Genomic DNA, 56470 nt, shown 5'->3' with positions numbered 1-56470 from the left:
GAATTAACCGCAAATGCCGGTGCTTTTGATCAAAAATATTGATCCATGTTGTCCTATCAGTCATGCGGGTGTCAACCAACATAGTTGAAAAATGATATTTTTAAATAGATGAAGAAAAATAGATTTTGCAGGAGGATCTAATGGCGAAAAAGAAAACAAAGTTTTGCTGTCAAAGCTGTGGGTACGAATCTCCAAAATGGCTGGGGAGATGTCCGGGATGCGGCGGATGGAACACCTTTGCGGAAGAAATCGAAGTCATTTCAAGGGGCCGTGGGGTGTTTCAACATTCGGAAACAATCAGTCAAAAGGCTGTGCCTATCATCAATATCGATTCCCGGGAAGAGCAACGCATCGAAACGAATATGACGGAATTGAATCGCGTACTTGGAGGCGGAATCGTCCCAGGTTCTTTAGTGTTGATTGGCGGAGATCCGGGAATCGGAAAATCCACTCTCCTTATGCAGCTTTCGGCAGATTTATCAAATCAGGGATACCGGGTGCTGTACATATCCGGGGAAGAATCATTGAAGCAGACGGGTTTAAGGGCGACAAGGCTGGGCGTACAGTCAAAGGAACTTTATATTTATCCGGAAACGGATTTGGAACTTATTCGTCACAGTATTGAAGAAGTCCAACCAAAGCTGATTGTCGTCGATTCCATACAGACCGTGTACCATCCAAGCGTAGAAAGCGCTCCGGGCAGCGTATCCCAAGTAAGAGAATGCACTTCTGAATTAATGAGAATTGCAAAAACAAAAGGGATTGCGACTTTTCTTGTCGGACATGTCACGAAAGAAGGGCAAATTGCAGGCCCTAGGATTTTGGAGCATATGGTGGATACAGTCCTTTACTTTGAAGGCGAGAGACATCATACGTACCGGATATTAAGAAGCCATAAAAACCGCTTCGGATCCACTAACGAAATCGCCATATTTGAAATGATTCATTCGGGTTTAAAAGAAGTGCTAAATCCTTCTGAGCTGTTTTTAGAAGAACGTTCCCACGGGGCAGCCGGTTCGACGGTTGTCGCTTCCATGGAGGGAACCCGTCCGATACTGGTTGAGATTCAATCATTGGTGACACCGACAAGTTTTAATTATCCGAAGCGAATGGCAACGGGTGTGGACCAAAACAGAGTTCAGCTGTTGATGGCGGTTTTGGAGAAAAGAATGGGCATGCTGTTGCAGGCGCAGGATGCCTATGTGAAGGTGGCCGGCGGGGTAAAACTCGATGAACCGGCAATAGACTTGGCGGTTCTGGTATCCATTGTATCCAGTTACAAAAATCAGCCGGTCAATGTAACAGACGTGTTTATAGGGGAAGTGGGCCTTACCGGAGAAGTCCGAAGGGTATCGCGCATTGAGCAAAGAGTTTATGAAGCTGCGAAACTGGGATTCAAACGGGTATTCATTCCTGCTTCCAATCTTGGTGGGTGGGACTATCCCAAAGATATTCAAGTGGTGGGGGTCCATACCATCAACGAAGCATTGAAGGCCTGTTTTGGAAATGAATGAAATGTACCAAAATATGATATGAATGGGCATTTTTTCATTGGAAAAGGAAAAAATAAAGAAGAAAACATGGATGGCCAAGAACAAAAAGGTAAAAAAGTCCAAATTATGCAATGGACGGTCCCTACAAATCGCAAAGGAACCATGAACATTGTATAATTATTAGTAAGATAATATATCACAAAAAAAAAGGAGGTGTCGGGATGTTAAAAAGGATTATTCAAATTGCATTTCTCTTTATTGGTGGAGCATTGGGCTTTGTCTTTTTACCGCCATTATACGAAATTATTAATTTATCATCGAATCCTTGGATCAATAATCCGTATACATCTGTAGCTTTGGGAGCATTGCTGTTATTTCTTTTATCCTTTTCATTATCCGATTATTGTGTCAAATTTATCAACTGGATGGAAGAAGTACTTTTCAAATTGCCTGCAGCAGATTTGTTTTTTGGAACTCTGGGATTGATTGTCGGATTAATTGTAGCATATTTTATCGGATTTGCCATCGAAAGAATTAATATACCGATTATTACTGAATTTGTTCCGATCATTCTATCGATCATTCTTGGATATCTGGGATTTAGAGTGGGATTTAAAAAGCGGGAAGAACTGATACAAATATTCAGTAAATCAGGAGTCGGCACGAAAAAGAAAGCGGGAGAAAATAACATAGCTGTTTCCCAGGAAAAAACGCTTTATAAGTTATTGGATACAAGCGTAATTATTGATGGCCGGATTGCGGACATCGCAAATACAGGTTTTATTGAAGGGGTTTTGGTTGTACCTCAATTCGTTTTGACGGAGCTGCAACATATCGCTGATTCCAGCGACACATTGAAGCGCACCCGCGGACGCAGAGGATTGGATATGCTGAAAAAATTGCAGGACGGAAAGGCCGTCAACGTGATGATTTCGGAAGAAGATTTTGATGACGTCCACGAAGTTGATTTGAAATTGGTCCGGCTGGCGAAGAAAATGGGAGCAAAAATTATAACAAACGATTTTAATCTAAATAAAGTTTGCGAACTTCACCATGTGCCGGTATTAAATATTAATGAACTGGCCAATGCGGTGAAACCGATCGTCATTCCGGGCGAGGATATGGAAGTTGTCGTCATTAAAGATGGAAAAGAGCAGGATCAAGGTGTAGCATATTTAGATGATGGAACGATGATTGTTGTTGAAGGCGGGCGCAATTATATCGGCCAATCCATTACGGTGACTGTGACAAGCGTACTGCAGACATCCGCAGGCCGTATGATCTTTGCAAAGCCTAAAGATGAAAAAGTAGCTTAAGATATCGCAATAAATGTAGGAGTTGAGCATGTGGATTATGTAGTAGCGTTGCCTGCTGCCGGCAGCGGAAAACGGATGGGGGCAGGTAAAAATAAATTATTTTTAACTTTAGCAAATAAACCGATTCTCATTCATACCCTTGAAGTTTTTGAAAGGGACCCTCATTGCACAGGAATTTTTTTGGCAGTCAAACAGGAAGAAAGAGAGTATATTCAAAGTTTATTAAATGAATATATCATTACAAAGGTTAAAGGTTTACCGAATGGAGGAAAGGAACGGCAACATTCTGTTCATGCATGCCTAAAAGTGATGGAAGATGCGGAAATCGTTCTCGTCCACGATGCCGCAAGACCATTTATCACCCATTCGGTAATCCGGCGTTTAGTGAAAACGGCATACGAAAAAGGGGCGGCAGTTGCCGGTGTTCGCGCGAAAGATACAATGAAAAAAGTGAAGAACGGCATTATTGTTGAAACGGTGAACAGAGATGATTTATGGTCCATACAAACGCCTCAAGCCTTCCGTTTTGAGCTGCTGCGCCAGGCGGAGGAAGATGCCGAAAGAACAGGATTTTTAGGAACGGACGAAGCGATGCTTGTGGAACGCCTTGGCCACGAGATTCACATTGTCGAAAGCAGTTATGAAAATATAAAAATTACAACAAAAGAAGATTTGATATTTGGAGAGGCCATCATCAAACATCGCCAGTTGAACAATGAAAGCAACCTCACAAATCTGATGGATTCGTGAGGTTTTTTATCTGCATAAATACATAAAAGGATTGCATAAAAAAGGCTTACAATCCACAAGATTGGGAAATATGTTAATATATGAATTGTCATTTGGATTTGATTTTATAGAAAAGGATGGTGAATGCTGCATTAAGACGAATCGTCTTTCAATATGCAGCTAAAACATGTTTCGGGTTGGACAAGGATTCGATGTTCATGCATTTCAAGAAGGCAGGCCCCTTATCATCGGAGGAATAGAAATTCCTTATACAAAAGGTCTTTTAGGACACTCTGACGCGGATGTGTTATTGCATGCAATCACAGACGCAGCACTTGGAGCAATAGGCGAAGGAGATATAGGCCGCCATTTTCCGGATACGGATCCGGCGTATAAAGGTGCGGATTCATCAAAACTATTGGAATATATTTGGAAAATAGTAGAAAATAAAGGCTATGTTCTTGGAAACGTCGATTGCACGATTTTGGCGCAAAAACCCAAGATGGCCCCTTACATCGAAAAAATGAAAAATCGCATTGCACAGCTTTTGCATGCGGATCCGTCCCAAGTGAATGTCAAAGCGACGACCACGGAAAAGCTGGGTTTTGTTGGACGGGAAGAAGGTATAGCAGCGCTTGCAACCATTTTGTTAATAAAAAACAACAACATTTAGTCCTGATGTAAAACTTTCGTGAAAAGTCATATTTCTCCACTTACATCAACTTTTCAACAGCACTTGAGAGTGGTAAAATGTACAAAAGTTGAGGACGCCAATTGGAATTTCATAAATTTCGGCAATGGTTTAACAATAATGAAGGTTTGAATTGCTTAATTTAGGAGGAAATTATCATGGCAAAAGAAGTTCGTGTTCGGTATGCACCGAGTCCTACCGGTCATTTGCATATCGGTGGTGCACGCACAGCGCTATTCAACTATTTATTTGCAAAACATTACAACGGTAAATTTATCCTTCGCATTGAGGATACGGATACGGAGCGGAATGTAGAAGGCGGCGAAGAATCTCAGCTGGATAATCTGCGCTGGTTGGGAATTATTCCGGATGAATCTGTCGATATTGGCGGCCCTTATGGACCATATCGTCAAACAGAAAGATTGGATATTTATAAAAAACATGCAGAAGAGCTATTGGAACGAGGTTTGGCTTATAAATGCTTCTGTACACCAGAAGAACTGGAAGCTTCAAGGGAAGCCCAAAGAGCGAGAGGTATTGCTGCGCCAACATATGAAGGGAAATGCCGCCATTTGACGAAAGAAGAGATTGCGGAAAAAGAAGCGCAAGGAATTCCTTATACGATTCGTTTTAAAGTGCCTGAAAATGTTACTTACAAATTTAATGATATTGTGCGCGGAGAAATTGTTTTTGAATCAAAAGATATTGGCGACTGGGTGATTATGAAGGCAAACGGTATTCCAACTTATAACTTTGCCGTGGTGTTGGATGACCATTACATGGATATCACTCATGTGCTCCGGGGTGAAGAACATTTATCCAACACGCCGAAACAATTGATGATCTACGATGCATTCGGCTGGGAATATCCACAGTTCGGCCATTTGACAATCATTGTAAACGAACAACATAAAAAACTGTCAAAACGGGATGAATCCATTATCCAATTTATTTCGCAATACAGAGAGCTCGGCTATCTGCCGGAAGCAATGTTCAACTTCTTTGCCCTTCTCGGATGGTCCCCGGAAGGAGAGGAAGAAATCTTTACGAAAGAAGAATTAATTAAAATTTTCGATGAAAAACGTTTATCGAAATCACCGTCCATGTTTGACCGGAATAAACTAACATGGATGAACAACCAATATATTAAAAAAATGTCTTTGGACGAATTGGTGGATCTTTCATTGCCTCATCTGCAAAAAGCGGGTTTGCTGCCTGAAGAGTTGAATGAAGAACAAAAAGAATGGGCGCGCAAATTGATTGGATTGTACCACAACCAAATGAGCTATGGCGCTGAAATCGTGGAACTATCCGGCCTATTCTTTAAAGATGAAGTGGAATATGATGAAGAAGCGCAGGAAGTATTGGCATGGGAACACATTAAAGAAGTGATTTCTTCATTCAAGCAACAGCTTGAATCATTGGAATCTTTCAATGCTGCCTCCATTAAAGCGGCTATGAAAGCCGTCCAAAAAGAAACAGGATATAAAGGGAAAAACTTGTTTATGCCGATTCGCGTCGTAACGACCGGCCAAACCCATGGCCCGGATTTGGCGAATACGATCGAGCTGTTAGGTAAAGAAAAAGTGTTGGGCCGCTTGGAAAATTTCTTAAACAAATAATAACGGAATATTGGAAAAAGCGTTGAGAAGGAGAAGTACGTAAAATATGTTTTCCAGAGAGGGTCACCATTGGCTGAAAGTGACCTAAACCTCTATTTTGCGGAAATGCACCTTTGAGCGCTTCGCCGAAAATAGGAGTAGGCAAGCCGGCTGGTCGCCGTTAAAAGACAAAAGAGCGGAAAGCGTTATGCTTTCAATCAGAGTGGAACCGCGCATGCAAGCGTCTCTGTCATAGTGATATGATAGAGGCGTTTTTTATTGAAGATTGAATAGGCCCTGCTTTTGTTGGCCTTCGTGACGGAAAAGGTGGTAATTTAGTAGTAAGACGGAAAATTTGCACGGAAGACATTTTTTGAAGAATGGAAGGGAGAGAATAGCATGACAATTCAGATTTACAACACTTTGACAAGAAAGAAAGAGCCTTTTGTTCCTCTTGAAGAAGGGAAAGTAAAGATGTATGTATGCGGGCCGACGGTTTATAACTATATTCACATCGGAAATGCCCGTCCGGCAATCGTATATGATACAGTGAGAAGATATTTGGAATATAAAGGGTATGATGTGAAATACGTATCCAACTTTACGGATGTGGACGACAAAATCATTAAGGCGGCAAATGAATTGGGGGAAGAAGTTTCCGAACTGACGGAGCGCTTTATTAAAGCTTATTTTGAAGATATTACGGCTCTCGGATGCAAAAAGGCGGATGTTCATCCGCGGGTAACGGAACATATGAATGATATCATTGAATTTATAAAAGTATTAATTGATAAAGGATATGCTTATGAATCGGAAGGGGATGTCTATTTCCGCACGCGCAAATTCGAGGGGTACGGGAAACTGAGTCATCAATCCATCGACGATTTGAAAGTAGGTGCCCGCATTGAACCGGGAGAAAAGAAAGAAGATCCGTTAGACTTTGCCCTATGGAAAGCCGCAAAACCGGGGGAAATCCACTGGTCCAGCCCTTGGGGAGAAGGCCGTCCCGGATGGCACATTGAATGCTCCGTCATGGCCCGTGCCCACTTGGGAGATACGATTGACATTCATGCGGGAGGGCAAGATTTGACATTCCCTCACCATGAAAACGAGATTGCCCAATCAGAAAGCTATACCGGAAAGCCTTTTGCCCGTTATTGGATGCATAATGGGTATATTAATGTAGATAATGAAAAAATGTCAAAATCTTTGGGGAATTTCATTTTGGTGCATGACATTATTAAAAAAGTGGATCCGCAAGTATTAAGATTTTTCATGTTATCTGTCCATTATCGCAATCCGATTAATTTCTCGGAAGAATTGATCGAAGCGGCCCGCAATGGGCTGGAACGGTTGCGAATCGCTTACGCGAATCTTCAACATCGCTTAAATTCCGCAACAAATCTCGGGGAAGAAAGTGAAAGTTATTTAGAAAAAATCGACGGTTTGAAAAAGGAATTTGAAAAGGAAATGGATGACGATTTCAATACGGCCAACGCCATTTCCGTTTTGTTTGAACTTGCCCGCCTGGCAAATACGTACGTAAACAAAGCCAATACCGACGAAAAAGTGCTGAAAACGTTTATTCAAACATTTGATGAACTTAGCGATGTATTGGGAATCAAGATGGCCGGCGAACAGGAAATTTTGGATGAAGAAATTGAGAAATTGATTGAGGAACGGAATATTGCGAGAAAGAATCGTGATTTTAAACGGGCTGACGAAATCCGGGATCAGCTATTAAAAATGAATATTATTTTGGAAGACACACGCCAAGGGACACGTTGGAGAAGAGGTTCATAATATGACCCAAACAGTAGATGTCAAACAATTAAATCCGCTTGCTTTAGCCTATATGGGAGATGCAGTGTTGGACGTGCGCATCAGGGAACATTTGATATTGGGAGGGCGTACGAAACCAAACACGCTGCACCAAGAAGCAACAAAATATGTTTCGGCCAAAGCCCAGTCCATGATTGTCCATCGCATGATTGAAGAACATTTTTTGACAGATGAGGAGCTGGCGATTTTCAGAAGGGGCCGCAATGCAAAGTCCGGCACGGTCCCAAAAAATACAGACATTCAAACCTACCGCAACAGTTCCGGCTTTGAGGCGGTTCTCGGGGGGCTTTATTTAGCAAAGCAATATGAACGTGTCAATCACATCATTGATTACGCGATTCAAATCGTTGAAGAGGCGAAAGGAGCGGTAAAATGAGCGGGAGCGGAGAATTGATTGCAGGAAGGAACCCGGTATTGGAAGCCCTTCGTTCGGGAAGGGAAATCAATAAAATTTGGATCGGCGAAGGCGTGAATAAATCCGGCATTAAAGAAGTGCTTGATTTGGCGCGGAAACGTGGAGTGTTAGTGCAGTATGTTCCAAAGAAAAAAATCGATCAACTGACCGATGCGAATCATCAAGGAATTGTCGCATCCGTAGCTGCTTACAAATATGCGGAGCTTGATGATTTATTTGAAGTGGCGAAAGAAAGAAACGAAGACCCGTTTTTCGTCATATTGGACGAATTGGAAGACCCTCATAATCTTGGATCGATTTTAAGAACTGCCGATGCAATAGGCGTTCATGGTATAATAATACCAAAAAGACGTTCAGTTGGCCTTACAGCAACGGTGGCAAAAGCTTCTACCGGGGCAATTGAGCATGTTCCAGTATGCAGGGTGAATAACTTGGCCCAAACAGTGGATGAGTTAAAGGAAAGAGGTCTATGGATTGCCGGAACAGACGCAAAAGGCAGCATCGACTATCGCAAAATGGATGCTGCCCTGCCCCTGGCCATCATTATAGGAAGTGAAGGGAAAGGGATGAGCCGTTTGCTAAAAGAAAAATGCGATTTCCTTTATTATTTGCCGATGGTCGGCCATGTCAATTCTTTGAATGCTTCAGTGGCTGCGGCATTGTTGATGTATGAAGTGTACCGAAAAAGGCAAGAAGAGAATGATTAGCGATGGAAAACATTTTAATCGTCGATGGATACAATATGATCGGTGCGTGGAAAGAATTGCGGGCATTGAAGGATACAAATTTGGAGGAAGCCAGAAACCGCTTGATTGAATTGATGGCGGAATACCAAGCCGCAATGGGGTACCGTGTCATTGTTGTATTTGATGCTTATCATGTTTCCGGAGCGGAACGGTCATATGTCCAAAATTCGGTCGAAGTGATTTTTACAAGAAAAAATGAAACAGCCGACGAACGAATCGAAAAGTTATCAAGTGAATTGCAGGGGAGAAAAGTTCAGATTTATGTAGCTACTTCTGACATGGCTGAACAAAGCGTCATTTTTGGAAATGGAGCCCTGAGGAAGTCAGCCCGGGAATTGGAAATAGAAATGGAGATTATTCAATCGAATATATCAAAAAAAATAGAAAAGTCGCAGAAAGAGAAACCGAAATCTAGAATCCCATTATCGAAAGAAGTAGAGTTGGCCTTTGAAAAATGGAGGAGAGGTTTAAAATAACGCATTGACCGATTTTTTCCAACTCATTTATACTGTTCCTAATACGATTTAAACGTCTGGGGTGAGGCCGTTGCTAAAAACAGAGCAATCTAAAGCAGCACAACCTTTTGAGAAGCTAACGGATGAACAGCTTGTTGAATTGGTGCATCAGGGGAATACGGAAGCATTGGATTATTTGATTAATAAATACCGGGTATTCGTAAAGGCGAAAGCCCGCTCTTATTTTTTAATTGGAGCGGATAAGGAAGATATTATCCAAGAGGGGATGATCGGCTTATATAAAGCCGTAAGGGATTTTAAGGGGGACAAGCTTACATCTTTCAAAGCTTTTGCAGAATTATGCATTACGCGTCAAATCATTACGGCTATCAAGACAGCGACCCGTCAAAAACACATTCCCCTCAATTCCTATGTTTCTCTTGACAAACCGATATATGACGAAGAGTCGGATCGGACGTTGATGGATGTCATTACAAGTTCGGAATCGGAAAATCCTGAACGGCTGATGATAAACCGCGAAGAATACTCCCATTTTGAAGAAAAAATCAGTGAAATCTTGAGCGAACTTGAACAGCAGGTGTTGACATTGTATTTGGATGGACAATCATATAATGAAATTTCCGAAGAATTGAACCGTCATGTAAAGTCGATTGATAATGCATTGCAAAGGGTAAAGCGGAAATTGGAACGCCATTTGGAAAATGGGGAAATTATTTGAATCTCTGCTCGTAAATATTGACAGTGTGTTTTTTTGGTGTTAGGCTTTAAAAGATAAAATGCCAGAATAGAGGTTTTCTTTGTGGCTAAGAAAATGATTTTATGCTGCGCGGAGTGCGGTTCCAGAAATTACACTTATCCGGAGAAAGATGCTGCGACCAGATTAGAGCTAAAAAAATACTGTCCGCGGTGCAATCGGCATACATTGCATAAACAAACGCGCTGATGGAAATAGAAGACATAGAAAGATTTTTTCGGAGGTTAAGCGAGGATGGGCAAAATCAAACAATTTTTGCATGAAGTCATGTCCGAAATGCGAAAAACGAGTTGGCCAAAAAGCAAAGAGCTTACAAAATACACAATCGTTGTCATTACTACCGTGATTTTTTTCGCGCTCTTTTTTGTGTTGGTGGATTTGGGGATTTCGGAAGCAATCCGTTGGTACTTAGATTTATAACCGAACAGTAATATTTTTTGAAATAGCCCGTTCGTCATTCGCGGGTTTTTTTCATTTATTATTGTATAATAATGTAAATAACATAGTGTCAGCGGTTATGCCATTTTAAAGGAGGGAAGGACGAAGAGTCCAGCGAACATTATGGAAAAACAATGGTATGTCATTCATACTTATTCAGGTTATGAAAATCGTGTGAAAGCGAACCTTGAGAAACGTGTTGAAACAATGGGAATGCAAGACCTGATTTTCCGGGTAGTGATTCCTGAACATGAAGAAACAGATTTAAAAGATGGGAAAAAACGGACGGTTAAACGTAAAGTGTTCCCGGGGTATGTGTTAGTTGAAATGATTTTAACCGATGATTCCTGGTATGTTGTCCGCAACACTCCTGGAGTGACAGGTTTTATCGGATCTTCTGGTGGAGGCGCAAAACCGACGCCTTTATTGCCCGAAGAAGTGGATCGTTTGCTCCGCTCAATGGGATTGCACAAAAAAGCAATTGGCGAGCTGGATATATCGGTCGGCGATTTAGTGGAAGTATTAGATGGCCCATTCAAAAATTTCAAAGGAAATGTAGAAGAAATTGATGTGGATAAAGGAAAAGTAAAGGTTTCTGTGGACATGTTTGGACGGGAGACAAAAATGGAACTTGATTTTGAACAAGTGCAACGGGTATAAGCGGAAAGTTAAGATCGTGTGCTTGAAAATAGCTTAAATGATAAATAATTTGCCCATTTATATCATTTTTACTTGCCTAAGAATATGAAAAATGGTATCATTTCATAGGTCAGACTAGTTTTTTAGTCTGAGAATGGAGTTAAAGATGTTTTTATCGGCGTTGCTGATAAATGTATATTCGAGTGGGAGGGGCAACCCAAATACCACATCACGGACTTAAGGAGGTGTGTCTCGTGGCTAAAAAAGTAATTAAAGTCGTTAAACTTCAAATCCCTGCTGGTAAAGCGAATCCGGCGCCACCGGTTGGTCCTGCATTAGGTCAAGCTGGTGTAAACATCATGGGATTCTGTAAAGAATTTAACGCACGTACTGCTGACCAAGCAGGTTTAATTATACCTGTTGAAATTACAGTTTTTGAAGACCGTTCTTTCACTTTTATCACAAAAACTCCACCTGCAGCAGTTCTACTTAAAAAAGCGGCAGGTATCGAATCAGGTTCTGGCGAGCCAAACCGCAAAAAAGTAGCAACGGTTAAACGTGATAAAGTTCGCGAAATCGCAGAACTTAAAATGCCTGACTTAAACGCTGCATCTGTCGAAGCGGCTATGAGAATGGTTGAAGGTACAGCACGAAGCATGGGCATTGAGATTGTTGACTAATTCCGTTGACGAATCCCAAGTAACTCGTGTTGAGTTTTAGAGGTTGCGCAAGTTCTGTAGAACCCGCAACCTTTATTCGTGGGAGGTAAATTCCGCTAAAACCACAAAGGAGGATAAAATAATGGCGAAACGTAGCAAAAGAATGCAAGAACTTTTAAAATTAGTTGATCGTACAAAATTATATCCGGTAGAAGAAGCGGTTGCATTGGCTCAAAAAACTAGCAATGTTAAATTCGATGCAACTGTGGAAGTGGCTTTCCGCTTAAACATCGATACACGAAAAAACGACCAACAAATCCGCGGAGCAGTTGTTCTTCCGCATGGTACAGGTAAAACTCAACGTGTATTAGTGTTTGCGAAAGGTGAAAAAGCGAAAGAAGCTGAAGCTGCTGGAGCTGATTATGTAGGAGATACAGATTACATCGAAAAAATCCAGCAAGGCTGGTTCGGATTTGATGTAATCGTTGCGACACCTGATATGATGGGCGAAGTTGGTAAACTTGGACGTATTTTAGGTCCAAAAGGATTAATGCCAAACCCTAAAACAGGAACAGTAACTTTTGATGTTGCCAAAGCAGTGCAAGAAATCAAAGCAGGTAAAGTGGAATACCGCGCTGACAAAGCTGGTATTGTTCATGCTCCTATTGGTAAAGTTTCTTTTGAAACTGATAAATTGGTGGAAAACTTTAAAGCTGTATTTGAAGCGATCCAAAAAGCAAAACCTGCAGCAGCTAAAGGTACTTATATGAAATCTGTGTACGTCACTACTACTATGGGTCCATCTATTAAAGTCGATTCTTCCAGCGTAGTAGTTAACTAATAAATTGAAAAAAGGATAAAACTATTGACAATTATCCTGTCCATGATTATCATGGATGATGTTCTAAAGTGAATATTGTGATTCATTTGTACCGTAGACAGTAGGGGTGCTTTTGCACTTAAACTTTCCCTACCGAGGTCATAAATCGATTCTTTGATGATGACGTTTTATGCCTTCGTGTGTCTACACGGAGGCTTTTCTTTTAGCGGTATGAATGACCCATTCTATAGGAGGTGTCAAAATGTCAAAAGCAATCGAAGCAAAAAAAGCGCAAGTGCAGGAAATTGCGGAAAAATTCAAAAACGCTGCATCCGTTGTGCTTGTGGATTACCGCGGTTTGAATGTAGCTCAAGTGACTGAACTGCGCAAACAGCTTCGGGAAGCGGGCGTTGAATTTAAAGTGTACAAAAACACTTTAACACGCCGTGCTGTTGAAGAAGTTGGTTTGGAAGGACTAAACGAATTTTTAACTGGTCCAAATGCAATTGCTTTCTCCAACGAAGATGTTGTAGCGCCGGCTAAAATCATTAACAATTTCGCAAAAGAAAACGAAGCGCTTGAAATCAAAGCTGGTGTAATTGAAGGAAATATCGCAACAGTTGAAGAAGTGAAAGCTCTTGCAGATCTTCCATCCCGCGAAGGTCTACTTTCAATGCTACTTTCAGTGCTTCAAGCTCCAATTCGCAACTTTGCTCTTGCTGCAAAAGCAGTTGCAGAACAAAAAGAAGAACAAGGTGCGTAATTTTTCGCTTAGCCTTTTATATTGAATCCAGGCGGATTGCCTAAAAATACTAATTAATAGGAGGAGAAAAGAATGACTAAAGAACAAATTATTGAAGCTATTAAAGAAATGACAGTTCTTGAATTAAATGAATTAGTAAAAGCGATCGAAGAAGAATTCGGTGTAACAGCTGCTGCTCCAGTGGCTGTAGTAGGTGGCGCTGCTGCTGGTGCTGCTGCTGAAGAAAAAACTGAATTTGATGTAGTATTAGCAAGCGCGGGCGACCAAAAAATCAAAGTTATCAAAGTTGTACGCGAAATCACTGGCCTTGGCTTAAAAGAAGCAAAAGAATTAGTTGACAACGCTCCAAAACCACTTAAAGAAGGCGTATCCAAAGAAGAAGCTGAAGAAATCAAAGCTAAACTTGAAGAAGTTGGTGCTTCTGTAGAACTTAAGTAATAATTTACTTAAGGATTATCTATACTAAAATAATAAAAGCTCGTCGTTTTTGGCGAGCTTTTCTTCATTTTATGAGGGAGGCGCTTAAAATGACTGAACACTATTATTCCAGGAAACCCCAGACGGAAAGCAGACCCCGGCAGTGGCGATGTACGCTTTTAGGACACTCTTTTTTATTTGAGACCGATTCTGGCGTATTCAGTAAAAGCGAAGTAGATTTTGGATCCCGTTTGTTAATCGAAACGTTTCAAATGCCTGATATTGAAGGGGTAGTTTTGGATGTCGGATGCGGATACGGCCCTATTGGATTAGCCGTTGCGAAAGAATACCCTGACCGTACCGTTGTCATGATGGATATCAATGAACGGGCGGTTCAATTGGCAAGAAAAAATGCGGAGCTGAACGGAATCCAAAATGTACGAATTTTTGAAAGTGACGGGGTATATGTTGATGAAGGGGTTAATGTGGCCGCTGTTTTAACTAACCCTCCAATCCGGGCCGGGAAAGAAACGGTTTTTAAAATATACGACGGAGCGTTTCATTATCTGAGCGACGGAGGGGAACTGTGGGTTGTGATTCAGAAAAAGCAAGGAGCGCCATCTACATTAAAGTATTTGGAAGAGAAGTTTCGGTTTGCGGAAATAATGGAGAGGAAAAAAGGGTATTGGATCATTAAAGCCGTAAAATAATCGTATTTCCATAAATTATTGACTTGACAAATTGGCTATGATAACATAATAAAATGCAAAAATATTATTTTTTGGGAGTATGTCCTTTTGTATGCATTCATTTTGATGTGGGTATACTTGCCATGGATAATTTAAGTTTAATCGAAAATGAGGTTTTAGAAAAGTCTCGTTTTCTTTTTGTCTTTTCGTCTTTGGAAAATCATACACTATTTATTTGATTTTGCAAAGACCTATTATCGCTTTATTGAGGGGTGAATAAGTTGACTGGTCAACTAGTTCAGTACGGTTACCGCCAGCGCAGAAGCTTTGCGCGCATTAAAGAGGTGTTGGAGCTTCCGAATTTAATTGAAATCCAATTATCCTCTTACAACTGGTTCCTTAAAGAAGGGCTTCTTGAGTTATTTAAAGAAATTTCCCCTATCGAGGATTTTACAGGAAATCTTTCCCTTGAATTTGTCGATTTTTCATTGGGAGAACCAAAGTATGACGTCGATGAATGCAAGGAACGAGATGTAACTTATGCTGCACCTTTGCGCGTAAAGGTACGTCTTCATAACAAGGAAACTGATGAAGTGAAAGAACAAGATGTATTCATGGGAGATTTCCCGTTAATGACGGAAACAGGTACGTTTATTATAAACGGTGCTGAACGTGTTATTGTATCCCAATTGGTACGTTCACCAAGCGTATATTATCACGATAAAACTGATAAAAACGGTAAAAAAGGGTTTGGCGCTACGGTTATCCCGAATCGCGGTGCATGGCTCGAGTTTGAAACGGATGCGAAAGATGTCGTATACGTACGCATCGACCGTACCCGCAAATTGCCGGCCACTGTGCTGTTAAGAGCGCTAGGATTCGGATCCGACCAGGAAATTATCGATATTATCGGTGACAACGAATATTTGCGGAATACCCTTGAAAAAGACAATACAGACAGTACTGAGAAAGCATTGATCGAAATTTACGAACGCTTGCGACCAGGCGAACCGCCAACAGTTGAAAGCGCCAAAAACCTGCTATATTCCCGTTTCTTTGATGCGAAACGATATGACTTGGCAGCTGTTGGGCGCTATAAAATGAATAAAAAACTTCATATCAAAAACCGATTGTTCAATCAAAAAATTGCCGAGACATTGGCAGATCCTGAAACTGGAGAAATCATTGTTGAAAAAGGTACAATTCTCGACCGCCGTACATTGGATAAAATTCTCCCATACTTGGAGAAAGGCGTCGGATTCCGTACATTATCCCAAGTAGGCGGGGTATTGGATGGAGATATTACAATCCAATCCGTTAAAATATATGCTCCTAATGATGAAGAAGAAAAAATCATCAATGTCATTTCCAACGCCAATGTCGATGAAGATGTTAAACACTTGACGCCAGCTGACATTATCGCGACATTATCCTATTTCTTCAATTTGCTGTATGGCGTAGGAAATGTGGATGACATCGACCATTTAGGAAATCGCCGTCTGCGTTCTGTCGGTGAGTTGCTGCAAAACCAATTCCGAATCGGGCTTTCCCGCATGGAACGGGTTGTACGCGAACGCATGTCCATCAACGACACGGCTTCCATCGTACCGCAACAATTAATTAATATTCGTCCGGTGATTGCAGCGATTAAAGAGTTCTTTGGAAGCTCGCAATTATCGCAATTCATGGACCAAACAAACCCATTGGCGGAATTGACGCATAAACGCCGTCTATCTGCATTGGGACCTGGCGGTTTGACAAGGGAACGCGCAGGCATGGAAGTGCGGGACGTTCACTATTCACACTACGGCCGCATGTGTCCGATTGAAACGCCGGAGGGTCCAAACATCGGACTTATCAACTCATTGTCCACTTACGCAAAAGTAAATAAATTTGGTTTTATTGAAACGCCATATCGCCGGGTTGACCCTGAAACTGGCCGGGTGACAGACCAAATCGATTACTTAACTGCCGATGAAGAAGACAATTACATTGTTGCCCAGGCAAACTCGCCGTTAAATCCGGACGGAACATTCGCAAAAGAAGAAGTTTTAGGACGATTCCGCGGAATCAACACCGTTTTCAAAAGAGAATTGGTTGACTACATGGATGTATCGCCTAAACAAGTAGTATCTGCTGCAACGGCATGTATTCCGTTCCTGGAAAACGACGACTCAAACCGTGCATTGATGGGTGCGAACATGCAGCGCCAAGCAGTGCCGTTAATTAAGCCTGAGGCGCCATATGTCGGAACTGGTATGGAATATGTCAGCGCCCGCGACTCTGGGGCGGCGGTTGTCTGCAAACATGAGGGAATCGTGGAGCATGTTGAAGCGCGTGAAATCCGTGTTCGCCGTATTGAAATGAAAGATGGAAAAGAAGTGAAAGGAGAACTGGATGTATACAAACTTCAAAAATTCCAACGTTCCAACCACGGAACATGCATTAACCAGATTCCAATCGTGAAAGTCGGGGATCGCGTAAAACCGAAAGACATTCTTGCTGACGGACCTTCCATGGATAAAGGTGAACTGGCATTGGGACGCAATGTTCTTGTCGCATTCATGACTTGGGAAGGTTTCAACTACGAAGACGCGATCATCATGAGCGAACGCCTCGTAAGAGATGATGTGTATACGTCCATTCATATTGAAGAATATGAGTCTGAAGCGCGCGATACTAAACTCGGTCCGGAGGAAATCACCCGCGATATCCCGAACGTAGGCGAGGATGCCCTTCGCAATCTTGATGAACGGGGTATTGTCCGCATCGGTGCGGAAGTGCGCGATGGCGATATTCTAGTTGGTAAGGTAACGCCAAAAGGAGTTACAGAGCTCACTGCCGAAGAGCGGTTGCTCCATGCGATCTTCGGTGAGAAAGCGCGTGAAGTCCGTGATACATCCTTGCGGGTGCCGCACGGAGCAGGCGGTATTGTTCTGGATGTAAAAGTGTTTAACCGGGAAGACGGGGATGAATTGCCGCCGGGTGTAAACCAACTGGTGCGAGTTTATATTGTTCAAAAACGTAAAATCCGCGTCGGAGATAAAATGGCCGGTCGCCATGGTAACAAAGGGGTTATTTCCCGCATTTTGCCGGTGGAAGATATGCCGTTTTTACCGGATGGAACTCCGATCGATATCATGTTAAACCCATTAGGCGTACCATCCCGTATGAACATTGGACAAGTGTTGGAGCTTCATTTGGGTATGGCTGCCCACAAATTGGGCGTATATATGGCAACACCGGTATTTGATGGAGCAAACGAAGAAGATGTTTGGAACACAATGGAAGAAGCAGGCTTGCCAAGAGACGGTAAAGCGGTTCTTTATGATGGCCGTACCGGAGAACCATTTGATAACCGAATCTCCGTCGGAATCATGTATATGATCAAATTGGCGCATATGGTTGATGATAAGCTACATGCGCGTTCAACTGGCCCATACTCACTTGTAACTCAACAGCCATTGGGCGGTAAAGCGCAATTCGGCGGTCAGCGTTTCGGTGAGATGGAGGTATGGGCGCTGGAGGCATATGGTGCGGCTTATACACTCCAAGAGCTATTAACAATCAAATCCGATGACGTTGTCGGCCGCGTAAAAACATATGAAGCGATCGTGAAAGGCGAAAATGTTCCAGAGCCTGGCGTGCCAGAAAGTTTTAAAGTATTGATTAAAGAGCTTCAGTCACTGGGATTGGATGTAAAAATGCTCACTGTTGACGAAGAAGAAATTGAATTAAGGGATATGGATGAAGAGGATGATCTTCAGCCAGCCGATGCTCTCAACATCTTGCCGGCAAATAAAGAAGAGAAACCGGTTGAAACGAAAAAATAACGGACGCGGGCAGGATTTTGTCCTGCCCTATTAAAAGTTTCTGGTTATAACAAAATGGATTGCCAAAAGGACTTATTTAAGGGAGGTAGGCTCCTTGGTTGACGTAAATGAATTTGAATTTATGAAAATTGGTTTAGCTTCACCGGATAAAATCCGTTCTTGGTCCTATGGAGAAGTAAAGAAGCCTGAGACAATCAACTATCGGACATTAAAACCTGAGAAAGACGGCCTATTCTGTGAACGAATTTTCGGTCCGACAAAAGACTGGGAATGTCACTGCGGAAAATATAAACGTGTGCGCTATAAAGGCGTTGTATGTGACCGATGCGGAGTGGAAGTAACTCGGGCAAAAGTCCGCCGTGAACGCATGGGACATATTGAACTTGCGGCCCCTGTTTCACACATTTGGTACTTCAAAGGCATTCCAAGCCGTATGGGTCTGATTCTGGATATGTCTCCAAGGGCGTTGGAAGAAGTCATTTATTTTGCATCTTATGTAGTAATTGATCCAGGTCCTACAACTTTGGAAAAGAAACAACTATTGTCTGAAAAGGAATACCGCGCATATCGCGAAAAGTTTGGAAATAGCTTTGAAGCCGGAATGGGCGCTGAAGCTATTAAGAAACTCCTTGAACAAATCGACTTGGAAGAGGAAGCAAATAAATTAAAAGAGGAATTGAAAACAGCCCAAGGCCAGCGCCGTACCCGCGCAATTAAGCGCCTTGAAGTAATTGAATCATTCCGCAGTTCCGGCAACAGACCTGAATGGATGGTACTGGAAGTGCTTCCGGTCATTCCTCCGGAACTACGGCCAATGGTGCAACTTGACGGCGGACGATTTGCTACTTCGGATTTAAACGATTTATATCGTCGAGTAATCAACCGTAACAATCGTCTAAAAAGACTTTTAGATTTAGGCGCTCCTAGCATCATCGTCCAAAACGAGAAACGTATGTTGCAGGAGGCGGTAGATGCTTTAATCGATAACGGACGCAGAGGTCGTCCAGTAACAGGTCCAGGCAACCGTCCATTAAAATCTCTCTCCCACATGTTAAAAGGGAAACAAGGGCGTTTCCGTCAAAACTTGCTTGGTAAACGCGTGGATTATTCCGGCCGTTCCGTAATCGTTGTAGGGCCAACGTTGAAAATGTATCAATGCGGTCTGCCAAAAGAAATGGCGATTGAATTGTTTAAGCCATTCGTCATGAAAGAATTGGTGGAAAGAGGCTTGGCCCACAACATTAAAAGTGCAAAACGCAAAATTGAGCGCATGCATAGCGAAGTTTGGGATGTACTGGAAGATGTGATCAAGGAACATCCGGTACTTCTTAACCGCGCCCCAACACTTCACCGTTTGGGTATTCAAGCATTCGAGCCTACATTGGTCGAAGGCCGCGCGATTCGCTTGCATCCACTTGTATGTACAGCCTATAACGCGGACTTTGACGGCGACCAAATGGCCGTTCACGTGCCATTATCAGCGGAAGCTCAAGCAGAAGCCAGACTGCTCATGCTTGCGGCACAAAACATTTTGAACCCTAAAGATGGTAAACCTGTTGTAACACCATCCCAAGACATGGTTTTAGGAAACTATTATTTAACACTTGAGCGTAAAGGCGCCCGTGGAGAAGGTTCCGTATTCTCCAGCCCGGATGAAGTGCTGATTGCGTATCAAAATGGTCATGTGCACTTGCACAGCCGAATTGCTGTAAAAGCAAGCTCCTTGAAAAACAAAACATTTACAGAAGAGCAAAATAAAAAATTCTTAATTACAACAGTAGGTAAACTTATCTTCAACGAAATGTTGCCAGACTCATTCCCATATATTAACGAACCAACTTCCTATAACTTGGAAGTGGCGACACCGGACAAATATTTCGTCAACTTAACGATCGATGACGAAACGCTGAAAGAGCTGGAAGCTTCCGAAGAATATAACCAGCTTTCCGAAAAGGAAAAAATTGAATATCAACGGAAAGCGGTATTGAAAAAATACATTGCGGATCAAGAACTGATTACACCGTTCCGCAAAAAATTCTTGGGAAGCATTATTGCGGAAGTGTTCAAACGTTTCCATATCACGGAAACATCCAAAATGCTTGACCGCATGAAAGACTTAGGATTTAAATATTCAACACGTGCGGGTATTACCGTAAGTATTTCGGACATTGTCGTGTTGCCTGATAAATGGGAAATTTTGGATAAAGCTCAGAAAAAAGTCGATAAAGTAATGCAACAATTCCGTCGCGGTTTAATTACGGAAGAGGAAAGATATGATCGTGTCATTTCAAGCTGGTCCGAAGCAAAAGATGAAATTCAAGCAAAATTGATGGACTACTTGCCTAAGTTGAACCCAATCTACATGATGAGTGACTCCGGTGCCCGCGGTAACGCATCCAACTTTACACAGCTTGCCGGAATGCGCGGTCTGATGGCCAACCCGGCAGGACGGATTATCGAGCTCCCAATCAAATCTTCGTTCCGCGAAGGTTTAAGCGTATTGGAATACTTCATTTCGACACACGGAGCGCGTAAAGGTCTTGCGGATACAGCGTTGAAAACGGCGGACTCAGGTTATTTGACACGCCGTCTTGTAGACGTTGCCCAAGACGTGATCATCCGCGAAGAAGATTGCGGTACAGACCGAGGATTTACAATCGGTGCGTTGATGGATGGAACTGAAGTAATTGAAACGTTGGAAGAACGCATTGTTGGACGCTATGCAATGAAAACAGTCCGCCATCCGGAAACGGGAGAAGTGCTTGTAAGACGTGATAGCCTGATTACCCAAGATATCGCGCGGAAAATCGTTGAAGCAGGTATCGAAAAAGTGACAATCCGTTCCGCGTTTACTTGCAATACAAGACATGGCGTATGTAAGAAATGTTACGGTATCAACTTGGCAACCGGCGAAGAGGTTGAAGTGGGAGAAGCGGTCGGAATTATCGCTGCCCAATCCATCGGTGAGCCTGGTACCCAATTAACGATGCGTACATTCCATACTGGTGGGGTTGCAGGAAACGACATCACTCAAGGTCTTCCACGTATCCAAGAAATTTTTGAAGCGCGAAATCCAAAAGGTCAAGCGCTCATTTCCGAAATTAAAGGTGTTGTTACGGAAATTGAAGAAAGCCGGGATGGCTTGAGAGAAATTACGATTGTCGGCGAAATTGAAGCGCGTAAATACCAAGCTCCATACAATGCACGGTTAAAAGTTGCTGTGGGCGACGAAGTGGAACCGGGCCAAGTATTGACAGACGGTTCAATTGATCCAAAACAATTATTGAAAGTCAAAGACGTGGCAACAGTACAGGAATATCTGTTGAAAGAAGTACAAAAGGTATACCGCATGCAAGGGGTAGAAATCGGGGACAAACACATCGAAGTTATGGTTCGCCAAATGCTTCGAAAAGTCCGCGTCATCGAAGCGGGAGACACGGACTTGCTCCCAGGTACGCTCCTTGACGTTCACCAATTTACAGATGCCAACAGAGAAGCCATCATGAACGGCAAAATGCCTGCAACATGCCGTCCAGTAATTCTTGGTATTACGAAAGCATCCTTGGAAACAGAATCCTTCTTATCCGCGGCATCATTCCAGGAAACGACTCGCGTGTTAACGGATGCCGCTATCAAAGGTAAACGGGATCCATTGCTCGGACTCAAAGAAAACGTAATTCTGGGCAAACTTGTTCCTGCAGGTACAGGCATGCAAAGATACCGTCAAATCAAAATCAAAGAAGACCCTGTTGGAACTCAAGAAGAAGTGACATCCGTCGAGTGACCTGAATTTTTGGAATGAAACGATTGCTGAAATGGGTAAGCCAATTTGTGTTGTCCAGTGGAATAGAGTTTGTTTGTCCCGGTTAAATCCGGGGCAATCAATTCCACTGGATTATCTTGATTAAAAAATCCAAGTACAGATCCTCTGTTTTTATAAAACCCAAAAAAATAAATTGACAGATTGGGATGATAATGATAATATACTTAGGGTTGATAGCAACTGTTTAAACTTCGGAGGATATGTACATGTCTTATGAAAAAGTTAAACAGGCGACCAAAACATTTGTAGGGACAAAGCAAGCAGTAAAAGCAATCAAAGCTGGCCAAGTGAAAGAAATTGTCGTGGCGCAGGATGCAGAAGAAAGAATCACTCAACCCGTCATTGCTCTTGCGCAGGAAAAAGGAATTCCAATCAGTTTTGTGGAATCGAGAAAAGATCTTGGCAAAGCGTGCGGCATCCAAGTAGGAGCTGCAGTTGTTGCGATTGCTGTGGATTAGTTTTTGTGAAGAAAACACAAAAGCTTTGTTTTTAACCAAAAAATGAACCACCTGGATGTGTGGTATTAAAAGAATGCATGAAGGGAGGAAAAAAAATGCCTACAATTAACCAATTAGTACGCAAACCTCGTAAATCTAAAGTGACTAAATCAAAATCACCTGCGTTAAACAAAGGCTACAACAGCTTCAAAAAGACTCTTACAAACGTTTATTCACCACAAAAACGCGGAGTATGTACACGTGTTGGTACAATGACTCCGAAAAAACCGAACTCAGCGTTGCGTAAATACGCCCGTGTTCGTTTAACAAACCAAATCGAGGTTACAGCTTATATTCCTGGTGAAGGTCACAACCTACAAGAACACAGCGTTGTACTAATCCGCGGTGGACGTGTAAAAGACTTGCCAGGGGTACGTTATCATATCATTCGTGGTGCTCTTGATACTGCAGGTGTAACTGATCGTAAGCAGTCACGTTCTTTATACGGAACGAAAAAACCTAAAGAAAGCAAATAATTTCAGATAGATAAATGATCATCTATTGAAAGGAGGAAAAAATATGCCACGTAAAGGTCCTGTTCCAAAACGCGACGTGTTGCCTGATCCAATTTACAATTCAAAATTAGTGACACGTTTAATCAATAAAATCATGGTAGATGGTAAAAAAGGTAAAGCTCAAAAAATTCTTTACAGAGCTTTTGATATCGTAAGAGAACGTACAGGTAGAGATCCTCTTGAAGTGTTCGAAGAAGCACTGAATAATGTAATGCCTGTTCTTGAGGTACGCGCTCGCCGTGTTGGTGGTTCCAACTATCAAGTACCGGTTGAAGTTCGCCCTGACCGCCGAATCACTTTGGGTCTTCGTTATCTAGTGAATTATGCGCGTCTTCGCGGTGAAAAAACAATGGAAGAGCGTTTGGCGAATGAAATCTTGGATGCTGCAAACAATACAGGTGCTGCAGTGAAAAAACGCGAAGATATGCACAAAATGGCAGAAGCGAACAAAGCATTTGCGCACTATCGCTGGTAATTTAAATTTTGTACTAGCTCCGTGCTAGTACAAAATTTAAACAAAACTTTCTTTAGTCTAAACCCAATATGGAAGGAGACAATTCCCCTATGAAACGCGAATTCTCTCTAGAGAATACACGTAATATTGGGATTATGGCTCATATTGATGCTGGTAAAACAACAACAACTGAGCGGATCCTTTATTACACTGGTAAAATTCATAAAATTGGTGAAACTCACGAAGGCGCCTCTCAAATGGACTGGATGGAGCAAGAGCAGGAACGCGGTATTACAATCACTTCTGCTGCGACAACAGCTCAATGGAAAGGCCACCGCATCAACATCATCGACACTCCGGGGCACGTGGACTTCACAGTAGAAGTTGAACGCTCATTGCGTGTACTTGATGGTGCGGTTACAGTACTAGATGCCCAATCCGGCGTTGAGCCGCAAACTGAAACAGTATGGCGCCAAGCAACAACATACGGTGTTCCACGGATCGTATTTGTAAACAAAATGGATAAAATCGGTGCCGATTTCTTATATTCAGTAAGCACGCTTCGTGATCGTTTGCAAGCGAATGCACATCCGATTCAATTGCCGATCGGTGTAGAAGATACATTCAATGGTATCATCGATTTGGTTGAAATGAAAGCCACTTTCTACAAAAACGACCTTGGAACAGAAATCGAACAAGGTGAAATCCCTGAAGAATACAAAGCGCAAGCGGAAGAATACCGCGAAAAACTTATCGAAGCAGTGGCTGAACTGGACGAAGAATTAATGGAAAAATACTTCTCCGGTGAAGAAATTACAGTAGAAGAGCTAAAAGCGGCTATTCGTAAAGCGACAATCTCTGTAGAATTCTTCCCTGTACTTTGCGGTAGTGCATTCAAAAACAAAGGTGTACAATTAATGCTTGATGCAGTAGTTGACTACTTGCCTGCACCAACAGATATTCCTGCAATCAAAGGAACAACGCCTGACGGAGAAGAAGTAGAACGTCACGCCAGCGATGATGAGCCATTCGCAGCATTGGCGTTCAAAGTTATGACTGACCCATATGTAGGTAAATTAACATTCTTCCGTGTATATTCGGGTGTATTAGAATCCGGTTCATACGTATTAAATGCTACAAAAAATAAACGCGAACGTATCGGACGTCTCCTTCAAATGCACGCAAATCACCGTCAAGAAATTTCAGAAGTGTTTGCTGGGGACATCGCGGCTGCAGTAGGTTTAAAAGATACAGTAACTGGAGACACGCTTTGCGATGAAAAACATCCTGTCATCTTGGAATCAATGGAATTCCCAGAGCCTGTTATCTCAGTTGCTATTGAACCAAAATCAAAAGCTGACCAAGATAAAATGAGTACAGCGCTTCAAAAACTTCAAGAAGAGGACCCAACATTCCGCGCTCATACAGATCAGGAAACGGGTCAAACAATCATTTCCGGTATGGGTGAGCTCCACCTTGATATCATTGTTGACCGTCTAAAACGTGAATTCAAAGTTGAAGCAAATGTTGGTGCTCCACAAGTTTCTTATCGTGAAACATTCCGCAAAACTGCTCAAGTTGAAGGTAAATTTGTTCGCCAATCCGGTGGTCGCGGTCAATATGGTCACGTATGGATCGAATTCTCGCCAAACGAAGAAGGAAAAGGCTTCGAATTCGAAAATGCGATTGTCGGCGGGGTAGTTCCTCGCGAATATATTCCGGCTGTAGAAGCAGGATTAAAAGATGCGATGGAAAATGGTGTTCTTGCCGGATATCCAATCATCGACATCAAGGCAAAACTTTTCGATGGTTCTTACCACGAAGTCGACTCCAGCGAAATGGCGTTCAAAATTGCTGCATCAATGGCATTGAAAAATGCGGCTCAAAAATGTGAGCCAGTGTTGCTTGAACCAATCATGAAAGTAGAAGTTGTCGTTCCGGAAGAATATCTTGGCGACATCATGGGTCACGTAACTGCACGCCGTGGCCGTGTTGAGGGTATGGAAGCCCGCGGTAATGCACAAGTAGTTCGTGCGATGGTGCCGCTTGCCGAGATGTTCGGATATGCAACTACATTGCGTTCTGCAACTCAAGGACGCGGTACATTCTCAATGGTGTTCGACCATTATGAAGAAGTGCCAAAATCCATTGCCGAAGAAATTATCAAAAAAAATAAAGGTGAATAATAATTGAAATCTCACCTTTTATCAAGTATAAATAATTTGTAAGCTCTGATTGTATGGCAAGAAAGTCATTTCTTGTCAACAGTTTAAAATAAAAAATTTAAAGTATAGGAGGCTTTCTCTAATGGCTAAAGAAAAATTCGAGCGTTCAAAACCACACGTTAACATTGGTACAATTGGTCACGTTGACCACGGTAAAACTACTTTGACTGCTGCTATCGCAACAGTTCTTGCAAAACAAGGTAAAGCTGAAGCGAAATCTTATGACCAAATCGACAACGCACCAGAAGAAAGAGAACGTGGTATCACAATCAACACATCTCACGTTGAATATGAAACAGATAAACGCCACTATGCACACGTAGACTGCCCAGGACACGCTGACTACGTTAAAAACATGATCACTGGTGCAGCTCAAATGGACGGTGCGATCCTAGTAGTATCTGCAGCAGACGGTCCAATGCCACAAACTCGTGAACACATTTTGCTTTCTCGCCAAGTAGGTGTACCGTACCTTGTAGTATTCTTGAACAAATGTGACATGGTAGACGACCCAGAATTATTAGAATTAGTAGAAATGGAAGTTCGCGACTTGCTTTCTGAATATGACTTCCCAGGCGATGAAGTTCCAGTAATTAAAGGTTCTGCTTTAAAAGCTCTTGAAGGAGATCCTGAATGGGAAGCTAAAATTGTTGAATTAATGGATGCAGTAGACGAATACATCCCAACTCCACAACGTGAAACAGATAAACCATTCATGATGCCAGTAGAAGACGTATTCTCTATCACTGGTCGTGGTACAGTTGCTACTGGTCGTGTAGAACGCGGTCGCTTGCAAGTTGGTGACGAAGTAGAAATCATCGGTTTAACTGATGAACCATTAAAAACAACTGTAACTGGTATCGAAATGTTCCGTAAATTACTTGACTATGCAGAAGCTGGTGACAACATCGGTGCACTTCTTCGCGGTATCTCTCGTGATGAAGTACAACGCGGTCAAGTATTGGCAAAACCAGGTTCAATCACACCACACACTACTTTCAAAGCTCAAGTTTACGTACTATCAAAAGAAGAAGGTGGACGCCATACTCCATTCTTCTCTAACTACCGTCCACAATTCTACTTCCGTACAACAGACGTTACTGGCGTAATCACATTACCAGAAGGCGTAGAAATGGTTATGCCTGGCGACAACGTTGAAATGACTGTAGAATTGATTTCACCAATCGCGATCGAAGAAGGTACTAAATTCTCTATCCGCGAAGGTGGACGCACTGTAGGTGCAGGTTCTGTATCTGAAATCATTAAATAATTGGGCTTACGATTCCGGCCATCTTGCAGTACATCTGCAAGATGGCTTTTTTATGCTCTATAGATAAAAAGAATATTGTTTATTCAAAATATGTATTTCAATTATGCACTATTCTCCCTTTATAATAAAAATTAAGAAGATTATGATATCTTCGAAAAAGAGATTGCAATAACATCGAGGGGGATGCGGTGAATGGCAAATTACGTTCAAGTAGGAAACTTGCAAGTAGACAAATTATTATATGATTTTGTTAACCAAGTATTGCCTGAAGCTGAAGTGGATCAAGATCAATTCTGGGCAGGATTTGATCAGATTGTTCATGATTTGGCGCCTGAGAACAAAGCGCTGCTTGAAAAACGCAGAGAATTGGAAGAAGCCATCCACAACTGGCATAAGGAAAATCGGGGCAACTTTGATTTCGATAAATACAAAAAGTTTTTAAAAGAGATTGGCTATATTGAGCCGAATGTGGAAGATTTTGAAGTGACAACAGAAAACGTGGACGATGAAGTGGCGGTACAAGCTGGTCCTCAATTGGTTGTGCCGGTAAGCAATGGGCGTTACGCATTGAACGCAGCCAATGCCCGATGGGGAAGTCTATACGATGCATTATATGGAACGGACGCAATCAGTGAAGAAGATGGAGCGGAAAAAGGAAGCGGCTACAATCCAGTCCGTGGCCAAAAAGTTATCGAATATTCTAAGAAATTTTTGGATCAAGCGGTTCCATTAAAAGACGCTTCCCATCTTGATGCCGTAAAATATGCGATTGAAGATGGCAAGCTTGTTGTGACTCTTTCAAACGGCAATAAAACGGGCCTTGAGGACGAGTCAAAAGCAGCGGGATATAATGGATCCCCAGAAGATCCGACAGTTGTTTTATTAAAGAACAATGACTTGCATATCGAAATTCAGATCGATCGCAATCATCCTATTGGCAAAGACGATCCGGCCGGCATTAAAGACATCATTTTGGAAGCGGCCGTAACGACTATCATGGACTGCGAAGATTCCGTTGCAGCCGTGGATGCAGAAGACAAAGTGCTGGTTTACAGCAACTGGCTGGGATTGGTTCGTGGCGATTTATCTGCAACGTTCGAAAAAGGCTCCAAAACGATCACTCGTACTTTAAATCCAGACCGGGTATATAAGGATCTTAACGGCAATGAATTTACATTGCCTGGCCGTTCGTTAATGTTTGTCCGCAATGTAGGCCACTTAATGACGACAAATGCCATTTTAGATAAAAATGGGGAAGAAATCCCTGAAGGCATTATGGATGGCGTGATTACAAGCTTAATTGCCAAACTTGACATTTTAGGCAAAACAAAATACAAAAATTCCAAAAAAGGTTCTATTTACATCGTAAAACCAAAAATGCACGGCTCCAAAGAAGTGGCGTTTACAAACAAATTATTCGGCCGCATTGAAGATCTGCTCGGCCTTGAACGCTACACATTAAAAGTCGGTGTAATGGATGAAGAACGCCGTACATCGCTCAACTTGAAAAACTGCATCAAAGAAGTAAAAGAACGCATTATTTTCATCAACACTGGATTCTTGGACAGAACAGGCGACGAAATCCATACATCCATGGAAGCCGGCCCGATGATCCGCAAAAATCATATGAAATCATCCGTTTGGTTAAATGCATACGAAAAATCCAATGTGCTTGTGGGATTAAATTGCGGATTGCAAGGGCACGCTCAGATTGGTAAAGGAATGTGGGCAATGCCTGACTTAATGGCAGCCATGCTTGAGCAAAAAATTGCCCATCCAAAAGCGGGCGCCAATACGGCATGGGTGCCATCACCGACAGCTGCAACATTGCATGCCATCCACTATCACTTGGTGAACGTAAAAGAAGTACAGCAAAATATCACAAACACTGGAGATTTAGAAGATTTGCAGGATGAAATGCTGCAAATCCCTGTCGAGAAAAATCCAAACTGGAGCAAAGAAGAAATCCAGGAAGAATTGGACAACAACTGCCAAGGAATATTAGGATACGTGATTCGCTGGGTAGAGCAAGGGGTAGGATGCTCCAAAGTGCCTGACATTAACAATATCGGTTTAATGGAAGACCGTGCTACTCTACGCATTTCCAGCCAACATATCGCAAACTGGCTGCACCATGGAATTGTAACAAAAGAACAAGTATATGAAACATTGAAACGCATGGCGGTTGTTGTAGATAAACAAAACGAAGGCGATCCAAACTATCGCCCTATGGCTCCAAACTTTGAAGAGTCTGTCGGTTTCCAAGCCGCTTGCGACCTCATCTTCAAAGGCTATGAACAGCCAAACGGCTATACAGAGCCGATTCTTCACAAACGGCGCCTGGAAGCGAAACAAAAATACGGTGTCGTAAGTGCGAATTAATTTGTTAAAGACATCCCTTAATATATAAAAAAGGCATCTCTTCCAAATGGAATCTTCTGTTTGGAAGGATGTCTTTTTATTTGTTTATAAATTGCCGGGCCAATTCAATAAATTCCCGTACGGCAAAAGACAAATACTTATTCTTTCTCCAGGTCAGACCAAGCTCAAGAAAAAGATTTTCCTGTTGAAACGGAATGGAAACAATTTTATCGTTTTGAAGTTTTTCGCAGATCTTTTTCGGCAGCAAGGCAATGCCCACCTTCGCAGCCACCATTTCAACGATTAAATCTTTTTGGGACGATTCGCAGGCAATCGTCGGATAAAAGCCATGTTTGGAGCATTCTTCTATAATACGGTCGTACAATGTAAAATCTTTGCGATAAATAATAAAAGATTCTTTTTCCAATTGGGACATTTCAACGGAAGGGAGTTTCGCAAGAGGATGATCTTTATGAACAATTAACATTAATGGATCTTTCAAAATGCCGATGGTTTCCAATTGGTCATTTGAAACACAAAGATTGCAGATGAGCCCGATATCCAGTTCCCCCTCCTCGACCCCTTGGCGGATCTTTTTCGTTCCTACTTCCGTTAACTTGATTTCAATGTAAGGATACTTCTCTTTATACAAACTGATCAATTTTGAAAAAAACTCCACTCCTACGATCGGGGGAATGCCGATCCGGATTTCGCCCTTCTTCAGCTCCATCAAATCCGTTAATTCCGATCGTAAATTTTTAAAGGCAGCGAGCACCTGCTGGGCATTTGCCAATACGGCTTTGCCTGCATCCGTCAGCTCCAGCTGTTTGGAGGAACGGTAAAAAAGGGGAACACCCAGTTCCGCTTCTAAATTTTGAATCGCTTTACTGATGGAGGGCTGGGAAACATGCAAAGTGGAAGCAGCTTTCGTGAAACTTAAATGTTTTGCGACTTCAGTAAAATATTCGATCTGGCGGATGTCCACAAACAACATCTCCTTTTAAATGCACGATTGTCCTTTGTTCCATTATACTGATTAAAAGAGATTTTTCTAATGAAAAAGGATTTAAAAATGGATTTTCTTACACAAATGCCAAAATAAATTACAATAAATAAAACTGGCAATTGATGGGGTGGTTGAAAAAATGAAAATTTTTTTAATTGAAGATGACCCATCTATTTTCAATTTAATCAAAGAACGTTTCAGCCAATGGTCGATGGAAGTCGTAGGACCAAAAGATTTTAAAAAGGTGATGGATGACTTCTTGGAAGAGCAGCCGCATCTGGTTATCATCGATATTCAACTGCCGGCTTTTGATGGCTTCCATTGGTGCCGAGAAATCCGGGCCATTTCGAAAGTGCCGATATTATTTTTATCTTCAAGGGATCATCCAATGGATATGGTGATGGCCATGCAGATGGGGGCGGACGATTTTGTTCAGAAACCTTTCCATATGGAAGTGTTGCTTGCAAAGGTTCAGGCCATTTTGAGAAGAACCTATGATTATGGGGAAAAAGCGCAACATGTTGCAAGATGGAACGGGGCTGTGATTGATTATGACAAAGGAACTGTTCAATATCAGGGGAAAATGGTGGAACTGACGAAAAATGAATTGTTTATTTTAAAAACATTGCTGGCTTCCGTGGACAAAATTGTTTCCCGCGATGAACTCATACGCAAACTTTGGGATGATGAGCGGTTTGTGAACGATAATACATTAACGGTCAATGTCAATCGTCTGCGCCAACGTTTGGATGAAATTGGATTAAGGGATGTGATTGTCACGAAAAAAGGACTTGGATACATGGCGGTGACAAAATGATTGGGTTATTTTTAAAAGAAAGAAGAGCGTGGATATTATTCTTCCTGTTTTTGCAAGTATGGCTGAATGTGTTGTTTTTCATCGATAACGGTTTGTCCAATGTATCGATTCTATATGTAAACATTATGAATTTTTTGCTGTTTTTCCTTTTTATGATTTGGCGTTATGCGAGAGAAACAAAACAGCTTAAAGCCATTTGTGAGCAACCGATCAACGAAGAGCTTTTATCGCCTTTTCAGCGAAAGTACATTGCCCATTTTCAAAAGCAATACAGGGAACTGGAAGAAGCATTTCACCAAATGAAAATAGAAATGCTTGAACAACAGGATGAGATGCTGGCGTGGGTGCATGAAATGAAATCGCCGATGACTGCCATGAAATTAATCGTGGAACAAGTAGAACCTTATGCATTGAGAGAGAAAATTGAAAAAGAATGGGTCCGCCTGTATTTGCTGCTTGACCAAAAGCTCCATGAAACAAGGCTTTCGACGATCGAAAAAGATAACCGGCTGGAAAAGGTCTGCTTGGAAACAGTTGTTCATCAACAAATCAAGGATTTCCGGTCATGGTGCATGGAAAAAGGAATCGGGGTTGAAACGAAGAATCTGAAACAAACCGTGACAACCGACGCCAAATGGCTTGGTTTTATCATTCGCCAAATCTTCTCCAATGCGGTGAAGTACAGCCATGAAAACAGCGAGATTCATATATTTACAACCCGGGATCAAGAGGGGCATTTATTATTACATATACAAGACTTCGGGGTTGGGATTCGAGCTGAAGACATGCCCCGCATTTTCCAGCGTTCCTACACAGGTACGATTGGGAGAGAGACAGCGGCTGCAACAGGGATGGGGCTGTATCTCGCGAAGGAAGCGGCTGAAAAGCTGGGGCTTGCGATTCATGCGGAATCGCAGGTTGGGGCCGGAACGACATTTACAATCCGATTTCCTATTGAGAATCGATACATTCAATCTTATGGTATGTGACAAAAATGTCATTTACCATTTTTTATTTGTCACGAGAATCGAACGATTGGAAGAAGCGGAATGTGTACAATGTAGGTAACGAATCGATACAAGGGGTTGACGAAATGGCTGTTTTAGTGGCTAGAAAAATAAGAAAAACCTACGGAAAGCGAACGTTGAAACAAGAAGTGATAAAAGGGATCGACCTGGAAGTGCATGAAGGGGAATTCGTAGGCATCATGGGGCCTTCCGGTTCGGGAAAAACGACTTTATTAAATGTTCTTTGCTCTATTGATTTTCCGACGGAAGGGATTGTTGAAATCAACGGGAAACCGTTGAAAAAAATGAAAGAACGGGATTTGGCGAAATTCCGACGGGAGCATTTGGGATTTATTTTCCAGGAATATAACCTATTGGATACATTAACGGTAAAAGAAAACATTCTGTTGCCATTATCGATCAGCAAAGTGCCAAAAAAGGTGGCGGAAAAACGCCTGGCAATGCTGGTTGAATACTTAGGCATCGCAGATATTTTAAATAAATATCCGAATGAAATATCCGGTGGACAAAAGCAAAGAACATCGGCGGCAAGGGCGTTGATTGCGGAACCTTCCATCGTTTTTGCCGATGAGCCGACCGGGGCCCTTGATTCCAAAGCGGCGACGGCTTTGTTGGCAAATTTGGAAAACATCAATAAGGAAAGAGGGGCAACCATTATGATGGTGACCCATGACCCGGTGGCCGCCAGCTTTTGCAGCCGAGTGTTGTTCTTGAAAGACGGCCAAATATATACGGAACTTTATAAAGGGGATAAAACGAGACAGGCATTTTTCCAAGACATTTTAAATACTCAAAAAGTGTTGGGCGGTGATGGTTATGACATTAACTAGCCTGGTGCTGAGAAGCATGAAGAAAAATGTTAAACATTACTATTTATATTTCTTCGCATTGATTTTTAGCGTAACCCTTTGCTTTTCGTTCGTCACCATCCAATACAATCCTTCCGTCATCGAGGCGCTGGAAGCAAGCGGCACCGCAACGGCGGGTTTTGAATCCATCACCTATGTTTTATATTTTATTCTGATCTTTTTCATCCTTTATGCGAATCAAATTTTTATGAAACGCCGCAGTAAAGAAATCGGGTTATATCAATTGATCGGAATGACCAAAGGTTTTGTCTTTCGGTTATTATTGATTGAAAATGTTGTGCTGTTTTCGTTGGCGGCCGGAATCGGGATGGTGTTGGGATTTGTGGCATCACGTTTTTTTGCCATGATCTTAATGAAGTTAATGAAAAATGATGCGATTGTCAGTTTATCGTTTTCCATGATGGCCTTTTCAAAATCGCTCATTATTTTTGCGCTTTTATTAGCGGTGGTCATGATTCAAATTTTCATCATGATTCGAAAAGCATCCCTGTTATCATTATTTAATGCGGAAAAAAAAGCCGATGAGCGGGTAAAAAAGTTCAGCCCCTTCCATATGATGATGGGAATCGTAGGAATTTGTTTGATTGCTTATGGGTATTACGATTCCACGAGACTTTTCAGCGTGGAGGGGGCCACCACAAACAACTTGTTGGTCAATATGCTGCTGATTTTGGGTTCAAGCATTTTGGGCACTTATTTATTTTTCCGATATTCCGTTGCGCTGATTATGAACTTGATCCGGAAAAGCAAAAAAGGGTATTTAAAAATAACGGATGTTTTAGGTGTTACAACAATTATGCACCGCATGAAGGGAAATGCCAGCTCCCTTACCTTGATTACCGTATTGACAGGATTGGCAGTCGGGATTATGACCCTGTCTTATATTTCCTACTATTCTTCGGAAGCAGATGCGAAACGGTTATCGCCATTTGACTACATTTTGTTTGATAATAAAGGGATTGAATTTTTGAATCAGCTTGAGGCAGAAGGAATTGAATATGAAAAAACAACCTTCCATCTTTCAATGGTAAATGTCAAAATGTCCGATTTATTTAATCTGGATGAAAAGGATGCCGGGTATATCAATATCAATCAGGATGCAATATCACCGGTCGTCCCTTTGTCGGATTATAAAGCAATCAATCCGGAAGCCCGATTGAATGACGGGGAAACCATTATTACAAGCTATGTAGATATATTATCCGAATTACTGCCGTTGGAAAGCGGAAAGAAGATTCGTATACATGCCGGTGAAAAGAATTACTCTTTATTCATTAAAGACGTAAGGGAAGATGAATTTTTCCTATCCGTGTTGGCAAGTGCCAGTTCACCAGTTTTGATTGTGACAGATGAATTATTTGATGAAATACAAAAAAATCAAAATCCTGAAATTTCAACTCAAATCGGTATCAATTTAGTAAATGAAAAAGACCATGAAAAGGCCGAAACATTATATAAAAACTTGAGGGAAAGAAAAATCATCGAATATGATTATCAAAAAACTTACAAAGAATATTACGATGGAAATATAGCGCTGAACGGGATGACCATTTTTGTGACCGGGTTTTTGGGGATGGCCTTTTTATTGACAACGGGAAGCATTCTTTACTTTAAACAAATGGGTGAAGCGGAAGATGAAAGGGAGTCCTATACGATTTTGCGTAAAATCGGATTCTCCAATGGCGAGTTAATGCGCGGAATTTACGTAAAACAATTGTTCAATTTTGGGATGCCGCTTATGATCGGCCTTCTGCACAGTTACTTTGCAGTGAAATCCGGCTGGTGGCTGTTCGGTTCAGAAATGGTGACACCAATGATCATCATCATTTTATTCTATGTATCCATGTACATGGTATTTGGCATTTTATCCGTTTTCTATTATAAAAAAATAGTAAAAGAAGCATTATAAAATTGGAGGCTATTAATATAGGTAGAAACTGAATTTTCAGACTCCGTAAACAAGTGGTTGGCTCGTATCATTGGATGCCGCTGACCACTTTTTTGCATTCATTCTGATTGCCGTAACCTTTCGGCAGGTGAAAAATGTTCCTATTATAAATGAAAACTTGTCTAATTTTAATGAAAGAGCAGCATTCTATTTATGTGAAAATAGAGGGGAATTTTCAGAATTTTATTGGAGTTGATTTAAATAAAATCCTCCTATATACTATAAAACAGCTCAGGGAATAAAAAAGAAAAATCTATAATTAATCAGCAAATTTACGAAAACACTTGCTAAGTACTATGTAATTGTTTATAATGTTGAATGTTGGTCTTTGACTGCGATGAAGCGGAAGGTTGCCGACACACCCGGCCGCTTTGCCATGGCGAGTGTGCGGGAAATTTCCGTGGAGAATGTCTAGTAATTAGGCGAAAAGGAGGGAAAATAATGGCAAAACAAAAAATCCGTATCCGTTTAAAAGCGTATGATCACAGAGTTTTAGATCAATCAGCAGAAAAAATTGTCGAAACTGCTAAACGTTCAGGTGCTAGCGTATCAGGTCCGATTCCGTTGCCAACTGAAAAAACTGTGTACACAATCCTTCGGGCTGTTCACAAATACAAAGATTCCCGTGAACAATTCGAAATGCGTACACATAAACGTTTAATCGACATCATCAACCCAACTCCACAAACAGTTGATGCGCTAATGAAACTTGATTTACCGTCTGGTGTTGACATTGAAATCAAGCTTTAATTGAACAATAAAAATTTTTTATAACCACAGGAGGTGTGACAAATGACCAAAGGAATCTTAGGTAGAAAAATCGGCATGACGCAAGTTTTCGCCGAGAACGGTGATTTAATACCTGTAACAGTTGTTGAAGCGACTCCTAACGTAGTGCTTCAAAAGAAAACAATCGAAAACGATGGTTACGAAGCAATCCAATTAGGTTTTGAAGATAAACGCGAAAAACTTGCGAACAAACCTGAAAAAGGGCATGTTGCAAAAGCTAACACAGCACCTAAGCGCTTCATTCGTGAGATTCGCGGAGTTAATTTGGATGATTACGAAGTTGGTCAAGAAGTCAAAGTAGATATTTTCGCAGAAGGCGATTGGGTAGATGTAACAGGAACATCAAAAGGTAAAGGTTTCCAAGGTGTAATCAAACGCCACGGACAATCCCGCGGACCTATGGCTCACGGTTCCCGTTATCACCGTCGTCCTGGTTCAATGGGGGCCATCGCTCCAAACCGTGTATTCAAAACGAAAAACTTGCCTGGACGTACAGGCGGCGAACGAGTGACAATCCAAAACTTGCAAATTGTAAAAGTCATTCCGGAACGCAATTTGCTATTAATCAAAGGAAATGTTCCAGGTGCCCGCAAATCTTTGGTAATCGTAAAATCTGCTGTTAAAAAATCTAAATAATATACAGATGGAGAAAGGAGGAAACAGGAATGACAAAGGTAACTGTTCTTAGTCAAACTGGTGCTTCAGTTGGTGAAATCGAATTGAATGATGAAATTTTCGGTATCGAACCAAACGAAGCCGTATTATTCGACGCAGTAATCGCTCAACGCGCTTCTCTACGTCAAGGTACACACAAAGTAAAGAACCGCTCTGAAGTTTCTGGTGGTGGTAGAAAACCATGGCGCCAAAAAGGAACTGGACGCGCTCGCCAAGGTTCAATCCGAGCTCCTCAATGGCGTGGTGGTGGTGTAGTATTTGGTCCACAACCAAGAAGCTACAGCTATAAACTTCCGAAAAAAGTTCGTCGCTTAGCTCTTAAATCTGCTTTATCCGCAAAAGTGAACGAACAAAATTTCCTAGTTTTAGATGCGTTAAAGCTAGATGCGCCAAAAACAAAAGATTTCAAACAAATTTTAAACAACCTAAAAATCGATTCAAAAGCATTGTTCGTTACAGCTGATTTAGATGAAAACGTGACATTATCTGCACGTAACATCCCAGGCGTAACTGTGATTACAGCTAACGGAATCAACGTTCTTGACTTATTAGGTCATGACAAAGTTGTATTCACGAAAGCTGCAGTAGAAAAAGTTGAGGAGGTGCTTGGGTAATGGATGCGCGTGATGTCATCAAACGTCCGGTCATTACTGAGCGTTCCACTGAATTAATGGCTGACAAAAAATATACGTTCGAAGTGGATCTCCGTGCGAATAAAACGCAAGTAAAAGATGCAGTTGAAGAAATTTTCGGCGTGAAAGTTGCAAAAGTTAACATCATGAACTACAAAGGAAAAGCAAAACGCGTCGGTAAATTCCAAGGCGTAACAAACAGACGCCGCAAAGCGATCGTAACATTAACCCCTGACAGCAAAGAGATCGAAATTTTTGACATCTAATCGCAAAACGAAATGGTTCTGATACGAAAAGAAGGAGGGAAATAACATGGCGATTAAAAAATATAAACCAACCTCAAATGGTCGTCGTAACATGACATCATTTGACTTTTCGGAAATCACAACTGATACGCCGGAAAAATCATTATTAGTGCCATTGAAACGCAAAGCTGGCCGCAACAACCAAGGTAAAATCACTGTTCGTCACCATGGCGGTGGACACAAGCGTCAATATCGTATCATCGATTTCAAACGTGACAAAGATGGCATTCCAGGACGCGTTGCTACAATCGAATACGATCCAAACCGCTCAGCAAATATTGCGTTAATTAATTATGCAGATGGTGAAAAACGCTATATTATTGCTCCAAAAGGATTGCAAGTAGGTCAAGAAATCATGTCCGGTCCGGATGCGGATATCAAAGTGGGTAATGCATTACCGCTTGCAAACATTCCAATGGGTACAACAATCCATAACATCGAGTTGAAACCAGGAAAAGGCGGACAATTAGTTCGTGCTGCAGGTGCTTCTGCACAAGTATTAGGCCGTGAAGGCAAATATGTGATTGTACGTCTTCAATCTGGTGAAGTACGTTTAATTTTGGCGACTTGCCGCGCAACAATCGGTCAAGTTGGTAACGAATCCCATGAACTGGTAAACATCGGTAAAGCCGGTCGTTCCCGCTGGTTAGGCAAACGCCCTACTGTACGCGGTTCTGTAATGAACCCTGTGGATCACCCACACGGTGGTGGTGAAGGTAAAGCGCCAATCGGACGCAAATCTCCAATGACACCTTGGGGCAAACCTGCTCTTGGTTTCAAAACTCGCAAGAAACGCAACAAATCTGATAAATTCATTATTCGTGCACGTAAAAAATAATGTGGTAAAGCTACTTTCCAAGCGAAGAACAGTAGTGAAATCACGGAGGGAGGTTACTAAATGGGTCGCAGCTTGAAAAAAGGACCATTTTGTGATGAACATTTAATGAAAAAAGTGGAAGCACAACAAGGTCAAGAGAAAAAACAAGTAATCAAAACTTGGTCTCGCCGTTCAACAATCTTCCCTAACTTCGTCGGATTGACAATCGCGGTTTATGACGGACGCAAACATGTTCCTGTATATATTACGGAAGATATGGTAGGCCACAAACTTGGTGAGTTCGTACCGACTCGGACTTACAAAGGCCACGGTAATGATGACAAAAAAACAAGACGCTAATTTTGAGAGGAGGTAGATCCTGATGACAACAAAAGCCAAAGCTGTTGCTCGCACAGTCCGAATTGCACCTCGCAAAGTACGTTTAGTGGTTGATTTGATCAGAGGCAAGCAAGTAGGAGAAGCAGTTGCGATTTTACGTCATACTCCAAAAGCGGCGTCTCCAGTCGTTGAGAAAGTATTAAAATCTGCAGTTGCAAATGCTGAGCACAATTACGATTTAGATCCTAACAATTTATACATTTCCGAAATTTATGTTGATGAAGGTCCAACATTAAAACGTTATCGTCCACGTGCGCAAGGTCGTGCAAGCGCAATTAATAAACGCACAAGCCACATTACTGTAGTGGTATCTGAGAAGAAGGAGGGTTAATTTTGGGTCAAAAAGTACATCCAAACGGATTGCGCCTCGGCATCATTCGTGACTGGGAATCAAGATGGTACGCTGAAAAAGATTACGCCGAATTACTTCACGAAGATTTAAAAATCCGTAAATATATCGAAACAACATTAAAAGATGCAGCGGTTTCTAAAGTAGAAATTGAACGTGCAGCCAATCGAGTGAACATTACAATCCACACTGCGAAGCCTGGAATGGTAATCGGTAAAGGCGGTGCAGAAGTAGAAAGCTTGCGCAAATATTTAAGCGATCTAACTGGTAAACGTGTGCACATCAACATTGTTGAAATCAAAAAACCTGATCTTGATGCAAAATTAGTGGCAGAAAATATTGCGCGTCAACTTGAAAACCGCGTTTCATTCCGCCGCGCACAAAAACAAGCAATCCAACGTGCAATGCGCGCAGGAGCAAAAGGGATTAAAACACAAGTATCCGGTCGTCTAGGCGGTGCAGATATTGCCCGTGCAGAACATTACAGTGAAGGAACTGTACCACTTCATACTCTTCGCGCTGACATCGATTACGCTCATGCAGAAGCGGATACAACATACGGAAAATTGGGCGTGAAAGTATGGATTTATCGTGGTGAGGTCCTTCCTACGAAGAAAAACTCTGCGGAAGGAGGAAAATAATTATGTTAATGCCAAAACGCGTGAAATATCGTCGCGAACATCGTGGCCGAATGAAAGGCAGAGCAAAAGGCGGTACAGAGGTGCAATTTGGTGAATGGGGCCTTCAAGCTACAACTGCAAGCTGGGTGACAAACCGCCAAATTGAAGCAGCCCGTATTGCGATGACTCGTCACATGAAACGTGGCGGTAAAGTTTGGATTAAAATCTTCCCGCACAAACCATATACGAAAAAACCGCTTGAAGTACGGATGGGTTCCGGTAAAGGTTCTCCAGAAGGTTGGGTAGCTGTAGTAAAACCAGGAAAAGTTATGTTCGAAGTTGCCGGTGTATCTGAAGAAGTTGCACGCGAAGCTCTTCGTTTGGCATCACATAAACTTCCTGTAAAATGTAAAATTGTGAAACGTCAAGAAACTGGTGGTGATTCTAATGAAAGCTAAAGAAATCCGCGAACTTGCCACTCCTGAAATCGAAATGAAAATCAAAGCGTTAAAAGAAGAGCTTTTCAACCTTCGTTTCCAATTAGCGACTGGTCAATTAGAAAATACAGCTCGTATCCGTGAAGTACGTAAAACGATTGCACGTATGAAAACTGTGATCCGTGAAAGAGAAATCAGTGGAGAAAAGTAATGAGCAAAGGAGGTCCACGATATGTCTGAGCGTAAACAGCGCAAAGTTTACACTGGCCGTGTAGTTTCAGATAAAATGGACAAAACAATTGTCGTTTTAGTAGAAACTTACAAAAAACACAAATTATACGGCAAACGCGTAAAATATTCCAAAAAATTCAAAGCTCACGATGAGCACAATGAAGCTAAAGTCGGCGATATCGTGCGCATTATGGAAACGCGCCCACTTTCAGCTACAAAACATTTCCGTTTAGTAGAAATCGTAGAAAAAGCGGTTGTTATTTAATAAGAAGTTCGGAAAAAGCGCAAATTCCGAAGGGAGGTAACCTAAGTGATCCAACAAGAATCTCGTTTGAAAGTTGCTGACAACTCAGGTGCACGTGAAGTATTAACGATTAAAGTACTCGGTGGTTCTGGACGTAAAACTGCCAATATCGGTGACGTTATCGTTTGCACAGTTAAGAAAGCAACACCAGGTGGCGTTGTTAAGAAAGGCGATGTTGTAAAAGCGGTTGTTGTACGCACTAAATCTGGTGTGCGCCGTAAAGATGGTACTTACATTAAATTTGATGAAAACGCATGTGTAATTATCAGAGACGATAAATCACCACGCGGCACTCGTATTTTCGGTCCTGTTGCACGTGAGTTGCGTGACAAAAACTTCATGAAAATCATTTCTCTTGCTCCAGAAGTTCTTTAATGATTCGTATAGTACCAATCAAGGAGGTGCGAAACATAATGCATGTTAAAAAGGGCGACAAAGTAAAAGTAATTACTGGAAAAGATAAAGGCAAAGTGGGCGTTGTACTTGCTGCTTTTCCTAAAAAAGAACGTGTGATTGTTGAAGGCGTTAATATCGTGAAAAAACACGTGAAGCCTAACCAATCAAACCCTCAAGGTGGTATTGTAAGTCAAGAAGCACCTATCCATGTTTCTAACGTTATGCTGATCGATCCGAAAACTGGCGAGCCGACTCGCGTAGGTTACAGATTCGAAAACGGCAAAAAAGTTCGTTATGCGAAAAAATCAGGTGCAGTGATTGACTAATAAGAAATTTTGAAAGGAGGTACACACATGAGCCGCCTAAAAGAAAAATATAAAAACGAAGTAGTTCCTGCTTTAATGAATAAATTTCAATATAAATCTGTGATGCAAGTTCCTAAAGTTGAAAAAATCGTAGTGAATATGGGTGTGGGTGACGCAGTACAAAACCCTAAAGCTTTGGATGCAGCTGTTGAAGAACTGGCAATCATTACTGGTCAAAAACCGGTTGTAACAAGAGCGAAAAAATCGATCGCTGGATTCCGTTTGCGTGCAGGTATGCCAATTGGTGCAAAAGTTACATTACGTGGTGAACGCATGTATGATTTCTTGGATAAATTGATTTCCATCGCACTTCCACGTGTTCGTGACTTCCGTGGTGTATCCAAAAAAGCATTTGACGGACGCGGAAACTACACTTTAGGTGTAAAAGAACAATTGATTTTCCCTGAAATTGATTACGATAAAATCTCAAAAGTACGCGGTATGGATATCGTGATTGTAACAACAGCGAATACTGATGAAGAAGCTCGTGAGTTGTTAACTCAATTTGGTATGCCGTTCCAAAAATAATAGAAGGAGGGCGAAAACGTGGCAAAAAAATCAATGATTGTTAAATCAAAACGCAAACCTAAATTCAAAGTGCAAGCTTATACACGTTGCGAACGCTGTGGACGTCCACATTCTGTATATCGTAAATTCAAACTTTGCCGTATCTGTTTCCGTGAACTTGCATACAAAGGTCAAATCCCTGGTGTGAAAAAAGCTAGCTGGTAATGTCTGAAAAATGGGAAGGAGGTAAAAACATATGACAATGACAGATCCAATTGCAGATATGCTTACTCGCATCCGCAATGCAAATATGGTTGGTCACGAGAAGCTTGAAGTGCCAGCTTCCAAGATTAAAAGAGAAATCGCTGAAATCCTTAAGCGAGAAGGCTTCATTCGTGATGTTGAATATATTGAAGACAACAAACAAGGTATTCTCCGTATTTTCTTGAAATACGGCAAAAACAATGAACGTGTAATCACTGGTCTAAAACGCATTTCTAAACCTGGTTTACGCGTATATGCGAAAACTGACGAAATTCCAAAAGTATTAAACGGATTAGGTATCGCAATTCTTTCTACTTCTCAAGGTGTGTTAACTGATAAAGAAGCACGCGCTAAAAAAGTAGGCGGAGAAGTACTAGCATACGTTTGGTAATCAGTAAGAAACGAATGGAGGTGCAATGAAATGTCTCGTGTAGGAAAGAAACCGATCGAAGTTCCTTCTAACGTTACAGTGACAGTAAGCGCAGACAATACTGTAACTGTTAAAGGACCGAAAGGCGAACTGACTCGCCAATTTAACCAAGATATGAAAATCCAACAAGAAGGAAATATCATCACAGTTGTTCGTCCTTCTGATTCAAAAGAGCACCGTACAATCCACGGTACAACTCGTGCGTTGCTCGCAAACATGGTACAAGGTGTATCTGAAGGGTTCTCTCGTTCTCTTGAACTTATTGGGGTTGGGTACCGTGCTCAATTGCAAGGCAAAAAACTTGTATTAAACGTTGGTTACTCACATCCTGTTGAATTTACTGCAGAGCCAGGAATTGAATTTGAGGTTCCTTCTAATACAAAGATCGTGGTTAAAGGTATCGACAAAGAACGAGTAGGTGCTGTAGCAGCCGATATCCGCGCTGTTCGTCCACCTGAGCCATACAAAGGTAAAGGTATTCGTTACGAAGGCGAATATGTACGTCGTAAAGAAGGTAAAACAGGTAAGTAATTAGCTTGGCGTAGAAAGGAGTGACCACTATGATTACGAAAGTAGACAAAAATAAAGTACGCAAAAGACGTCATGCACGTGTGCGTAGAAAAATCCAAGGTACACCTGAACGTCCACGTTTAAACGTATTTCGTTCAAACAAACACATTTACGCACAAATCATTGACGATGTTGCAGGACATACAATTGTTAGTGCTTCCACTTTAGAAAAAGGTTTTGAAGGTCCTGGCAGCAATAAAGAAGCTGCAGCAAAAGTGGGCGAATTAATCGCCAAACGCGCATTGGAAAAAAATATTACTGCCGTTGTATTTGACCGTGGTGGTTATTTATATCATGGACGCGTGAAAGCTTTGGCAGAAGCTGCACGTGAAAACGGTTTACAATTCTAATATGAAGGAGGGACATACTTCATGACTCGTATTGACGCAAGCAAACTGGAACTTGAAGAGCGTGTTGTATCGGTAAATCGCGTTGCGAAAGTTGTTAAAGGTGGACGCCGCTTCCGCTTCTCAGCTTTAGTGGTAGTTGGAGATAGAAACGGTCATGTAGGCTTCGGTACTGGTAAAGCTCAAGAAGTACCGGATGCAATTCGCAAAGCTGTAGAAGATGCGAAGAAAAATTTGATCGAAGTGCCACGTGTAGGTGGAACAATTCCACATGAAGTAATCGGTGATTTTGGTGCTGCAAAAATTTTAATGAAACCGGCATCTGAAGGTACTGGGGTAATTGCTGGTGGTTCAGTACGTGCAGTGCTTGAATTGGCAGGAATCACTGATATCCTTTCAAAATCTCTAGGTTCCAACACACCAATTAACATGGTACGTGCTACTGTTGAGGGATTAAAACAATTAAAACGTGTTGAAGAAGTTGCGAAACTTCGTGGTAAAACAGTAGAAGAGCTACTAGGATAAGGGGGGATAATGATGGCAAACAAATTAGAAATCACCCTCATTCGATCTGTAATCGGCGCTAGCGAAAGACAGCGCAAAGTAGTTGAAGCATTGGGCTTGAAAAAAGTGAATTCTACTGTAGAACATGCAGATAACCCTGCAATTCGCGGTATGATTAATAAAGTTTCACACTTGGTAAAAGTAAAAGAAATTTAATCCATCATTAAATAAATAAGGAGGTGCCACCTAAAATGAAACTTCATGAGCTAAAACCAGCTGAAGGTTCACGCAAAAAACGCAACCGCGTTGGACGTGGTATTGGTTCTGGTAATGGTAAAACTGCAGGACGCGGTCAAAAAGGTCAAAACGCTCGTTCTGGAGGCGGTGTACGTCCAGGATTTGAAGGTGGTCAAAACCCACTGTTCCGCCGTTTGCCAAAACGTGGCTTTACAAATGTAAACCGTAAAGAATATGCAATCGTGAACCTTGAAGCGTTAAATCGTTTCGAAGAAGGTACGGAAGTTACACCTGAATTGTTAATTGAAACAGGTGTTGTGAAAAACGAAAAAGCTGGTATTAAAATCCTTGGAAATGGAGCGCTTACGAAAAAGCTTAACGTGAAAGCTCATAAGTTCTCTGCTTCTGCGAAAGAAGCAATCGAGAACGCTGGCGGAACAGCTGAGGTGATCTAATGTTTCAAACGCTCGCAAATTTTATGCGTGTCCGAGATATTCGAAATAAAATTCTTTTTACTTTGTTAATGCTCATCATCTTTCGTATAGGATCCTTTATCCCTGTACCTAACGTGGATGCTGAAGTGTTAAAAGTAACGGATGAATTCAACCTTGTCGGATTTCTGAACGTGTTTGGCGGCGGTGCATTATCGAATTTCTCCATTTTTGCTCTGGGGATCATGCCCTACATCACTGCGTCCATCATTGTTCAGTTGCTGCAAATGGATGTCGTTCCTAAGTTTGCGGAATGGGGACGGCAAGGTGAAGTAGGTCGCCGGAAGCTAGCCCAGTTCACGCGCTACTTTACGGTAGTGCTGGCTTTCCTCCAAGCATTGGCCATGTCTTTCGGTTTTAACCAAATATATGGCGGTACATTAATAACGGATACAAGCATCATTTCCTATATTACAATCGCCCTTGTTTTGACTGCCGGCACAGCTTTTTTGCTGTGGCTGGGAGAACAAATCACAGCACACGGCGTAGGAAATGGCATTTCATTTCTCATCTTCGCTGGGATCGTAGCAGGGATACCTACTACAATTAACCAAATTTATGCACAGCAAATTGAAGGTGCAGGGGATCAATTATTCATCCGTATTATCGTTGTATTGCTTCTTGTGTTGATTATGTTGGCGGTCATTGTTGGCGTAATCTATGTCCAACAAGCATTGCGCAAAATCCCGATTCAATATGCAAAACGGGTGTCTGGCCGCGGTTATCTCGGCGGTCAACAAGCGCATTTGCCATTGAAAGTGAATGCTGCGGGGGTTATTCCAGTCATCTTTGCAGTAGCATTCATCATTACACCTCAGACTTTAGCAGCGTTCTTCGGACAGAACAAAGTGACAACATTCATTATTAACATGTTCGACTATACAAAACCGGTCGGGTTGATTATTTATATTGTATTGATTATTGCGTTCACTTATTTCTACGCATTTGTACAAGTCAACCCTGAACGGATTGCCGACAACTTGAAAAAGCAAGGCGCATATATTCCTGGAATCCGCCCGGGAAATGACACTGAAACATATTTAACAAAAGTGTTGTATCGTCTGACATTTGTCGGTGCCCTGTTCTTAACGATTGTGGCAATATTGCCGATTTTGTTCATAAACTTTATGGATTTGCCTGCCAGCGCTAAAATTGGCGGAACGAGTGTAATCATCGTGGTCGGCGTAGCACTGGAAACAATGAAGCAATTAGAGGCTCAATTGGTTAAACGCCATTATAAAGGTTTTATGAAATAATTGTTGGTTAGGAAACATTATTTGTTTTCTAAGCCAGCACCTAGGGGAGGGAAATGTCCGTATGAATATCGTTCTAATGGGCTTGCCAGGTGCCGGGAAAGGTACGCAAGCAGAAAAAATCGTCAATAAATATCAAATCCCTCATATTTCTACAGGTGATATGTTCCGGGCAGCCATCAGTCAGGGGACTGAGCTTGGTCTAAAAGCGAAATCTTACATGGATCAAGGCGCTCTAGTTCCTGATGAAGTCACTATCGGCATTGTTCGTGAGAGACTGGCTCAAGAGGATTGCGAAAAAGGATTCTTACTTGATGGATTCCCACGTACTGTTCCACAAGCAGAAGCATTAGACAACATCTTAGAGGAACTTGGCAAAAAAATTGATCACGTGATCAATATCCAAGTGGAAAAAGATGAGCTGGTTGCACGTTTGAGTGGTCGCCGTATTTGTAAAACATGTGGAGCTACTTATCACGTAATTTTTAACCCTCCTAAAGTAGAAGGAAAATGTGATAAGGACGGCGGAGAATTATATACTCGTGCGGACGACAATCCTGAAACGGTTGCAAATCGCCTGGAAGTAAATATGAAGCAGGCACAACCTTTGCTTGATTTTTATGAGTCAAAAGGGTTGTTGACAAATATCAATGGGCAGCAAGAAATTGAAAAAGTATTTGCTGATATTGACGCTTTACTTTCACAAGTTTCACAAGGCAGCCGCAGCTGATACCCGTCATACTTTCGAAAGTCATAATACTTTTCGCGCAGCGTAACGGAGAAAAACTTTTACTGTGAAAGTTTAATGGGTTCGGTATACACTGCTTGCGAAAATGCTTATACTTACAAGGAAGTAAATTTGAAAGAGTGTTATGGGTTTCGTGGAAGCATCAAGTAAACGGGTATGAATGTTCCATGATTTCCGGTCATTTTAACGAATAAGATCATAAACCGGACTTTGTTCATTCCCTGGATTGTGTGTAGCGAAACCATCCATGCGTCTTTCGAGCATCTCTCATACAATCCAATTTTTTTAATGGAGCTGTTACTAAACTGTTCAATTGTTGCGCGTGTTCTCCATCGGGAACCATTTAGCACATAAAGAAGGGAGATCGGTTGATGGCGAAAGACGATGTTATTGAAGTTGAAGGAACAGTCGTTGAGACTTTGCCAAATGCCATGTTTAAGGTAGAATTAGAGAATGGGCATACAGTGCTTGCACACGTTTCCGGAAAGATTCGTATGCACTTTATACGGATTTTGCCTGGAGATAAAGTAACGGTTGAATTATCGCCTTATGATTTGACTCGCGGTCGTATCACGTATCGTTACAAATAAAAACATTTTTGCACTCCGAAGACTAAGGAGGTTGAGTTAAATGAAAGTGAGACCATCTGTAAAACCGATTTGCGAAAAATGCAAAGTGATTCGTCGTCGCGGTAAAGTTATGGTAATCTGCGAAAATCCAAAACATAAACAAAAACAAGGTTAATTTTAAGGAGGTGCGAAATAAATGGCACGTATTGCTGGTGTTGATATTCCTCGCGATAAACGCGTTGTAATTTCATTGACTTACATTTATGGTGTTGGTAAATCCACTGCGAAAAAAGTATTAGCTGCAGCTGGCGTTTCTGAAGATACTCGTGTACGTGATTTAACTGAAGACGAATTGGACAGAATTCGTGCGGAGTTGGACAAATATAAAATCGAAGGTGACTTGCGCCGCGAAGTATCTCTTAACATCAAACGTTTAATGGAAATCGGCTGCTACCGTGGTATCCGTCACCGCCGTGGTCTACCGGTTCGTGGACAAAATACGAAAAACAATGCACGTACTCGTAAAGGTCCTCGTAAAACTGTAGCGAACAAGAAAAAATAATAGGTAAAGGGGGTTAATCGGTAATGGCACGTAAACAACAAACACGTAAACGCCGTGTGAAAAAAAATGTTGAATCAGGTATTGCACACATTCGTTCTACATTTAACAACACAATCGTAACGATCACTGATATGCAAGGAAATACAATTGCATGGTCAAGTGCCGGTGCTCTTGGTTTCAAAGGTTCTCGTAAATCTACTCCATACGCTGCTCAAATGGCTGCAGAAGCTGCCGCAAAAGCATCAATGGAACATGGTATGAAATCATTGGAAGTAAGTGTTAAAGGGCCAGGCGCAGGTCGTGAAGCAGCTATTCGTGCACTTCAAGCTGCAGGACTTGAAGTAACAGCTATTAAAGATGTTACACCAGTTCCACATAACGGTTGCCGTCCGCCAAAACGTCGTCGTGTGTAATGGGTGCAACTCTTTAGAGTACATCTTTGTACGAGAAGAATTGTACAAATTTATAAAGTCAAGGTTTTTTGACTATGATGATGGTATGACCTATACAGTCGATGTTTTGAAGGAGGGTAAATGAATGATCGAAATTGAAAAACCACGGATTGAAACTGTTGAGATCAGCGAAGATTCCACATACGGAAAGTTTGTAATAGAACCACTCGAACGTGGATACGGTACGACTTTGGGGAATTCTTTACGGCGAATCCTTCTATCCTCATTGCCTGGAGCAGCGATTACATCTGTACAAATAGATGGGGTATTGCATGAATTTTCAACTATTGAAGGGGTAGTTGAGGATGTTGCTTCCATCATTTTAAATTTAAAAAAATTGGCTCTGAAAATCTACTCTGATGAAGAGAAGATACTCGAAATCGATGTTAAAGGGGAAGCAACGGTAACTGCTGCAGATATTACACATGATAGTGATGTTGAAATATTGAACCCTGATTTATATATTGCAACAGTAGCAAGCAACGGTCATTTGCGTATGCGCATGTATGCAAGAAGAGGCCGTGGTTATACTCCAGCTGATCAAAACAAACGTGAGGATCTTCCTATTGGTGTGATCCCGATCGACTCTATTTACACTCCAGTTTCACGCGTTAGTTATCAAGTGGAAAATACTCGTGTAGGACAAAATTCTGACTACGATAAATTATCCCTTGATGTGTGGACTGATGGTAGCATTGGTCCAAAAGAGGCGATTTCACTCGGAGCGAAAATATTAACAGAACATCTGAATATTTTTGTCGGTTTAACTGATGAGGCACAAGCAGCGGAAATCATGGTAGAAAAAGAAGAGGACCAAAAAGAGAAAGTATTGGAAATGACAATCGAGGAATTGGATCTCTCTGTGCGTTCTTACAACTGTCTAAAACGCGCAGGTATCAATACGGTTTTGGAACTTACAAACAAGTCGGAAGAAGACATGATGAAAGTTCGCAACCTTGGCCGCAAGTCATTGGAAGAAGTAAAGTCAAAACTTGCAGAACTAGGTTTATCCTTGCGTAAAGACGACTAAGCGTCGCTATTATTATGTTCGAATAAAGGAGGGAACATTCATGGGTTACAGAAAACTTGGCCGTACAAGCTCTCAACGCAAAGCGTTGTTACGTGATTTAGCAACAGATTTAATCATCAATGAACGCATTGAGACGACTGAAGCTCGTGCAAAAGAATTGCGCAAAGTCGTTGAAAAAATGATTACATTGGGTAAACGCGGAGATTTGCATGCTCGCCGTCAAGCAGCTGCATTCATTCGTCGTGAATTAGTGACAACAACTGATGAAGAAGGCAATGAAAAAACGAAATTTGCCCTTCAAAAACTATTTGATGATGTTGCGCCACGTTATGCTGATCGCCAAGGTGGTTACACTCGGATTTTAAAAGTTGGTCCTCGTCGCGGTGACGGAGCACCAGTTGTAATCATCGAATTAGTTTAATTTTTTTGGGGGTGTCCGGTTGGCCGGTTCAACTTGCCCCCTTTTTTACAATTGAATGATTTATACGACAACTCTAAAGCATCTGAGCGTTATGATGATCGAATGGTTCATTCGGATCGTCTAGCTCTCCGCACCTCATTCGTCCGGTTACGGAGCGTGAAAGTTTTATATTCCATTTCGAACGTGTTTAGCGCATTTCTCCAGAATGAGGTGCGCGCTTTTTTATTCATATTATATTGCCAATATGTAAAAATAAAATACGTTTATTTATTGATTTAAACGTGTTTTATTTTTATATATGACCATCGTCTTGCTGAAATTTGGAGCAGAGCCCTGGAGAGAGGAGCATAGCAGTGACCGAAATTTTATCTTTTAAAAACGTCTCATTTTCATACTCACCAGAAAAAGCCGATGTACGGAAAGCGGTAGATAACGTCTCATTTTCCGTCGAAGAAGGGGAATGGATTGCCATTGTCGGTCATAATGGTTCAGGCAAATCTACAATGGTCAAAATGGTTTGCGGCCTTCTGTTTCCCCAAGAAGGAGAAATTCGCGTCATGGGGAATGTGTTGAGCGAAGAAAACCTTTGGGATATTCGTTCAAAAATCGGGATGGTATTCCAAAATCCCGATAACCAGTTTGTAGGGGCAACTGTGCAGGATGATGTGGCCTTTGCCTTGGAGAATAATGGGATTCCTTACGAGGAAATGGTGGAACGCGTCACTTCTTCATTGAAACGGGTAAAAATGTATGAGTTTCTCAACCATGAGCCCCACCATCTATCCGGGGGACAGAAACAGCGGGTGGCGATTGCCGGGGCACTTGCGATGCATCCAAAATTATTAATTTTGGACGAGGCAACCTCCATGCTTGACCCTCAGGGGCGGGAGGAAGTATTGCAAACGGTGCTTGACTTGAGGAAAGAAATTGGGTTAACGGTTTTATCGATTACCCATGATGTGGAAGAAGCCCTTCTTGCAGACCGGATCATTTTTATGAACCAGGGAAAAAAATATGCGGAAGGAACGCCGGAAGAAATTTTTGCATTGGGCGACAAATTGATTGAATTTGGATTGGAGCTGCCTTTTGCAATGAGAATGTCAAAGCTCCTTCAGGAAAAAGGGGTGCCACTCGCAGGCAAAAATTTAACAGAAGAAGAGTTGGTGAATGATTTATGGACATCAAACTTCAGAAAGTAAGCTATGCATATTCGGTTGGTACCCCTTTTGAGAAATTTGCCTTGTTTGATGTGGATATGGAAATCCCATCCAATACTTATCATGCCATCATTGGCCATACAGGATCCGGGAAATCAACGCTTCTGCAACATTTCAATGGATTACTGAAGCCTACGAAAGGCATCGTACAGGTAGGGAATCGCACTATTGAAGCAGGAAAAAAGGCGAAAGATCTAAAGCCGCTTCGCCAAAAAGTGGGCATTGTTTTTCAATTTCCGGAGCATCAATTGTTCGAAGAGACGGTATTGAAGGATATCATGTTCGGACCTATGAATTTTGGTGTCCCCGAAGAAGAAGCGGAAAAAAGGGCTCGTAAAGGGATCCGGCAAGTAGGTTTGCCTGAAGAAGTGCTGGCGAAGTCGCCGTTTGACTTATCGGGAGGACAAATGAGACGTGTCGCAATCGCAGGGGTGCTTGCAATGAATCCGGAAGTGATTGTACTCGATGAACCGACCGCAGGGCTCGATCCAAGAGGACAAAAAGAAATAATGGAATTGTTCTATCGCCTGCATAAGGAAAGAGGACTTACAACGATTCTTGTGACGCACAGCATGGAAGATGCGGCAAAATACGCCGATCGGATTTCCATTATGCATGAAGGGCGTTGTGTGTTGACAGGGACTCCGCGTGAAATCTTTTCAGACAGCGAAACACTGAAGAAATACCGCCTGGAAGTACCGCGAATCGTAAAATTCCAGAAAAAGATTGAAGAAATGATTGGAAAGCCCCTTTCGAAAATCTGTTTGACCGAGGAAGAGTTGGCGGATGAAGTTGCCCGGGTGGTAAAGGAGCGTGAGCGGGCATGATGGAAAAAATGATATTTGGACGCTTTATCCCTGGAAATTCCTTTATCCACCAATTGGATCCGCGTTCTAAATTAGTATTTACTTTTATTTTTGTAATTATTGTGTTTTTGGCAAACAATTCCATAACCTATGGATTGTTATTGGCTTTTACATTGTTTGTCATTTTGATTTCTAAAATTCGTCTCTATTTTTTAGTTAATGGGTTGAAACCCGTCATCATTTTGCTTCTTTTCACGTTCCTGATTCACATTCTTTTTACGAGGGAAGGAAATGTTCTTCTTGACTTAGGTTTTCTCAAAATCTATGAAGGCGGATTAAGACAAGGCATCTTTATTTCCATCCGGTTCACGGTGCTCGTATTTATGACGACCATTTTGACGTTAACAACTTCCCCGATTTCCATTACAGATGGGCTGGAAGTATTGTTGAATCCTTTAAAGAAATTGAAATTGCCGATTCATGAATTGGCTTTGATGATGTCGATTGCGTTGAGGTTTATTCCGACATTGATGGATGAGACGGACAAAATCATGAAAGCGCAAATGGCAAGAGGTTCCGATCTGGGTTCAGGTCCAATAAAAGATCGCGTGAAAGCGGTCGTCCCCCTTTTGGTGCCGCTGTTCGTCAGCGCTTTTAAACGGGCGGAAGATTTGGCGACAGCAATGGAAGTGCGGGGGTATCGGGGTGGAGAAGGACGCACCCGATATCGCCGGCTGAAATGGGATGCGAAAGATACTATATGTATTATTTCACTTGTACTTTTAACTGCTCTGTTAATATTTTTCCGCAGTTAGGAAAAGGTGATCAATTTGCGACGGATGAAAGCAGTCATTGCTTATGACGGAACGGATTTTTCCGGATATCAGGCGCAGCCGGGAAAACGTACGGTACAATCTGAAATTGAAAATGTATTGGCAATCATGCATAAGGGGGAAAAGGTGCGCGTTTTTGCAAGCGGACGCACCGATGCCCGGGTGCATGCAACGGGACAAGTCATCCATTTTGATACGCCCCTTTCCATTCCGAGCGACAAATATCAAATGGCGTTAAACGCGCAATTGCCCGGGGACGTGCGAATTTTGGAGATGGAAGAAGTGGATCAGGACTTTCATGCCCGTTTCAGCGCGAAGGGAAAGCGATATCGATATAAATGGAATTGCGAAGAAGTGCAAAGTCCTTTTAAAAGAAACTATACGGTTGAAACAAGGGGAAGAAAACCGGATGTAAACAAAATGGAGGAGGGTGCCGAGTATCTCGTCGGCACGCACGACTTCACAAGTTTTTGTGCGGCCAGTACCCCGGTCGAAGATAAGGTCCGCACGATTTATTCGATTCATTTCGAGTGGCATGATCAGGAACTGCACATGGTCATTGAAGGAAACGGGTTTTTATATAATATGGTACGCATCATTGCGGGAACATTGTGGGAAGTGGGGATTGGCAAAAGGGAGCCGGAATCCATCAAGGAAATCCTCGAAGCAAAAAATAGGGAAATGGCCGGCACAACCGCCCCTCCCCACGGTTTATATTTGGAAAAAGTGTTTTATTAAAAAGAATAACAACTTCTCCTTGTGTTTAACATTTTTCTTGACTATTGTTTTAATCTGTAATATTATAACATATGGTATTTTCCACTTATAAGCCCCGAAACTTATTAGTGAAATACGACTTCTTTTATTTATTCATAATGAAAACTGAAAATTCAACGGTTCATGAAATCGATTAGGAGGATATATACATGCGTACAACATTTATGGCGAAAGGTCATGAAGTAGAGCGTAAATGGTTAGTGGTTGACGCAGAAGGCAAAACGCTCGGGCGTTTGGCTTCTGAAGTTGCGGCTCTTTTACGCGGCAAACATAAACCAATCTATACACCACATGTTGACACTGGTGACTTTGTAATCGTGATTAATGCTGAAAAAATTCATTTAACAGGTAAAAAATTAAAAGATAAAATCTACTACCACCACTCTTTATATCCAGGTGGCTTAAAGAAACGTACAGCAGGAGAAATGCTTGAAAAAAATCCAACAAGAATGATCGAACTTGCAGTGAAAGGTATGCTTCCTAAAAATTCATTGGGACGCAAAATGTTCAAAAAACTTTTCGTTTATGCAGGTCCAAATCATCCACATGCTGCACAAAAACCAGAAAGCTATGAGCTTCGCGGATAATTAGTTAGAGGAGGATATTCACTTGGCACAAGTTCAATATACTGGCACAGGTCGTCGTAAAAGCGCAGTAGCCCGTGTACGTCTAGTACCTGGCGAAGGCAAAATTATCATCAATAAACGTGATGTGGAAGATTACATTCCATTTGAAACATTGCGTGAAGTAATTAAACAACCATTAGTATTGACTCAAACATTGGGCAGCTATGATGTATTAGTAAACGTAAAAGGCGGAGGTTATACTGGTCAAGCTGGCGCAATCCGTCACGGTATCGCACGTGCGTTGCTTCAAGTTGATCCGGATTTCCGTCCAACTTTAAAACAAGCTGGTTTGCTAACACGTGACCCACGTATGAAAGAACGTAAAAAATATGGTCTCAAAGGCGCTCGTCGCGCACCACAATTCTCAAAACGTTAATATTGGTATTTATCAACGTTTTCAAACCCTTTCCCGCAAACGCGGGAAAGGGTTTTTCTAATGGTTTAGAGGAAATAGTTTATTCAAAATCAATAATGACTTTCAATGCTTTTTCTTTGGAGGCGTTTTGGAAAGTGTCGTAAGCATCAAGAATGTTTTCAAATTTGAAGGCGTGGGTGACCAACTCTTCCACCTTGATTTTTCCGCTTGAAAGGGTTTTCAACAGCATCGGAGTCGAGCTTGTTGAAACAAGTCCCGTTGTAATGGTCACATTTTGGATCCACAAATTTTGAAGTTCCAGTTCGACCGGTTTGCCATGCACCCCAACATTTGCAAGATGGCCGCCCGGGGCAAGAATTTTTTGGCAGATGTCAAAAGTTGCAGGGAAACCGGCCGCTTCAATTGCTACATCTACTCCACGTCCATCCGTAAGTTCCAGGATTTGTTGAATTGCCGATTCTGCATTTTGGGAGTTGACAGTATCTGTGGCACCAAATTTTTTTGATGCTTCTAAACGGTTATCATCCAAATCGACCATGATGATTTTTCCAGGCGAATAAAACTGGGAAGTAATTAAAGCGGACATACCGATTGGTCCGGCACCGATAATCGCGACCGTGTCCCCCGGCTTCACTTGTCCATTCAGCACGCCGATTTCGAATCCTGTCGGCAAAATATCTGAAATCAAAACAGCTGCCTGATCGGAAATTCCTTTCGGGATATGGTACAAGGAATTATCGGCATGGGGAATGCGCACATATTCAGCCTGGGTGCCGTTGATCAAATGCCCTAAAATCCAACCGCCATCTTCGCAATGGGCGTAAAGGGATTGTTTACAATAATGGCAGCTTCCGCAAGACGTAATACAGGAAATGATAACCTTATCCCCCGGTTTGAAGTTTTTTACTCCGGATCCGACTTCCTCTACGATTCCTACTCCTTCGTGCCCCAAAATGGTCCCTTCTTTTACCGCCGGCACATCTCCACTTAAAATGTGCAAGTCCGTCCCGCAGATGGTTGTCTTGACGAGTCTTACGATTGCGTCACTGTCTTTTATAATTTCCGGTTTTTCCACTTCTCTCAATCCTTTTTTTCCTGGACCTTCATAGACAAGCGCTTTCATGTGGCAGCCTCCTTTTTTATAATTTTTTCATTAACATAATATATTTTCGGAAAATTTGCAATAAAGAAGTTTGGAGATAAATAACTTGATAGAAGAATGAATCTTTCAATGCATAAATAAATAGCTCGTTTTATATATTGAGAGTTTTGCAAAATTAGATTTTTATTAAAAAGAGTTTTAAAAGAAACCCAAATAAATTGGGGTATTTTGTATCTTTGGTTTACAAATATTCTGTTTGTCCTTTTTTGGGCGTACTTGCAGAATTTTTCGCTTTAAAAATTTTTTAAGCGGTTTGTTGCTTTTTACTCTCTTTTGCCATTGCGAGAGCTGAAACCAGTAATACGATGGCGTTCAAGTAAATATGAGTTTTTACTTTATCGATTCCCCACACATGCAGGGAGTTCGCTGTAAGATAACTTTTCATTCTTGAATTGCACCGTTCTACACTGGTTCGCTCATTGTAAAGTTCTTTCCAACGTTTGGAATCGCGGTGTGGATTAGAGTACCGGCGAAGATCCTTATTCACGTTAATTTTTACTACCATTCCATAGTTGGAGGATGAACAGGCTGCCATTCCTAATGGGCAATCCACTTTTCCGGTTGCGTGTGGACATCTGAATTTGAGCTGATCCTTATTGGCGCCCCAATAAGTCATTTCGTACCCCATCGAACAGCGTGGGGTTCCATTGGAGGCAATTCCTTCGGGAGGCTCCTTTTCATTACGCAAATTGAGTGGAATAATAGCTTGAGCCCCGATGTTCTTGGCGGATTCGTAGTTTTTTAGCTGGTCGTACCCACCATCCATTATCAGGAAATCAATTTTAGAGTTTGTACAACTCTTTACTTGTTCAATTAATTGTGGTGCGACATCCCC

Annotated in this window: 68 protein-coding genes and 2 other annotated features; of the genes, 65 read left to right on the top strand and 3 right to left on the bottom strand. The window is 41.8% G+C overall.

Annotation, left to right across the window (positions count from 1 at the left end; all coding sequences use genetic code 11):
- Positions 1-140 precede the first annotated feature (140 nt).
- The 26 genes from radA to FKZ59_RS06735 all read left to right on the top strand — a co-directional run bounded on the left by radA (position 141) and on the right by FKZ59_RS06735 (position 29487).
- Positions 141-1514: a DNA repair protein RadA gene (radA, locus tag FKZ59_RS06860; RefSeq protein ID WP_141602013.1), complete on the top strand. Its 1374-nt coding sequence runs from the start codon at positions 141-143 to the stop codon at positions 1512-1514.
- 200 nt (positions 1515-1714) lie between these two features.
- Positions 1715-2809, top strand: a complete 1095-nt coding sequence (locus FKZ59_RS06855; protein ID WP_141602012.1) for a PIN/TRAM domain-containing protein — start codon at positions 1715-1717, stop codon at positions 2807-2809.
- Between the two features lie 30 nt (positions 2810-2839).
- On the top strand, positions 2840-3559 hold the full coding sequence (gene ispD / locus FKZ59_RS06850) for a 2-C-methyl-D-erythritol 4-phosphate cytidylyltransferase (RefSeq protein ID WP_141602011.1): 720 nt from the start codon (positions 2840-2842) through the stop codon (positions 3557-3559).
- Between the two features lie 166 nt (positions 3560-3725).
- A complete protein-coding gene (gene ispF, locus FKZ59_RS06845; RefSeq protein ID WP_141602010.1) occupies positions 3726-4211 on the top strand; it encodes a 2-C-methyl-D-erythritol 2,4-cyclodiphosphate synthase in 486 nt (161 codons plus the stop codon).
- 176 nt (positions 4212-4387) lie between these two features.
- Positions 4388-5851, top strand: a complete 1464-nt coding sequence (gltX, locus tag FKZ59_RS06840) for a glutamate--tRNA ligase (protein ID WP_141602009.1) — start codon at positions 4388-4390, stop codon at positions 5849-5851.
- Between the two features lie 13 nt (positions 5852-5864).
- Positions 5865-6082, top strand: a binding site (T-box leader).
- Positions 6083-6229: 147 nt separating this feature from the next.
- Complete coding sequence (gene cysS, locus FKZ59_RS06835; RefSeq protein WP_141602008.1) at positions 6230-7633, top strand: cysteine--tRNA ligase; 1404 nt, start codon at positions 6230-6232, stop codon at positions 7631-7633.
- A 1-nt stretch (position 7634) separates the two neighbouring features.
- A complete protein-coding gene (locus FKZ59_RS06830; RefSeq protein ID WP_141602007.1) occupies positions 7635-8048 on the top strand; it encodes a Mini-ribonuclease 3 in 414 nt (137 codons plus the stop codon).
- Positions 8045-8794 carry a 23S rRNA (guanosine(2251)-2'-O)-methyltransferase RlmB gene (rlmB, locus tag FKZ59_RS06825; RefSeq protein ID WP_141602006.1) on the top strand — a complete coding sequence of 250 codons (750 nt, stop codon included), beginning with the start codon at positions 8045-8047 and terminating at the stop codon, positions 8792-8794. Before FKZ59_RS06830 ends, rlmB begins: the two co-directional genes overlap by 4 nt.
- Positions 8795-8796: 2 nt before the next feature.
- Entirely contained in the window at positions 8797-9309 is a 513-nt protein-coding gene (locus FKZ59_RS06820; RefSeq protein ID WP_141602005.1) for an NYN domain-containing protein, read from the top strand.
- 70 nt (positions 9310-9379) lie between these two features.
- Positions 9380-10027, top strand: coding sequence for an RNA polymerase sporulation sigma factor SigH (gene sigH / locus FKZ59_RS06815; protein ID WP_141602004.1), 648 nt, complete (start codon positions 9380-9382; stop codon positions 10025-10027).
- Between the two features lie 93 nt (positions 10028-10120).
- Positions 10121-10252, top strand: coding sequence for a 50S ribosomal protein L33 (rpmG, locus tag FKZ59_RS06810; RefSeq protein WP_141602101.1), 132 nt, complete (start codon positions 10121-10123; stop codon positions 10250-10252).
- A 45-nt stretch (positions 10253-10297) separates the two neighbouring features.
- Positions 10298-10483 carry a preprotein translocase subunit SecE gene (gene secE, locus FKZ59_RS06805; RefSeq protein WP_141602003.1) on the top strand — a complete coding sequence of 62 codons (186 nt, stop codon included), beginning with the start codon at positions 10298-10300 and terminating at the stop codon, positions 10481-10483.
- A 141-nt stretch (positions 10484-10624) separates the two neighbouring features.
- Positions 10625-11161, top strand: coding sequence for a transcription termination/antitermination protein NusG (gene nusG, locus FKZ59_RS06800; protein WP_141602002.1), 537 nt, complete (start codon positions 10625-10627; stop codon positions 11159-11161).
- 233 nt (positions 11162-11394) lie between these two features.
- Positions 11395-11820: a 50S ribosomal protein L11 gene (gene rplK, locus FKZ59_RS06795; protein ID WP_141602001.1), complete on the top strand. Its 426-nt coding sequence runs from the start codon at positions 11395-11397 to the stop codon at positions 11818-11820.
- Positions 11821-11941: 121 nt separating this feature from the next.
- Positions 11942-12640, top strand: a complete 699-nt coding sequence (gene rplA / locus FKZ59_RS06790; protein ID WP_141602000.1) for a 50S ribosomal protein L1 — start codon at positions 11942-11944, stop codon at positions 12638-12640.
- A 73-nt stretch (positions 12641-12713) separates the two neighbouring features.
- Positions 12714-12850 (top strand) — a sequence feature (ribosomal protein L10 leader region).
- Between the two features lie 31 nt (positions 12851-12881).
- Complete coding sequence (gene rplJ / locus FKZ59_RS06785) at positions 12882-13382, top strand: 50S ribosomal protein L10 (RefSeq protein ID WP_141601999.1); 501 nt, start codon at positions 12882-12884, stop codon at positions 13380-13382.
- Positions 13383-13454: 72 nt separating this feature from the next.
- The gene (gene rplL, locus FKZ59_RS06780; RefSeq protein WP_141601998.1) at positions 13455-13820 is read left to right on the top strand and encodes a 50S ribosomal protein L7/L12; all 366 of its coding nucleotides are present in this window, start codon (positions 13455-13457) and stop codon (positions 13818-13820) included.
- Positions 13821-13909: 89 nt separating this feature from the next.
- Positions 13910-14509, top strand: coding sequence for a class I SAM-dependent methyltransferase (locus FKZ59_RS06775; RefSeq protein ID WP_141601997.1), 600 nt, complete (start codon positions 13910-13912; stop codon positions 14507-14509).
- Between the two features lie 251 nt (positions 14510-14760).
- Positions 14761-18321, top strand: coding sequence for a DNA-directed RNA polymerase subunit beta (gene rpoB / locus FKZ59_RS06770; RefSeq protein WP_181733217.1), 3561 nt, complete (start codon positions 14761-14763; stop codon positions 18319-18321).
- A gap of 94 nt (positions 18322-18415) precedes the next feature.
- Positions 18416-22105, top strand: a complete 3690-nt coding sequence (gene rpoC / locus FKZ59_RS06765; protein WP_141601995.1) for a DNA-directed RNA polymerase subunit beta' — start codon at positions 18416-18418, stop codon at positions 22103-22105.
- A gap of 245 nt (positions 22106-22350) precedes the next feature.
- Positions 22351-22602 carry a 50S ribosomal protein L7ae-like protein gene (locus FKZ59_RS06760; protein WP_141601994.1) on the top strand — a complete coding sequence of 84 codons (252 nt, stop codon included), beginning with the start codon at positions 22351-22353 and terminating at the stop codon, positions 22600-22602.
- A gap of 95 nt (positions 22603-22697) precedes the next feature.
- Positions 22698-23117, top strand: coding sequence for a 30S ribosomal protein S12 (gene rpsL / locus FKZ59_RS06755; protein ID WP_141601993.1), 420 nt, complete (start codon positions 22698-22700; stop codon positions 23115-23117).
- A 43-nt stretch (positions 23118-23160) separates the two neighbouring features.
- Positions 23161-23631, top strand: a complete 471-nt coding sequence (rpsG, locus tag FKZ59_RS06750) for a 30S ribosomal protein S7 (protein ID WP_141601992.1) — start codon at positions 23161-23163, stop codon at positions 23629-23631.
- Positions 23632-23720: 89 nt separating this feature from the next.
- Complete coding sequence (fusA, locus tag FKZ59_RS06745; RefSeq protein ID WP_141601991.1) at positions 23721-25796, top strand: elongation factor G; 2076 nt, start codon at positions 23721-23723, stop codon at positions 25794-25796.
- 121 nt (positions 25797-25917) lie between these two features.
- Positions 25918-27105 carry an elongation factor Tu gene (gene tuf, locus FKZ59_RS06740; protein ID WP_141601990.1) on the top strand — a complete coding sequence of 396 codons (1188 nt, stop codon included), beginning with the start codon at positions 25918-25920 and terminating at the stop codon, positions 27103-27105.
- A gap of 192 nt (positions 27106-27297) precedes the next feature.
- The gene (locus tag FKZ59_RS06735; RefSeq protein WP_141601989.1) at positions 27298-29487 is read left to right on the top strand and encodes a malate synthase G; all 2190 of its coding nucleotides are present in this window, start codon (positions 27298-27300) and stop codon (positions 29485-29487) included.
- 76 nt (positions 29488-29563) lie between these two features.
- On the opposite strand, the gene FKZ59_RS06730 is transcribed toward FKZ59_RS06735, so the two are convergent.
- The gene (locus tag FKZ59_RS06730; protein ID WP_141601988.1) at positions 29564-30451 is read right to left on the bottom strand and encodes a LysR family transcriptional regulator; all 888 of its coding nucleotides are present in this window, start codon (positions 30449-30451) and stop codon (positions 29564-29566) included.
- A 160-nt stretch (positions 30452-30611) separates the two neighbouring features.
- Between FKZ59_RS06730 and FKZ59_RS06725 the strand changes: the two genes are divergently transcribed.
- The 39 genes from FKZ59_RS06725 to rpsI all read left to right on the top strand — a co-directional run bounded on the left by FKZ59_RS06725 (position 30612) and on the right by rpsI (position 54473).
- The gene (locus FKZ59_RS06725; protein ID WP_141601987.1) at positions 30612-31289 is read left to right on the top strand and encodes a response regulator transcription factor; all 678 of its coding nucleotides are present in this window, start codon (positions 30612-30614) and stop codon (positions 31287-31289) included.
- Complete coding sequence (locus FKZ59_RS06720) at positions 31286-32278, top strand: sensor histidine kinase (protein WP_141601986.1); 993 nt, start codon at positions 31286-31288, stop codon at positions 32276-32278. The genes FKZ59_RS06725 and FKZ59_RS06720 overlap by 4 nt, the downstream gene beginning before the upstream one ends.
- Before the next feature lie 104 nt (positions 32279-32382).
- Positions 32383-33147 (top strand): ABC transporter ATP-binding protein, encoded by a 765-nt coding sequence (locus FKZ59_RS06715; protein WP_141601985.1) that lies wholly within the window; start codon positions 32383-32385, stop codon positions 33145-33147.
- A complete protein-coding gene (locus tag FKZ59_RS06710) occupies positions 33134-35095 on the top strand; it encodes an FtsX-like permease family protein (RefSeq protein WP_141601984.1) in 1962 nt (653 codons plus the stop codon). Before FKZ59_RS06715 ends, FKZ59_RS06710 begins: the two co-directional genes overlap by 14 nt.
- Before the next feature lie 480 nt (positions 35096-35575).
- Positions 35576-35884 (top strand): 30S ribosomal protein S10, encoded by a 309-nt coding sequence (rpsJ, locus tag FKZ59_RS06705; protein ID WP_016839367.1) that lies wholly within the window; start codon positions 35576-35578, stop codon positions 35882-35884.
- Positions 35885-35926: 42 nt separating this feature from the next.
- Complete coding sequence (rplC, locus tag FKZ59_RS06700; protein WP_141601983.1) at positions 35927-36559, top strand: 50S ribosomal protein L3; 633 nt, start codon at positions 35927-35929, stop codon at positions 36557-36559.
- A gap of 29 nt (positions 36560-36588) precedes the next feature.
- The gene (gene rplD, locus FKZ59_RS06695) at positions 36589-37212 is read left to right on the top strand and encodes a 50S ribosomal protein L4 (RefSeq protein ID WP_141601982.1); all 624 of its coding nucleotides are present in this window, start codon (positions 36589-36591) and stop codon (positions 37210-37212) included.
- Positions 37212-37496, top strand: a complete 285-nt coding sequence (gene rplW, locus FKZ59_RS06690; protein WP_141601981.1) for a 50S ribosomal protein L23 — start codon at positions 37212-37214, stop codon at positions 37494-37496. Before rplD ends, rplW begins: the two co-directional genes overlap by 1 nt.
- A 46-nt stretch (positions 37497-37542) precedes the next feature.
- Positions 37543-38373 (top strand): 50S ribosomal protein L2, encoded by an 831-nt coding sequence (rplB, locus tag FKZ59_RS06685; RefSeq protein ID WP_141601980.1) that lies wholly within the window; start codon positions 37543-37545, stop codon positions 38371-38373.
- Positions 38374-38433: 60 nt separating this feature from the next.
- On the top strand, positions 38434-38712 hold the full coding sequence (gene rpsS, locus FKZ59_RS06680) for a 30S ribosomal protein S19 (RefSeq protein ID WP_141601979.1): 279 nt from the start codon (positions 38434-38436) through the stop codon (positions 38710-38712).
- A 22-nt stretch (positions 38713-38734) separates the two neighbouring features.
- Positions 38735-39082: a 50S ribosomal protein L22 gene (gene rplV, locus FKZ59_RS06675; RefSeq protein ID WP_141601978.1), complete on the top strand. Its 348-nt coding sequence runs from the start codon at positions 38735-38737 to the stop codon at positions 39080-39082.
- A gap of 2 nt (positions 39083-39084) precedes the next feature.
- A complete protein-coding gene (gene rpsC, locus FKZ59_RS06670; RefSeq protein ID WP_141601977.1) occupies positions 39085-39741 on the top strand; it encodes a 30S ribosomal protein S3 in 657 nt (218 codons plus the stop codon).
- Between the two features lie 2 nt (positions 39742-39743).
- Entirely contained in the window at positions 39744-40178 is a 435-nt protein-coding gene (rplP, locus tag FKZ59_RS06665) for a 50S ribosomal protein L16 (protein ID WP_141601976.1), read from the top strand.
- Entirely contained in the window at positions 40168-40368 is a 201-nt protein-coding gene (gene rpmC / locus FKZ59_RS06660) for a 50S ribosomal protein L29 (RefSeq protein ID WP_141601975.1), read from the top strand. Before rplP ends, rpmC begins: the two co-directional genes overlap by 11 nt.
- A 21-nt stretch (positions 40369-40389) precedes the next feature.
- Positions 40390-40653 carry a 30S ribosomal protein S17 gene (gene rpsQ / locus FKZ59_RS06655; protein WP_141601974.1) on the top strand — a complete coding sequence of 88 codons (264 nt, stop codon included), beginning with the start codon at positions 40390-40392 and terminating at the stop codon, positions 40651-40653.
- Positions 40654-40698: 45 nt separating this feature from the next.
- Positions 40699-41067 carry a 50S ribosomal protein L14 gene (gene rplN / locus FKZ59_RS06650; RefSeq protein ID WP_141601973.1) on the top strand — a complete coding sequence of 123 codons (369 nt, stop codon included), beginning with the start codon at positions 40699-40701 and terminating at the stop codon, positions 41065-41067.
- A 38-nt stretch (positions 41068-41105) separates the two neighbouring features.
- Positions 41106-41414: a 50S ribosomal protein L24 gene (rplX, locus tag FKZ59_RS06645; RefSeq protein ID WP_141601972.1), complete on the top strand. Its 309-nt coding sequence runs from the start codon at positions 41106-41108 to the stop codon at positions 41412-41414.
- Between the two features lie 27 nt (positions 41415-41441).
- Entirely contained in the window at positions 41442-41981 is a 540-nt protein-coding gene (rplE, locus tag FKZ59_RS06640; RefSeq protein ID WP_141601971.1) for a 50S ribosomal protein L5, read from the top strand.
- 18 nt (positions 41982-41999) lie between these two features.
- Entirely contained in the window at positions 42000-42185 is a 186-nt protein-coding gene (locus FKZ59_RS06635) for a type Z 30S ribosomal protein S14 (protein ID WP_141601970.1), read from the top strand.
- Between the two features lie 31 nt (positions 42186-42216).
- Positions 42217-42615, top strand: coding sequence for a 30S ribosomal protein S8 (gene rpsH / locus FKZ59_RS06630; RefSeq protein WP_141601969.1), 399 nt, complete (start codon positions 42217-42219; stop codon positions 42613-42615).
- Between the two features lie 30 nt (positions 42616-42645).
- Positions 42646-43185, top strand: coding sequence for a 50S ribosomal protein L6 (gene rplF / locus FKZ59_RS06625; protein ID WP_141601968.1), 540 nt, complete (start codon positions 42646-42648; stop codon positions 43183-43185).
- Positions 43186-43214: 29 nt separating this feature from the next.
- Positions 43215-43574 carry a 50S ribosomal protein L18 gene (gene rplR, locus FKZ59_RS06620; RefSeq protein ID WP_141601967.1) on the top strand — a complete coding sequence of 120 codons (360 nt, stop codon included), beginning with the start codon at positions 43215-43217 and terminating at the stop codon, positions 43572-43574.
- A gap of 21 nt (positions 43575-43595) precedes the next feature.
- The gene (gene rpsE / locus FKZ59_RS06615; RefSeq protein ID WP_141601966.1) at positions 43596-44096 is read left to right on the top strand and encodes a 30S ribosomal protein S5; all 501 of its coding nucleotides are present in this window, start codon (positions 43596-43598) and stop codon (positions 44094-44096) included.
- A gap of 12 nt (positions 44097-44108) precedes the next feature.
- Complete coding sequence (gene rpmD, locus FKZ59_RS06610; RefSeq protein WP_141601965.1) at positions 44109-44291, top strand: 50S ribosomal protein L30; 183 nt, start codon at positions 44109-44111, stop codon at positions 44289-44291.
- A gap of 35 nt (positions 44292-44326) precedes the next feature.
- The gene (gene rplO / locus FKZ59_RS06605; protein WP_141601964.1) at positions 44327-44767 is read left to right on the top strand and encodes a 50S ribosomal protein L15; all 441 of its coding nucleotides are present in this window, start codon (positions 44327-44329) and stop codon (positions 44765-44767) included.
- The gene (gene secY / locus FKZ59_RS06600; protein ID WP_141601963.1) at positions 44767-46059 is read left to right on the top strand and encodes a preprotein translocase subunit SecY; all 1293 of its coding nucleotides are present in this window, start codon (positions 44767-44769) and stop codon (positions 46057-46059) included. The genes rplO and secY overlap by 1 nt, the downstream gene beginning before the upstream one ends.
- Positions 46060-46120: 61 nt before the next feature.
- On the top strand, positions 46121-46786 hold the full coding sequence (locus FKZ59_RS06595) for an adenylate kinase (RefSeq protein ID WP_141601962.1): 666 nt from the start codon (positions 46121-46123) through the stop codon (positions 46784-46786).
- Between the two features lie 389 nt (positions 46787-47175).
- Complete coding sequence (gene infA, locus FKZ59_RS06590) at positions 47176-47394, top strand: translation initiation factor IF-1 (protein ID WP_003178377.1); 219 nt, start codon at positions 47176-47178, stop codon at positions 47392-47394.
- 40 nt (positions 47395-47434) lie between these two features.
- Positions 47435-47548, top strand: coding sequence for a 50S ribosomal protein L36 (rpmJ, locus tag FKZ59_RS06585; RefSeq protein ID WP_000868344.1), 114 nt, complete (start codon positions 47435-47437; stop codon positions 47546-47548).
- Between the two features lie 21 nt (positions 47549-47569).
- On the top strand, positions 47570-47935 hold the full coding sequence (gene rpsM, locus FKZ59_RS06580; protein WP_141601961.1) for a 30S ribosomal protein S13: 366 nt from the start codon (positions 47570-47572) through the stop codon (positions 47933-47935).
- A 23-nt stretch (positions 47936-47958) separates the two neighbouring features.
- Positions 47959-48348, top strand: coding sequence for a 30S ribosomal protein S11 (rpsK, locus tag FKZ59_RS06575; RefSeq protein ID WP_141601960.1), 390 nt, complete (start codon positions 47959-47961; stop codon positions 48346-48348).
- 124 nt (positions 48349-48472) lie between these two features.
- The gene (locus tag FKZ59_RS06570) at positions 48473-49417 is read left to right on the top strand and encodes a DNA-directed RNA polymerase subunit alpha (RefSeq protein ID WP_141601959.1); all 945 of its coding nucleotides are present in this window, start codon (positions 48473-48475) and stop codon (positions 49415-49417) included.
- Positions 49418-49457: 40 nt separating this feature from the next.
- The gene (rplQ, locus tag FKZ59_RS06565) at positions 49458-49838 is read left to right on the top strand and encodes a 50S ribosomal protein L17 (RefSeq protein WP_141601958.1); all 381 of its coding nucleotides are present in this window, start codon (positions 49458-49460) and stop codon (positions 49836-49838) included.
- A gap of 353 nt (positions 49839-50191) precedes the next feature.
- On the top strand, positions 50192-51037 hold the full coding sequence (locus FKZ59_RS06560) for an energy-coupling factor ABC transporter ATP-binding protein (protein WP_141601957.1): 846 nt from the start codon (positions 50192-50194) through the stop codon (positions 51035-51037).
- Positions 51013-51882 carry an energy-coupling factor ABC transporter ATP-binding protein gene (locus FKZ59_RS06555; RefSeq protein WP_141601956.1) on the top strand — a complete coding sequence of 290 codons (870 nt, stop codon included), beginning with the start codon at positions 51013-51015 and terminating at the stop codon, positions 51880-51882. Before FKZ59_RS06560 ends, FKZ59_RS06555 begins: the two co-directional genes overlap by 25 nt.
- Entirely contained in the window at positions 51879-52676 is a 798-nt protein-coding gene (locus tag FKZ59_RS06550) for an energy-coupling factor transporter transmembrane component T family protein (protein WP_141601955.1), read from the top strand. Before FKZ59_RS06555 ends, FKZ59_RS06550 begins: the two co-directional genes overlap by 4 nt.
- A 15-nt stretch (positions 52677-52691) precedes the next feature.
- Positions 52692-53432, top strand: a complete 741-nt coding sequence (gene truA / locus FKZ59_RS06545; RefSeq protein ID WP_141601954.1) for a tRNA pseudouridine(38-40) synthase TruA — start codon at positions 52692-52694, stop codon at positions 53430-53432.
- 188 nt (positions 53433-53620) lie between these two features.
- Positions 53621-54058, top strand: a complete 438-nt coding sequence (gene rplM, locus FKZ59_RS06540; RefSeq protein WP_141601953.1) for a 50S ribosomal protein L13 — start codon at positions 53621-53623, stop codon at positions 54056-54058.
- 22 nt (positions 54059-54080) lie between these two features.
- Positions 54081-54473: a 30S ribosomal protein S9 gene (rpsI, locus tag FKZ59_RS06535; RefSeq protein WP_141601952.1), complete on the top strand. Its 393-nt coding sequence runs from the start codon at positions 54081-54083 to the stop codon at positions 54471-54473.
- 79 nt (positions 54474-54552) lie between these two features.
- Here the strand turns inward: rpsI and FKZ59_RS06530 are convergent, their stop codons facing one another.
- Positions 54553-55596 (bottom strand): zinc-dependent alcohol dehydrogenase family protein, encoded by a 1044-nt coding sequence (locus FKZ59_RS06530; protein ID WP_141601951.1) that lies wholly within the window; start codon positions 55594-55596, stop codon positions 54553-54555.
- Positions 55597-55879: 283 nt separating this feature from the next.
- Positions 55880-56470 (bottom strand): transposase (locus FKZ59_RS06525; RefSeq protein ID WP_141601950.1); only part of this gene is annotated, 591 nt, incomplete at its 5' end.

Origin of the sequence: Ureibacillus terrenus (assembly GCF_006569205.1) — a bacterium.
Lineage (GTDB): Bacteria > Bacillota > Bacilli > Bacillales_A > Planococcaceae > Ureibacillus > Ureibacillus terrenus.
The sequence above is the reverse complement of the archived record's forward strand: the minus strand, read 5'-3'. Positions and strand labels throughout refer to the sequence as shown.

What these genes read in the sequence shown, in the direction of transcription:
- rpmJ (WP_000868344.1), top strand. Translation starts at nt 47,435, where the DNA reads ATGAAAGTGAGACCATCTGTAAAACCGATTTGCGAAAAATGCAAAGTG.
- rplJ (WP_141601999.1), top strand. Translation starts at nt 12,882, where the DNA reads ATGTCAAAAGCAATCGAAGCAAAAAAAGCGCAAGTGCAGGAAATTGCG.
- FKZ59_RS06760 (WP_141601994.1), top strand. Translation starts at nt 22,351, where the DNA reads ATGTCTTATGAAAAAGTTAAACAGGCGACCAAAACATTTGTAGGGACA.
- rplF (WP_141601968.1), top strand. Translation starts at nt 42,646, where the DNA reads ATGTCTCGTGTAGGAAAGAAACCGATCGAAGTTCCTTCTAACGTTACA.
- FKZ59_RS06830 (WP_141602007.1), top strand. Translation starts at nt 7,635, where the DNA reads ATGACCCAAACAGTAGATGTCAAACAATTAAATCCGCTTGCTTTAGCC.
- rplA (WP_141602000.1), top strand. Translation starts at nt 11,942, where the DNA reads ATGGCGAAACGTAGCAAAAGAATGCAAGAACTTTTAAAATTAGTTGAT.
- rplC (WP_141601983.1), top strand. Translation starts at nt 35,927, where the DNA reads ATGACCAAAGGAATCTTAGGTAGAAAAATCGGCATGACGCAAGTTTTC.
- rpsH (WP_141601969.1), top strand. Translation starts at nt 42,217, where the DNA reads ATGACAATGACAGATCCAATTGCAGATATGCTTACTCGCATCCGCAAT.
- rpsE (WP_141601966.1), top strand. Translation starts at nt 43,596, where the DNA reads ATGACTCGTATTGACGCAAGCAAACTGGAACTTGAAGAGCGTGTTGTA.
- nusG (WP_141602002.1), top strand. Translation starts at nt 10,625, where the DNA reads ATGGAAAAACAATGGTATGTCATTCATACTTATTCAGGTTATGAAAAT.
- fusA (WP_141601991.1), top strand. Translation starts at nt 23,721, where the DNA reads ATGAAACGCGAATTCTCTCTAGAGAATACACGTAATATTGGGATTATG.
- rplR (WP_141601967.1), top strand. Translation starts at nt 43,215, where the DNA reads ATGATTACGAAAGTAGACAAAAATAAAGTACGCAAAAGACGTCATGCA.
- rplO (WP_141601964.1), top strand. Translation starts at nt 44,327, where the DNA reads ATGAAACTTCATGAGCTAAAACCAGCTGAAGGTTCACGCAAAAAACGC.
- FKZ59_RS06550 (WP_141601955.1), top strand. Translation starts at nt 51,879, where the DNA reads ATGATGGAAAAAATGATATTTGGACGCTTTATCCCTGGAAATTCCTTT.
- FKZ59_RS06555 (WP_141601956.1), top strand. Translation starts at nt 51,013, where the DNA reads ATGGACATCAAACTTCAGAAAGTAAGCTATGCATATTCGGTTGGTACC.
- rplM (WP_141601953.1), top strand. Translation starts at nt 53,621, where the DNA reads ATGCGTACAACATTTATGGCGAAAGGTCATGAAGTAGAGCGTAAATGG.
- rplW (WP_141601981.1), top strand. Translation starts at nt 37,212, where the DNA reads ATGGATGCGCGTGATGTCATCAAACGTCCGGTCATTACTGAGCGTTCC.
- FKZ59_RS06735 (WP_141601989.1), top strand. Translation starts at nt 27,298, where the DNA reads ATGGCAAATTACGTTCAAGTAGGAAACTTGCAAGTAGACAAATTATTA.
- FKZ59_RS06725 (WP_141601987.1), top strand. Translation starts at nt 30,612, where the DNA reads ATGAAAATTTTTTTAATTGAAGATGACCCATCTATTTTCAATTTAATC.
- FKZ59_RS06720 (WP_141601986.1), top strand. Translation starts at nt 31,286, where the DNA reads ATGATTGGGTTATTTTTAAAAGAAAGAAGAGCGTGGATATTATTCTTC.
- rpsQ (WP_141601974.1), top strand. Translation starts at nt 40,390, where the DNA reads ATGTCTGAGCGTAAACAGCGCAAAGTTTACACTGGCCGTGTAGTTTCA.
- radA (WP_141602013.1), top strand. Translation starts at nt 141, where the DNA reads ATGGCGAAAAAGAAAACAAAGTTTTGCTGTCAAAGCTGTGGGTACGAA.
- tuf (WP_141601990.1), top strand. Translation starts at nt 25,918, where the DNA reads ATGGCTAAAGAAAAATTCGAGCGTTCAAAACCACACGTTAACATTGGT.
- rplQ (WP_141601958.1), top strand. Translation starts at nt 49,458, where the DNA reads ATGGGTTACAGAAAACTTGGCCGTACAAGCTCTCAACGCAAAGCGTTG.
- secE (WP_141602003.1), top strand. Translation starts at nt 10,298, where the DNA reads ATGGGCAAAATCAAACAATTTTTGCATGAAGTCATGTCCGAAATGCGA.
- rpsG (WP_141601992.1), top strand. Translation starts at nt 23,161, where the DNA reads ATGCCACGTAAAGGTCCTGTTCCAAAACGCGACGTGTTGCCTGATCCA.
- rpmC (WP_141601975.1), top strand. Translation starts at nt 40,168, where the DNA reads ATGAAAGCTAAAGAAATCCGCGAACTTGCCACTCCTGAAATCGAAATG.
- rpmD (WP_141601965.1), top strand. Translation starts at nt 44,109, where the DNA reads ATGGCAAACAAATTAGAAATCACCCTCATTCGATCTGTAATCGGCGCT.
- rpmG (WP_141602101.1), top strand. Translation starts at nt 10,121, where the DNA reads ATGATTTTATGCTGCGCGGAGTGCGGTTCCAGAAATTACACTTATCCG.
- rpsL (WP_141601993.1), top strand. Translation starts at nt 22,698, where the DNA reads ATGCCTACAATTAACCAATTAGTACGCAAACCTCGTAAATCTAAAGTG.
- rplD (WP_141601982.1), top strand. Translation starts at nt 36,589, where the DNA reads ATGACAAAGGTAACTGTTCTTAGTCAAACTGGTGCTTCAGTTGGTGAA.
- rpsJ (WP_016839367.1), top strand. Translation starts at nt 35,576, where the DNA reads ATGGCAAAACAAAAAATCCGTATCCGTTTAAAAGCGTATGATCACAGA.
- infA (WP_003178377.1), top strand. Translation starts at nt 47,176, where the DNA reads ATGGCGAAAGACGATGTTATTGAAGTTGAAGGAACAGTCGTTGAGACT.
- FKZ59_RS06715 (WP_141601985.1), top strand. Translation starts at nt 32,383, where the DNA reads ATGGCTGTTTTAGTGGCTAGAAAAATAAGAAAAACCTACGGAAAGCGA.
- rpsS (WP_141601979.1), top strand. Translation starts at nt 38,434, where the DNA reads ATGGGTCGCAGCTTGAAAAAAGGACCATTTTGTGATGAACATTTAATG.
- rlmB (WP_141602006.1), top strand. Translation starts at nt 8,045, where the DNA reads ATGAGCGGGAGCGGAGAATTGATTGCAGGAAGGAACCCGGTATTGGAA.
- rplB (WP_141601980.1), top strand. Translation starts at nt 37,543, where the DNA reads ATGGCGATTAAAAAATATAAACCAACCTCAAATGGTCGTCGTAACATG.
- rplE (WP_141601971.1), top strand. Translation starts at nt 41,442, where the DNA reads ATGAGCCGCCTAAAAGAAAAATATAAAAACGAAGTAGTTCCTGCTTTA.
- gltX (WP_141602009.1), top strand. Translation starts at nt 4,388, where the DNA reads ATGGCAAAAGAAGTTCGTGTTCGGTATGCACCGAGTCCTACCGGTCAT.
- rplV (WP_141601978.1), top strand. Translation starts at nt 38,735, where the DNA reads ATGACAACAAAAGCCAAAGCTGTTGCTCGCACAGTCCGAATTGCACCT.
- FKZ59_RS06530 (WP_141601951.1), bottom strand. Translation starts at nt 55,596, where the DNA reads ATGAAAGCGCTTGTCTATGAAGGTCCAGGAAAAAAAGGATTGAGAGAA.
- FKZ59_RS06855 (WP_141602012.1), top strand. Translation starts at nt 1,715, where the DNA reads ATGTTAAAAAGGATTATTCAAATTGCATTTCTCTTTATTGGTGGAGCA.
- secY (WP_141601963.1), top strand. Translation starts at nt 44,767, where the DNA reads ATGTTTCAAACGCTCGCAAATTTTATGCGTGTCCGAGATATTCGAAAT.
- FKZ59_RS06570 (WP_141601959.1), top strand. Translation starts at nt 48,473, where the DNA reads ATGATCGAAATTGAAAAACCACGGATTGAAACTGTTGAGATCAGCGAA.
- cysS (WP_141602008.1), top strand. Translation starts at nt 6,230, where the DNA reads ATGACAATTCAGATTTACAACACTTTGACAAGAAAGAAAGAGCCTTTT.
- rplX (WP_141601972.1), top strand. Translation starts at nt 41,106, where the DNA reads ATGCATGTTAAAAAGGGCGACAAAGTAAAAGTAATTACTGGAAAAGAT.
- FKZ59_RS06775 (WP_141601997.1), top strand. Translation starts at nt 13,910, where the DNA reads ATGACTGAACACTATTATTCCAGGAAACCCCAGACGGAAAGCAGACCC.
- rplP (WP_141601976.1), top strand. Translation starts at nt 39,744, where the DNA reads ATGTTAATGCCAAAACGCGTGAAATATCGTCGCGAACATCGTGGCCGA.
- FKZ59_RS06595 (WP_141601962.1), top strand. Translation starts at nt 46,121, where the DNA reads ATGAATATCGTTCTAATGGGCTTGCCAGGTGCCGGGAAAGGTACGCAA.
- rpsK (WP_141601960.1), top strand. Translation starts at nt 47,959, where the DNA reads ATGGCACGTAAACAACAAACACGTAAACGCCGTGTGAAAAAAAATGTT.
- ispF (WP_141602010.1), top strand. Translation starts at nt 3,726, where the DNA reads ATGTTTCGGGTTGGACAAGGATTCGATGTTCATGCATTTCAAGAAGGC.
- rpsM (WP_141601961.1), top strand. Translation starts at nt 47,570, where the DNA reads ATGGCACGTATTGCTGGTGTTGATATTCCTCGCGATAAACGCGTTGTA.
- rplL (WP_141601998.1), top strand. Translation starts at nt 13,455, where the DNA reads ATGACTAAAGAACAAATTATTGAAGCTATTAAAGAAATGACAGTTCTT.
- FKZ59_RS06820 (WP_141602005.1), top strand. Translation starts at nt 8,797, where the DNA reads ATGGAAAACATTTTAATCGTCGATGGATACAATATGATCGGTGCGTGG.
- FKZ59_RS06710 (WP_141601984.1), top strand. Translation starts at nt 33,134, where the DNA reads ATGACATTAACTAGCCTGGTGCTGAGAAGCATGAAGAAAAATGTTAAA.